The organism is Microbacterium sp. B19(2022) (genome assembly GCF_012030385.1).
Classification (GTDB): Bacteria; Actinomycetota; Actinomycetes; order Actinomycetales; family Microbacteriaceae; genus Microbacterium; species Microbacterium oxydans_B.
This window is the reverse complement of record NZ_JAAUVO010000019.1, coordinates 1-55,818: the sequence shown is the minus strand read 5'-3', so window position 1 is coordinate 55,818 and position 55,818 is coordinate 1. Positions and strand designations below refer to the sequence as shown.

Sequence of the window (55,818 nt, the reverse complement as noted above, 5' to 3'; positions counted from 1 at the left end):
GCAGTCCCGCGCTCAACTCGGCACCGACGTCGCAACAGGTCCGGTCTACACCGTGACTGACGGCGACAGCACTGTGTCCCTTCGGAAGGTTGGCACGTACACGGGGAGCTGGCGGTGCATCAATAAGGCTGGTGGAACCGGTTAGCTCCTCAATCAGAACGCCCTGTTCATCCGAATGAACGCTCGTACGCCCGTGGCTGCTGCCACGGGCGTACGAGCGCCAGGGGATGCACGCTCGAAAAGGGGCGACCGTCTGTGTCTGGCGCGGACGCGCACCTCGCTCAGTCAGACCGCCGATCGGTTGATCGCATCAGCGAACTTGACTGCGTGGGGATAGTCCTTCGAGCGGCCCTCGATTACGACGACGCCCTGGGGAAGCTCGACGGTGACATAGCACTTCGACGTGTCCTTCCGCGCGACGGCTCCGACGACAAAACCGACGGGGCCGGCGATGAGTGCCCCCGCTCCCATGCGAGTGAGCGTTGAGCGCTGCGAAGGCGCGCCCTGCGTCGCCTCGGCCTCTGCGCCCTGCAAGCTGACCGACTTGCCCCCACCTTTCAAGACGCCGTCGCGCAGTTTGTACGCACCAAATTCGGCGGCCGGCAGGCGCACGGGCTGGACGACCTTGGGCGCAGACGGCGGAGCGATGTTCTGCCGTTCCGTGCCAGTCGCCTCCCGGAGCGCGGACACGAACTCGTCGTGCGCGTTTCTCGGGTGCAGTGCGAAGGCCAGCGCAGACTTTGCGGGGTCGGGGGTTGCTGACCAGCCAGATGCGGCGACCCGCAGGTACGTGACCGAGCCGGGGATGATGTCGTAACCAGTGATCTTCTCGAGTGGGATCTCAGAGCGCTTCGTCATTCGTCCGACTCGACCGAGCAGGTTGTACTCGAAAATCAGGTGAGTGTCTGTGATGACGGCCTTGCCGTCGGCGCTCTTGTGCTCGATCACGGTGCTCATGCTGCCGACTATACCTAGGCCTGTCCGCCGAGGAAGAGGCGCCGCGTGAGGATCAGGCACAAGTCACATTGATGACGGTAGCTGCGCCCTGGTGCAGTGGTCTAGGGGGCGGAAGGCGTTTGGCCGCCCGAGCGCTTTGCAAGAGAAGCAACGAGGTCAAAGAGTTGCGCAGCTCCCACGTTATCTTCGGGCGCGCCACCCGGCCGTTCGGGCGGAGCGGTGAGTACTCGTCGTGCAAGCATGCGATACATCTCAGCCTGTTCCTCATAGCCCAGCGGCTCGATGAACGCCGGAAAAGACTGCAGCTGAACTGCCATGCTCTGCGCCCAGTTCGCCATCCGACGGTGTTGGCCGGCCTGACGCGCCAGGTATGCGGAGATTCCGCCGATGCCGACGGCGCCGGCTGCTTTGAACGCGAGAGCCGTCCAGTCGCTCTGGAAGGTCAAGAGCCAACCCTCTTTGCCATTGCCGAAGAGGAGCGCGAAAGCGAGCGCGATTGAGAATCCGACGAGTGCGGCTACGCGGAAGCGGTTGGCCGAGCCGACTTCGTCGTCAGCGTAGGCAGCGAAATGACGCGACAGCGATGCATTCCCCACGATGCCTGCCGCGTCTTTGGCTTTCGAAACAGAGTCCTGCAGCTCTTCATTAAGAAGCATCGCCGAGGCTCGCAAAGCCGCTTGGTCCATCAAGGTTGTTGCCTGCTGCGCGACGAGCGCTGTTCGAGACACGATGCCGCGGCTTTCCGCATCCGCCACTGCTCCCAGTTCATGCATGACGGTCACGTGCGAAGACAGCGTGCTGCAGGCCGTTCGGATCCAACCAAGCATGGCTTCGTCGTCTCCGGAGCGTATCGAGTCCCGAAGTTGATCGAGGAGCGCTTCTCCGATGGTCGTGAAGCTGTTGTCGTGATAGTCCGTGGGATAGCCGATGGGTTCGAGCATGCGATCGACCTCTTGGAAAATCTCCAGCTGCTCGTAGAGAAGAGCTCTCGTCGACGGGTCAAATGCACCCTGTGTATTGATGTGCCCGGTGAGGCCCTGGATTCGCTCCGTAAACATGTCGCTCCTTGCGCTGCGTAAACCCTATCTGGGGTCGCGTGAGCGCGGAACGCATCGAGGGAGCGGCGCTGGGAACAAGCACTAGTAACGTTCGTGACGAGGGAGCGACAGCACCAGGGACAGGCACGCGTGTGGCATGCTTTCAGCCATGATGCCAAGGGTGACATTGCGACCGGGGGAGCGGGCCTCGATGTGGCTGCCGTATCGCGGAGATCCCGGCGCAAACTACCGCTGGCTGAAGGACGTGTGCGGCGCACGCACGCGTCCTGTCTACAACCGCGAGACCAAGGAGTTCGAGGTTGCTCGTGAACATACTCAGTTCGTGATCGATGCGCTCGTAGCCGAATACAGGCGAGTACGCATCGTCCAATACGGGCACGCCCGGACCACCTGTGTCGACGCGTGCTGGAACGCGAGCGCGTCGACAGTAGCGGATTGCGTGTGCGGATGCGCGGGCGCGAACCACGGCAGCCGCCGACCGCTCGGCAAGGAGGTTCGAGCTGGACTGTCTGTCGAGAACGAACTCGTCCGAGCCGACTATGTGGTGACTAAGAAGAGGTGGAAGCTGGTTGTCTGAGCGGGCTGCCGACCGAACTGCGACCAGCGAGAATATGGGGCCGAAATGATCGATGACGATGGCTGGGCTCTTGGGTCCTGGGTGAAGATCGACGGCGGACATACGATCACGCGGGCGCGAGGTCTGAGCGACGAGGAATGTGTGCGCATCCGGGCGTCGATGAGGCGATTGCGAGGGTTCAGCGGACACGCGATCCTTGGCCCGCTCGTTGACTCCCTGAACCAGCTCACAGAGACGCTCGATGAGATGCTCACGGTTGCGCCGAGCACGTTCAACCATGGAGCCTTTCGGTCGCGTCTAAACGGGCGGATGAGCTCGGCACTTACGTCTTTCAGTGGCTTTCGGGCGGCGGTCGAGCAGCATGTTCGTGATCTCGCCTTGCCAACCCCGAGTAGTGCACCCGAGAATTTCCGCACCCTGTACGCGAGCCATCCGTCGTATCGACTCGTTCATATGTTGCGCAACCTGGATCAGCATCGGCCACCTGCATCTGCGGTCCTTGCTGTCAGTAAAGACGAGGACCCCGAAACCGGTGCGCCGCGGTCGCGGCCCACCATTGACGTGCTCGCCACGGTGGAACGCTGCGCCGCAGAGTCGTCGAACGCGAAGTACCGAGTGCAGTGGGAGCAGTGTGGGGCACTCTGGCGAGGACAGGCCGAGCTGGTCGACGTTCGAGAGCTGTTTCGCGCCGCGTATGCCGCATGTGAGACGGTGCTTGCCGCTCATCTGAATGAGGCGGAACCATGGATTCTCCGAGACGCATACTTCATCGCGGGTCTCGTCGCGGAGGTCGAACCCTTGGGATCAGCGCACGCGCTTCGCGTCGCCCGGGACGAGTCAGGCAAGATGGCCAACATCGAAGACATTCATCTGAGTGCGCTCACATTTGGCGAAGCCTTGGCGACGTTGGATGCGGCTCGACGAATTCTCGGAAAGTGCAGCGTCGCGGAGGATGATCCTTCGCCGGCGCCCGCAGACCCCGCTTCCACTCGCTCGACGGGATGAGATCGGACCACGCTCACGTTGATGACGGGGGATGCGCCCTAGTGATTGCTCCCGCCGGCATAAAGACGCGTGGATGGTCGATCTATTACCAGGGAGGTGGATGCTGCATTTTGATTTGGGCCGTATTGAATCCGCTACTAGGGGCCGTTTCTGGTTCCCTGGCCCTGGCCGCGTGAGGATCAGGCACCAGTCACATTGATGACTGCGGGATTGGTGGTGCTCATCTGGGCCGTCGCTGGTCCCGCGCTGACTTCACTGTTCGAGCAGGCGATCCAGCGGGTCTCGGGACTCTGAGATGAACGGCCGACGTCGTTTGGCGGATGACCGCGGCTCCAGCCCGGTGGAGTTCGTGCTGGTGGGTACCCTCCTCACGGCGCTCACCCTCGCTGTGCTGCAGCTCGCGTTCGCGGTGTACGTACGCAACGTGGTGCACGACGCTGCCGTCGAAGGCGCGTATCACGCGGCCCTCGCCGATACGACTCCGGAAGAAGGCGTCGAACTCACCCGCGACGTGATCTCGCGTGCCGTCGGCGCGACCTATGCCGAGGACATCAGAGTCGGGGTCTCCGGCGCTCCACCGTACGAGACGGTCGATATTCGCGTCCGCACGACGTTTCCGCTGCTCGGACTGATCGGTCTTCCCCTTGCGATGGAGGTGGAGGCTCATGCACCCGCTGAGACTTTCGGGGAGAGATGACGAGGGATCGGCCGCTCTCGAGTTCATCACGGTCGGGGTGATCCTCCTGGTCCCGCTGATCTATCTCGTGATCGCTCTCGGTGCGATCCAGGAGCAGACCTTCGGAGCGGAAGCGGCAGCACGTCATATCGCCCGCGTGATCGCACGGGCGCCGGACGCAGAGACGGCGGCGGAGCGGAGCGATGCCGTGCTTGCGGGGATCGTCGGCGAGTACGGCCTCGATGAGGATGCGGTGGACCTGACTCTCGCCTGCATGCCGCGGTCCGTCGAGTGTCCGTCGGCCGGGGCGACGGTGGTCGTGACCGTCGCCACGCGCGTGCGGCTGCCCCTGGTGCCGGAGGTGCTCGGACTCGACCGGTCGACGGCCGTCCCGGTGCAGGCCGAAGCGGTGCAGAAGGTGTCGCGGCTGTGGGGTGCGCAATGACGGGGCGACGCAGGATGTCAGAGCAGATCCGAACAACGAGTGGCCCTGCGGAGGGGCAGGATGAGGGGAGCGTGCTGCTCCTCACCCTCGGCTACGTGCTGCTCGCGCTGGCCGTGATCTTCGCCTGCGTCTGCGCCACCGATCTCTACATCGCCCAGAAGCGGTTGGATGCCCTGGCCGATTCCGCTGCGCTCGCCGGAGCGGACGGCTTCACACTGGTCGTGCGCGACGGCAGCGTGCGGGCCGAGCTGACGGATGCCGGTGTCGCGGAACAGGCCGATGCTCTGGTGGCCGCACTGCCCGGGGAGGCATCGATCATCACGGCAGGAACGCCCGATGGCGTCACGGCGCGCGTCACCGTCGCCGCGGAGTGGGATCCGCCGTTGGTGTCGGTCTTCGTGCCCGACGGCGTCCCTCTCGGGTCGACGGCCACGAGCCGCACTGCTCTACGGTGATGGGATTCTCGGCTCCCGGGCGAGGCAGAGCCACGTGATGAGTCGACCTGGCCGTCGGAGAACGTTTGTAACCGTCTTAGTCAACAGCTCGTCAACAGCTAGTTGATTCCGATAAAGGATCCGATCAGGTGCGAGATTCGAAACGGCGGCGTCGCGTACAGCGCCACGACGATGGTGCCAGTGACGATGAAGCCCGCGGCGATCGCCGGATATGTCCCCTCCTTCTTTCGCCTCACAGCTCTGGCCAGTCCGCTCAGGGCAGCAAGAAGACCCATACCGATCACAGCCAGTGAGATTTGAGCCATGACCCCCACGCGATGCCGAAACGCGGGCCTTTCGATGACGGCCGTTATATCTACGCGTTCACGATTGAAGGAACTTGTGCCCGATGCGGCGATGGGGATCATCTCGACGCCATCTCCGTATGCTGCGACGATCTCTTCGCCGCCCATGACGTCTGCTGCAAGAACGACGTCCACACCGATCTTCGTCACGTCCTTGCCGCCGTTTGATGGAACGAGCGCAGTGCTTCCGACGAAGTAGGACTCAACCGATCGTTGCCCGGCTTCCGCGAACATTTGAGGCATGGCCCCGTCGTAGCTGACCTGCATCACCTCGCGCGCGAGAGACTGTTGCGATACAAGCTTGGGTTCCCAGACGACCGCGTAAACTGCGTCCACCACAGCGACTCCATTGAGAGTCGAGTTGGGTTCCAGATCGAGGAGGAACTGGGTAAGTCCGGTTGACATCACGCCGGATTCGACGGCGGGATAGAGCTGTTGTGTATCGCTGGTTTGTGGGCACTCGAAGATGACGTCGAGGTCGTCTCGCGGTGCGCGAGCGTTCGCGGGCGCATAGAGCGAAAGCGCGGTGAGCCCGTCGGGGGCATAGTCCCGAAGGGAAACGTACACGCACGCCAGCCAGAGGTCATCCCTCCCCGACACCGGTTGTACCCGGAGGCCGACCGGTGCTGCGCCGATGGGCGCCAGCCTTTCAGTCGGAGTCTCAACGCTGAGGCCGAACGAGAACATTTCGCTGACGCCCTCAGTAGCGCTCGCTTGTCTCGTATCGCGGGGGTCAATCGTCACAGAGCCCTGTTCCAACGCGTTGTACTCTCGCAGCCCTGTCACACCATCAGAGAGGAGGAGGAACACTACAGCGGCCCATCCCACAATCGACAGCGTGTGGCGCACCCGCCCCCGTCGTTCACCGGTGGGAGGACGTCGAGGCGCATCGATACTCAGGAGCGCGAGGGCAATCGCCGGGATGAGGACGACCGCCGCGAGCAGCCACTCCATAACGTGCCTCCAGTGGTGCGCGGGGGAGCGTATCGACGATCCATACGTGTCGAGAATACCCGTCGGTGTCCGTGTTCATGCCCGACGGCGTTCCACTGGAGTCGACCGCCACCAGCCGCACGGCGCTGCGTGATGGGACCCCCGGGCTCGCAGATCTAGACGACCACGCCGGAGCGTTCGTTCGTTCGGAGTCCCGGCTCACGGCGACGTCCGTCTATCTGCGTCCGGCGGGCTGCCGTGCTGTGTCTCTCCTGCGGATCGTGCGGCTGACTCCGACCGTCAGCAGTGCGAGCAGCACTGCGCACACGCCGACGAAGACGAGCGACCGAGTTCCGGCGATGGCGATCTGAAGCGCGCCCAGCGCCGAGCCGAGAGTGATGCCGATGTTGGATGAGGACACGAAGAGGCTGTTGCCGAAAGTTGGCGCGTCCGTGGACTCGCGGGCGATGAGCGACTGGCCGAGCAAGAGCCCGCCAGAGTGGAGAAGGCTCCACGGAATCACGAGAAGCGACATGGCCCAAGCGGACGGCGCCACCGCATACATCACGAGATACAGCAGCAGATAGCCGCCCAGGAACCACAGCAGAGTCGCGAGCAGGCCGCGCTTGATCAGTTGCGCGAAGGCGAAGTTGCCCGCGACCATGACGAGACCGAAGAGCATGAGCAGTGCGCCGATGGTGAGCGAGGAGATGCCGCTCACACCGCCCAGATAGTCGGCGAAGTAGCTGTAGGTGGAGAACATGGCCGCGAACACGAGCGTAACGACAGTCAGCTGAAGCCAGAGCTGCGGGCGACGCAGGATCTGCACCTGCCTTCCGTAGCTCAAGTGTTGCTCGGACGGCATCGTCGGCACCCAGAGAGCGATTCCGATGAAAGCGAGCACATTCACCAGGGCGGCGATGCAGAACGCGACCGGCACCGAGGCGCTGCTGGCCAGGAATGCCATGGCCGGAACCCCGAAAGCAAAGCCGACGGTGACTCCGGTGAACACGCGAGCGGCCGCGCCCGCCTCCTTGCCCGGTTGCGCCAGCGCGGTCGCGGCGGTGAGGGCCACCGCGAAGTAGATGGGATGCAGGAGCGCCGGAACGATGCGGAACACGACAAGTACCGGGAAGCTCTCGGAGAACGCGTAGACGATGTTCGCGAGAGCGAAAATCGCCATGGTGAGCAGGAGGACGGTTTTGCGATTGAAGCGAGATGCCGCGAGCACGCCGAAGGGCCCGCTCACTGCGACGACCAGAGCGAAGACACTCACGAGCAGGCCGGCCTGCGAAATGGACACGTCTGCCCGGTCGGCCAGCTCCGGAAGCACGCCGACGATCCCGATCTCGGTGGTGATAATGCTGAAGACGCCAAGCGCGAGCATGGCGCTGGCCAGAAAACCGTGTCTCATAAATCTCCATATTTAGATAATTAGATACGTCGCGCCGGAGGTTTCCTGCTCCTTGGTGACTGGGGATGAGGTTAGAGGGACCGACCGATGCGGTCGGCGATGGTGCGGATCGCATCCTCATCGCGCCGGTAGTAGGTCCAGCGCCCCTCGCGGTACGAGGTCAGGAGGCCGGCGGACTGAAGAGATTTCAAGTACGTCGAGGCCACAGACTGCGAGATTTTGGTCGCCTTCTGAATGTCTTGAACGCAGACACCATCCTCGATGCTCAGACCCAAGCCTCGATACTGCTTGTCGTCGAAGTGGGCGTGGGGCTCCCGGAGGAGATCGAGGATGAGGCGTCGCGTGTCGTTGGCAAGAGCTCGGTACACGACCCCCAATGAGACTTCTCCCGCATGTGTGCCATTCACATATCGAGAATAACAGATATGTGTCGCGAATCGCGCCGGTCGATGGCCACCAGCTGCACGTCGCGGCGCTGGAGCGACAGGATCTTCGGTTCACCGCGGATCGCGCAGCTGTGCGAGCAGCCCTTCGAGTCGGGGTGCGAGCTGCGGCGGCACTGCGGCAGGCAGGGCGTCGACCGGCCACCAACGCACGTCTTCCGACTCGTCACTCACAGTGAGCGCTGCATCGCGATCGACCACGACGGCGATCCCGATGTCCAGGTGCGAGGCGCAGGCGCCGAAGCGGGAGGACAGTCCATGGTGGTCGAGGTCATATGCGAGGGGAGCGGCCGGCGACTCCGTCACGATGCCCGTCTCCTCGTGCAGCTCCCGTAGCGCTGCGCTCACGACCGAGTCATCGCCGTCCTCGACGTGACCACCCGGCTGCACCCAGAACTGTCCCTTGCGATGGAAGACGAGCAGCGTGTGCTCGAGCGAAGCGTCGAACACCACGCACGACGCGGTGAGGTGATCCCGGCCTGCCTCGCGACGTACCGGCCCACCGTCGGCGCCGAAGAATGAGGCGAAGTCGGCCTGCGCGGCGCGGTCTCGTTCCGAGCGGGGCATGAAGGTCGAGACCAGGCGGTGCGCGTCTGCCTCCAGAGCCGGGATCATTCTTGTTCCCCCTCAGACGAGTCGTCGCCGGACGCCGGTCGCTCCCGCGGAACGAACATCGGGATCCAGCGCAGGAACCCGGCCGCGCCGACGAGACCGACCACGCCCATGGCGGCTGCGGCGAACGGGAGTGCCGCGACGGCCGTGATGGCCGAGACGAGCAGGGGAGCGATCGCTCCGCCCGCGTCGGTGAGCGTCCGCCAGGATCCGAGGAATGCAGCGGGTTCCCGCGTCGGGGCGACATCTGCGCCCAGCGTCAGCAGGATGCCGCTGGAGAGTCCGTTGCCGACGCCCAGCACCGCCGCGAACATCCCGAACCACAGCACCGCCGCATCGAGGTCGTGCGTGAACGACAGGGCGAGGAAGCCGGCGCCCATCAGCACCATCGCGGGCATGGCCGCCCACAGCCGCCCGAAGCGGTCCATCACCTGACCGCTCGCGTAGAACAGCGCGAAGTCGATCGCCCCGGAGACGCCGACCACGAGGGCGATCGTCGAAGCCTCCAGGCCCAGCGAGAGGCCCCACAGGGGGAGCACGACCTGCCGTGCCGATCGCACGGCGGAGAGTGAGGCGGCGGCCAGTCCGAGTCGTCCGAGCACCGCGCGCTGGCGCCACATGGTCTGGAAGATCCCCGCGCGTTCGACGGTCGGGATGGATCCGCTCACGGCCTCGCCGGAGTCCTCCAGATAGCGCTCGTGACGGGTCGGCGGGACAGGAGGGATCATCTTCTCCGGATCGGGACCGAACAGGACCAGGACGACCATGACCACGAGGCAACCGAGGAAGAACCAGATCGCGGCGCTCTCGCTGCCGAAGAGCTGCAGAAGCCCGGCAGCGACGAACGGGCCGATGAAGATGCCGAGCCGGAAGCTGCCGCCCAGCAGCGAGAGGGAGCGCGCACGGAAGGCGACCGGTACGCGGGTGGTCATGAAGGCATGACGGGCGAGGCCGAAGGCCGCCGCGCAGATGCCGAGCAGGAAGACCGACGCCGCCAGCACGCCGAGCGATGGCGCGAACACCATCCCGACCCCCGCGATGATCGCGATCACACCGGCGATCACCATCGTGTACCGCTCGCCGATCCTGCCCACCGCCCATCCCGCAGGAAGGTTGCCGCACAGCTGGCCGATCACGAGCGCCGACGCCACGAGCGCGGCGAACGCCACGTCGGCACCCATGGATGCCGCCAACACCGGGATGAGCGGGATCACGGCGCCCTCGCCGAGCGCGAACAGGACCGTCGGCAGGTACACCATGGGCCCGAACTGTCGAAGGACCGCTGACGCACTGCTCACGACTTCACGGTACTCCGGCTGATCAGCGGCCGAAGACGACGTCCCCGCGCAGGCAGGCGGCACGTTAGGCTGAGGTGTCATGCTCGAACTAGATCTCTCCGCCGAAATCCAGGCGCTCAGGCACACCTTCGGCGACATCAGCGAGGTCGTCGATGTCTCCCGTCTCCGCGACGACATCGCGCGTCTCAGCGAGGAGGCCGGCGCACCCGACCTCTGGGACGACACCGAGAACGCGCAGAAGGTGACCAGCGCACTCAGCCACCGTCAGTCCGAGCTCGCCCGCATCACCGGCATCGCGCAGCGTCTCGACGACCTCGAGGTGCTCATCGGCCTCGCGAACGAGATGGGGGACGAGGAGTCCGCGCAGGAGGCCCGTACCGAACTCGCCTCGCTCACCGACCTGATCAACCAGCTCGAGGTGCAGACGCTGCTCGACGGCGAGTACGACGAGAGGAGCGCGATCATCACGATCCGCTCCGGCGCGGGCGGCGACGACGCCACAGACTTCGCAGAGATGCTGATGCGCATGTACCTGCGCTGGGCCGAGCGGCACAAGTACCCGGTCAAGGTCATGGACACCTCCTACGCGGAGGGCGCGGGCATCAAGTCGGCGACGTTCGAGATCGACGCGCCCTACGCGTTCGGCACCATCTCGGTCGAGGCCGGCACGCACCGTCTGGCCCGTATCAGCCCGTTCGGATCCGCCGACAAGCGCCAGACGTCGTTCGCCGCGGTCGAGGTCATCCCGCTGATGGAGGAGGCGACCGAGGTCGACATCCCCGAGAACGACATCCGCGTCGATGTGTTCCGCTCTTCCGGCCCCGGCGGTCAGTCGGTCAACACGACCGACTCCGCTGTGCGCCTGACGCACCTTCCGACCGGCATCGTCGTGTCGATGCAGAACGAGAAGTCGCAGATCCAGAACCGTGCCGCCGCCATGCGCGTGCTGCAGACCCGCCTCCTGCTGCTGCAGAAGGAACAGGAAGCAGCGAAGAAGAAGGAGCTCGCGGGCAACATCACCGCGAGCTGGGGCGACCAGATGCGCTCGTACTTCCTCTACGGCCAGCAGCTGGTGAAAGATCTGCGCACCGGCCAGGAGTCGGGCAACCCTGCCGCCGTGTTCGACGGAGACCTGGATGATTTCATCTCCGCAGGCATCCGCTGGCGCAAGCGCAAGATCGAAGACTGAATCCATGAAGAAGGCCCCGGAGCACTCCGGGGCCTTCTTCCTGTGGATCGTCAGTACCTCGCGCCCTCGAGGCTGCCGGTCACGTCTTCATAGCTGAAGAGGATGCACTGGACCGTGCGGTCGTCCGCGCGAGCCCAGGATGTCTCCGTCGGCTGATAGTTGTAGAAATCCAGCACCGAATCTTCGTAGGCGACCCCGACGTACGCGTCGAAATGAGACGCGCAGCCGTCCCATGCCGCTTCCTCGAGAGCGTCGTCGCCGGGGAAGTCCTCGCCGTCGAGCTCGAAGATGAAGTACACCTCATCCGTGTGCGGCTGATCGCACGGGACGACGGGCAGCTCGTAGATCTGCCCCGTGTCCCCGTAGTCGACGAAAGGCAGGCAGTCGCCGACCTCGAGCTCGGCGAAGGGCACCATCTCGGCGCCCTCGATCGACGAAGGGTCCGTGAGCCCCTCAGCGCTCGCGGCGTCGTCGGCCGGGACCGAGACGGTCGCGACCAGCAGCAGCGACACGGCGAGCGCCAGGAGCGCTCCGATCGCCGCCACCGACAGACCCGTGATCCCCGGCCACTTGCGGCCACGCAGGAACAGGGAGACGAGCGACAGCACGAATCCGACGCCGAGAAGCGCCCAGCCGACGATCGAGATCACCGGGATGCAGGCGCACACGACGCCGAGGACCACCACGGCGAGACCGATGACTCCGAGCACGGAGACGCCGGGTGCGGGCGGCTGCGGTGCCGGCGCACCCCACGCCCCGCCGGGTGCTCCGACGGAATCGGGCGCGATCGCCCGTGCGGTCGATGCCCCCGACGATGGCAGTGCGTACGGCGGAGCGAACGGCGCGATGTCCGGAGAGCGCAGCTCGGATGCGACCGGCTCGACCGAAACTCGTTCGGGGGCCGCCGGCGCACCGTCAGTGGTCCGTACGTGCGCGGTCCACTGCGTGCCATCCCACCACCGCAGGCTGCCGGATCCGTCGTCGTACCAGCCGGCAGGCGTCGTCATCGGATGGTCCCGCTCGTCAGAGGGCTCAGAGGGCTCAGGGGACGAAGCACGCCGAGACCGCCTCGGTGTCGCCCAGTACCTCGGCGAAACCGTACGCGGCGTCGACATCCGTCAGCGTGCCGTCGCTCTCCGCGATCGCGCGCAGCGTCGAGTTGTCGAGGTCGGACTCGACGAGCAGATCCGAGAGGCAGGTGATCTGCGGCTCGGTGTAGCCCTCCGTGCCCTCGGACGCCAGGATCGCGGTCAGGCCGACCGCCACCTCGGCCGAGGTCGGGCGCGTGGCGTCGTCGGCACCGTCCGTGCCGTCGGTCTCGCTCGGCTCGGTGGCCTCGATCGACGGAGAGGAGCTGGGCAGAGAGTCCATCTCGTCGCTCACGCCCTGTGCGATCGCGAAGAGGTAGACGAACGACATCACGACGCCGATGATCGTTCCCACGACCGCCAGGATGAGACCCGCGATGCCCGGCCACTTCTTGCCCTTGAGGAAGAGCGAGATGAGGGAGACGATGAACGCCGCGGCGAGAAGGACGAACCCGACGACGCCGACCACCGGGATGAACACCAGGATCGTTCCGACGACGGCGAGTCCGAGGCCGACCAGCCCCAGGACCGAGAGCTTCTTGGGCGCTTCCGGCCCGGTCTGCGCATATGGCGCGGCCGCCGGATAGCCGGACGGTGCGCCTGCACCGGGGTAGGCCGGTGCAGCGCCCGGGTAGCTCGCCGCGAACTGGTCCGGCGCCGGCTGCTCGGATGCGGCGACCGGAGGAACCGGCGTGGCCGCTGCGGAGTAGGCGGCGACATCGTCGCCGAGCGGTGTGGTCGCCGCGGTCGGAGCCCCGGCGGAGGTGCGGATCACCGTGTCATCCGCCGACGGTGCCTCAGACGCGTCTGCAGAAGGCGCCTCATCGACGACGGGAACCTCGGTCGCCGGCGTCTCGATGCCGGTCGAACCCTCGGCGACATCCGGTGCCTCTGCATCGGCTGCGGCGGTCGCGTCCGGGGCGAAGTGCTCGGTCCACTGCTCACCGTCCCACCACCGCTGGCGTCCGCTGCCGTCGTCGTACCAACCTGCAGGTGTCGTGCTCATGGGTCCCCCTCGAAGACGATTCGGCCGCTCCATGGTGCGACCGCACCCTTATGTATAGCAGTGGCCGGTGACTTCGCAGGGTGTTCGGCATGGGGAGCAATCCCCATGCTCTCCCGATGCGGACGCGCCGGTGCGGGGTGTCGCTCGCGGTCAGCGGGAGGGGCGCGCTTAGGCTCGAACCGTCATGATTCGGTTCGAGAACGTCACGAAACGCTACCGCGGGACGTCGAAGCCCGCCCTCTCCGGTGTCGACTTCGAAGTGCAACGCGGGGAGTTCGTCTTCCTCGTCGGCGCCTCCGGCTCCGGCAAGTCCTCCTGTCTTCGTCTGATCCTGCGCGAAGACGTGCCGACCGCGGGCCGCGTCGCCGTGCTCGGACGGGACCTCCGCGCGCTCGCCAACCGCAAGGTGCCTTACTTCCGGCGCCACATCGGTTCGGTGTTCCAGGACTTCCGCCTCCTGCCGTCGAAGACGGTCTATCAGAACGTCGCCTTCACCCTGCAGGTGACCGGCTCCTCGCGCGGATTCATCCAGCAGGCGGTGCCCGAGGCGCTCGCGCTCGTGGGGCTCGACGGCAAGCAGAAGCGCATGCCGCACGAACTCTCCGGTGGCGAGCAGCAGCGCGTCGCGATCGCGCGCGCCCTCGTCAACCGTCCGCAGGTGCTCCTCGCCGACGAGCCCACCGGCAACCTCGACCCGGCGACCTCCGTCGACATCATGCAGCTGCTCGCGCGCATCAATGCCGGAGGCACGACCGTGCTGATGGCCACGCACGAGGCCGGCTTCGTCGACCAGATGCAGCGCCGGGTGATCGAGCTGAGTGATGGCGAGATGGTGCGAGACGAGGTGCACGGTGGATACGGCGACACCTCCAACATCCCGCGGCTCGTTCCCGAGAAGGTGCGCGGTGCGGCCGCAGCAGCGGCGTTGACGGCAGTGCAGGAGGTCCAGCGCCAGACGGCCGACCTCTCCTCGGTCCGCGCTGCTCTCGCCGAAGAACTCAGCTCGCAGCGGAAGGCCGCCGCGGGGGAGGGCGTCTCGGATGCTCCGGCAGGAGCCCCGCAGACGGTCGAACCCCCGCTCACGGTCGAAACCCCGGCGCCGAGCGCCGTCCCGGCGACCGGCGCCGGCGCTGCTGTCGTGGAGCCGCCCGCTGTGGTGGAACCACCGGCTGTCGTCGAGCCGCCGACCGCGGAGGAGCCGCCGGCGGTCATCCGCCCCCGCACCCACCCGATCACCCTCCCGACCGTCGATGTCGCGGAGCTCGGAGTCGCAGATCGTCTCGGGCTCTCCGACGAAGACGATGAGGAAGTGGGCCCGACCTCATGAGAATCGGACTCATCCTGACCGAGGCCCTGGGCGGTCTCCGGCGGAACATCTCGATGGTCATCTCGGTGATCCTCGTCACCTTCGTCTCCCTCACCTTCGTCGGCGCGGCGATCCTGATGCAATCGCAGATCGGCGTCATGCGGGGTTACTGGGCCGAGCGTGCCCAGGTCGCCGTGTACATGTGCTCCGCGGTCTCGGAATCAGACACCTGCATCGATGGGGCCGCGAGTGAGGAGCAGGTCGCCGCGGTACGCGCACAGCTCGAAGGCGACGCACTGGCACCGCTCATCAGCTCGCTGACCTTCGACACCAAGGAAGACACGTACGCCAAGCTCGTCGAGCAGCTCGGCGAGGACCAGGCGAGTGTGCTCACGCCCGACCAGGCGTTCGAGGTCTTCTTCGTGACGATGAAGGACCCAGGGCAGTCGCAGGTGCTCGCCGAGGCATTCAGCGGCCAGGCCGGAGTGGAGCAGGTCAAAGACCAGCTCCAATACCTCGAACCGCTGTTCTCCGCCTTGACCGTCGCGACGTACATCGCCGTCGGCATCGCGGTTCTCATGCTGATAGCGGCGACCCTGCTGATCGGGACGACGATCCGATTGTCGGCGTATGCACGGCGCAAGGAGATCGGCATCATGCGCCTGGTCGGCGCATCGAACCGCTTCATCCAGACGCCGTTCGTGCTCGAAGGCGTGTTCGCGGCGTTCCTCGGGTCGGCGCTGGCCAGCGCCGCGGTCGTGGCCGGCATGCACTTCGGTGTGAACGGCTACCTGCGAGGCCGCGTCCCGTTCATCACGACATGGGTGACGATGCAGGACGCGATGCTCGTGGTCCCGGTGCTGATCGGCATCGGTATCCTGCTGGCCGCGCTCTCTGCCGGCTTCGCGATCAGGCGCTGGCTCCGTACCTGATAGCCTGAAAGGCTGCTCGGTCGGAACGAACGATCGAGCTCATCACGGCAACAGGAGAGCATCATGCCCAGGGAACGCGGAGAGAAGGTCGTCGCGACCAATCGTCGCGCACGTCACGACTACACGATCGAGAAGTCGTACGAGGCGGGGATGGTGCTCACCGGCACCGAGGTCAAGTCACTGCGTCAGGGGCGCGCCAACCTCAGCGACGGCTACGCGTTCGTCAAGGGCAATGAGGTCTTCCTCGACTCGGTGCACATCCCGGAGTACTCCCAGGGGCACTGGACCAATCACTCTGCGAAGCGCATCCGCAAGCTGCTGCTGCATCGCGAGGAGATCGCGAAGATCGCGCATGCCGTCTCGGCGGGCGGATACACCCTGATCCCGCTGAAGCTGTACTTCTCCGACGGTCGCGCCAAGGTCGAGATCGCCCTGGCCAAGGGAAAGCGCGAGTACGACAAGCGGCAGACTCTGCGCGAACGTCAGGACACCCGCGAGGCGGATCGTGCCATGCGGCTGCGCAATCGCGTGGGCGAGTAGCGACCGGTCGTCACAGCGTCGGCTCGAACCCGAACACGCGGCCGAGGAAGGTCAGTTCGCGTTCGAGCGCGTCGATGATCGTGTCGGCACTGCGGAAGCCGTGTCCCTCCGCGGGGTACAGCGCGTACTCGTGGTCGACGCCCCGGGCGGCCAGTGCGTCGCTGATCGCCTCGGACTGCGACGGCGGGACCACACGGTCTTCTCCGCCCTGCAGCAGCAGCACGGGGACTCCGATGCGATCCGCATGGGTGAGTGGTGACCGCTCGACGTACACGTGCTCGTACTCCGGGAGGGGCCCCACGAGACCGTCGATGTACGACGCCTCGAAGTCGTGTGTCTCGGCCACCAGCATCCGCAGATCGGCCACGCCGTATCGGCTGATCCCCGCGGCGAAGGTCCCACCGCGCACCAGTGCGGACAGCACCGTCCACCCGCCTGCGGATCCACCGCGGATGGCGATGCGGGACGGATCGGCAAGCCCGGCATCCGCGAGGCCCTGCGCGGCGGCGATCACGTCGTCGACGTCGACGACCCCCCACTGGCCGTCGAGACGCTCGCGGTAGGCGCGACCGTAGCCGGTGGAGCCGCCGTAGTTGACGTCGAGCACGCCGATTCCCCTGCTGGTGTAGAAGGCATTGGCTGCCGATGCCGCACCGGTGACGTGCGCGGTCGGGCCGCCGTGCACCAGCACCACATACGGCGGGAGCTCGTCGGCGGGTGCCGTCGCGTCGGGATTCGCCGGAGGGTAGGCGAAGGCATGCACGATGCCGTGCCGACCGTCGACCTCGATCGGCAGGGCGCGCGGCATCCAACCGGTATCCACGGGCTCGCCTCCTCGCACCGCGACGGTCTCGCCGGAGTCGACATCGACGCACCACAGTCCGGCGGTCACTCCCGAACCGTTGCCCGAGAGCAGCACGCGAGACCCGTCCACATCGTCGATGCTCACATGGCCGTCGGCCGGGATATCGATCGGGCGTGCGGCACCGTCCGGTGAGATCAGGACGACCTCGTCGCGCCCGTTCGTGCGGGTCGCGACGATGCGTCCGTCGGCGAGCGGCCGATACCAGCGGTTGCCGAGCACCCAGAGTCCGTAGCCGGTGTCGGCGTCGGCCGGGGCGAGCGCGCGCGGGGCGCCGACCGGCGAGGCGCCGTCGAGCTCGAGGCGGTAGAGCCCCCAGCGGTCGTCCGGATCATCGGCGAACACCAGCTCCGAGTCGCTGAGCCACTCGGGCTGCAATGCCGCCCGAGTAGGGATCTCGTGCACGTCGCCGCCGTCGCTCCTCGCGATCTGCAGGTGGGCGGCCTCCCACGGCATCCGTCCGCGGTGCCAGGCGACCCAGGCGACGCGGCTGCCATCCGGCGAGAGTGCGGGGTGGGCGAAGAAGCCGTCGCCCTCGGCGATCACGCGAACTCCGGACGCGTCTTCCGCGGCGGAGCCGTCGATCGGGATCTCGACGATCGCGCGGGTATGCGGTGCGGTCGACAGATCTTCGCGCACGGCGAGCAGACGGCGCCCCTGCACGCGCAGACCGCCGTGCGCGGGACCCGCCGGTGTCAGCGGAACGGGCTCGGTCCCCGGAGCCAGCCGATGCACGCGCTGATCGCCCGCATCGACGAAGTACAGGATGCCCGTGGAATCGGCGGTCCATGCCCCGCCGCCGTACTCGTGTACGCGGGAGCGAGCGCTCCAGGGCGCTGGGAGGATCTCGGCGCCCGAGGAGCTTCGCACCGTGACCCGCCCCTTCTCGGCGGGCACGGACTCGCCCCACCAGATCTCGGCACCGACGAAGAGCGCCCCGTCGATTCTCGGGGAGGCTGCCGCGACGGATGCTGCGGAGAACGGAGAGGGCCAGGAACCGTGAGGCGACGACATGCATCGAGCCTATGGCTGACGTCAGACGGCGCGCAGCACCGCCACGACCTTGCCGAGCACCACGGACTCATCGCCGAGGATGGGCTCGAAAGAGGAGTTTCGGGGGAGGAGCCACGTGTGGCCGTCGCGACGGCGGAGCACCTTGACCGTGGCCTCACCGTCGAGCATCGCGGCCACGATCTCGCCGTTCTCCGCGTTGTTCTGCGAGCGGACGACGACCCAGTCGCCGTCGCAGATCGCCGCGTCGATCATCGACTCGCCTGAGACCTTCAGCATGAAGAGGTCGCCCTTGCCGACCAGCTGACGGGGGAGAGGGAAGATCTCCTCCACCTGCTGATCGGCGGTGATCGGCACGCCGGCGGCGATGCGACCGACCAGGGGCACGAGCGCCGCGTCGCCGACCGGAGTCGCCACGTCGGCCGGATTCTCGCCGCCTGTGCCGGGGAGGTCGATCAGGACCTCCATGGCACGAGTCTTGCCCGGATCGCGTCGCAGGTAGCCGCTCAGCTCGAGCTGGCCGAGCTGGTGGGTCACGCTCGACAGGGACTTCAGGCCGACGGCGTCTCCGATCTCGCGCATGCTCGGCGGGTAGCCGTGATGGGCGATGGAGTTCTGGATGACCTCGAGGATCGCCATCTGCTTGGGGCTCAGGCTCTTGCGGCGGCGCGTCCGCGGTGCCTCCGACTCGGGGGCCGAGTTCTCGCTCATGGTGCTCCTTAAGTGCGGTGTTCCGACGTCGCTCTTCGAATGTCGGAGGCCCGTGGTGTGGTGTTCTCATCGAAACCGTATCCGAGAAACGGCCCGATCTGGAAGATCTGTTCGAGCGTGTCGGCAGAATCGTGCATCCGGTTTCGAAGACAACTTGACAGATGTTCGAACTCGAAGATATCTTCGGTACGTAGCTTCGCATTCACGGCTCCCGGCCGAGACGGGAATGCGAACGCTACGCCAACTTCCCCGGCAGCCTCACCGCTCCGGGACAGGCTAAGGAGCACCACATGAGCAGCATCGGCTTCAGCACCGCAGCAGTCATTCCGGCGTCGACCCGTCCTTCGACGCGACTCCGGCTGACGACGCGTGGCCGCGCCGTGCTGCTGGCGGTCGCGTCGGTGCCGCTCGCGATCGGCATCGCGTTCGCCGCGCTCAGCGGTGGTAGTGCGATCGCCTCGGGAGCAGACACAGCAGCTGTCAGTGTCGAGACCGTGACCGTCATGCCCGGCGACACTCTCTGGTCGATCGCCACCGGCGTCGCCCCCGGTGCCGACCCGCGTGACGTCATCGGCGAGATCAGTCGGATGAACCTGCTGCGTGGCGGAGAGTTGCAGATCGGCCAGACGCTCGCGATCCCGGCCCAGTACGTGGACTGAGCCCGTCGCGGCGAGGCTGCGGCAACTTTGCGTCATCGACGCGGGGGTCCGCTTAACATGGGAAGGGTGACCTTCTCCCTCAACGATCTCCCGCTACGTGACGATCTTCGCGGACTGACGCCGTACGGTGCTCCGCAGGCGCCGCTCCCGATCGCTCTCAACGTGAACGAGAACACGCATCCCATCCCGGACGCGGTGGCGAGTGACATTCTCGACGACATCGCGCTCGCGATCCGCGATGTGAACCGTTATCCCGACCGGGAGTTCACCACTCTTCGCGAGTCGTTCGCGGAGTACCTGGGGCACGGCCTCTCCCCGGAGCAGATCTGGGCGGGCAACGGCTCGAACGAGGTGCTCCAGCACATCCTGCAGGCCTTCGGGGGGCCCGGACGCACGGCATTCGGATTCGCGCCGACCTACTCCATGTACCCACTGATCGCGCAGGGCACCGGTGCACGCTGGATCCCCGGGACGAGGCAACCCGACTACACGATCACACCGGAGGAAGCGACGGAGCAGGTGCGCGCGGCCGACCCCGACGTCATCATCCTGTGCACGCCGAACAACCCCACCGGCACCCCGCTCGGCCTGGACGTCGTCGAGGCCGTCTACGAAGCGGCGCGAGGCATCGTGATCGTCGACGAGGCCTACCAGGAGTTCGCACCGCGCGACGCGGCTTCCGCGCTGACACTGCTCGAGGGGCGTCCGCGCCTGGCGGTCTCCCGCACGATGAGCAAGGCCTTCGCCTTCGCCGGTGCGCGGGTCGGATATCTTGCCGCCGACCCGACGTTCATCGATGCGCTGCGTCTGGTACGCCTGCCCTATCACCTGAGCACACTCACGCAGGCTGCGGCCGTCGCCGCTCTGCGCAATTCTGATGTGATGCTCGGCATGGTCGAGGAGATCGTCGAACAGCGCGATCGCATCACCGCGACCCTCGAGGCTCTCGGCTATGCGCCGCACGAATCCTGGTCGAACTTCGTCCTCTTCGGTGGCGTCGCCGATCCGCATGCGACCTGGCAGCAGCTCTACGATCGCGGTGTGCTGGTGCGCGACGTCGGAATCCCCGGTCACCTCAGGGTCAGCGCGGGTACCGAGGCCGAGACCACCGCGTTCCTCGATGCTCTGGCCTCGATAGGATCGGCATCATGAGCACCCCGTCACCGACCCCGCGCACCGCGAGCCGCGTACGCAGCACGTCGGAGTCCACCGTCGAACTCGAGCTGAACCTCGACGGCACCGGAGCGAGCCGCATCGACACCTCGGTCCCGTTCTTCGACCACATGCTCACCGCCTTCGCGAAGCACTCGCTGACCGACCTGACCGTGCGCGCTTCGGGCGACACCGACATCGACGCGCACCACACCGTCGAAGACGTGTCCATCGTGCTCGGACAGGCGATCCTCGAGGCGCTGGGTGACAAGTCCGGCATCTCCCGTTACGGCGACGCGCTCGTGCCGCTCGACGAGGCGCTCGCGCAGGCGGTCGTCGACATCTCTGGACGTCCGTACCTCGTGCACACCGGCGAGCCCGCCGGTTTCGAGCACCACCTCATCGGCGGGCACTTCACCGGTTCGCTGGTGCGGCACTCGTTCGAGGCGATCACCTTCAACGCCGCGCTGACGGTCCACGTCCGCGTGCTCGGCGGCCGCGACCCGCACCACATCGCCGAGGCGGAGTACAAGGCGTTCGCCCGCGCGTTCCGCGAGGCCAAAGCACTCGACCCACTCGTCGACGGCATCCCGTCCACCAAGGGCGCACTGTGAGCCAGAGTCCCCGAGTCGCCGTCTTCGACTACGAGTCGGGAAACGTCCATTCGGCCGTCAAGGCATTGGCTGCGGCCGGAGCGGATGCCGTGCTGACCCGCGACCGCAAGGTCGCGCTCGAGGCCGACGGTCTCCTGGTTCCCGGTGTCGGCGCGTTCCAGGCGGTCCGTGACGCGCTCCACGCGCACGGCGGCGATGAGATCATCGACCGTCGTCTGGCCGGCGGACGACCGGTGCTCGGCATCTGCGTCGGCATGCAGGTGCTCTTCGAGCATGGCGTCGAGCGGGGCCACGACACCGCGGGCCTCGGCGAGTGGCCCGGCGCGGTCACCGAACTCAACGCACCCGTGCTGCCGCACATGGGCTGGAACACCGTCGAGCCCGGTGCCGACAGCGTGCTCTTCCGGGGCCTGGAGCACGAGCGCTTCTACTTCGTGCACTCCTACGCGGCCCAGTCCTGGGAGCTCGACGTGATCCCGCCGTTCCCCGAACCCGTGCTGACCTGGACGACCTACGGCGATCCCTTCCTCGCCGCCGTCGAGAACGGTCCGCTCTCGGCGACTCAGTTCCACCCCGAGAAGTCGGGTGAAGCGGGCATCCAGCTGCTGCGCAACTGGGTCGGGAGCCTCTGACGCCCACGGCGGACGTCATCCGTTTTGTCACCCGCCGTCCGGCGGACTACCCTCGGTTCTCGTGCCCGTTCCGGGCTGCAGACCTTCCCTAGCCAAGGACCCCATGAACGACTTCGCGCAGTCTCCCTCGCTCACGCTCCTTCCCGCGGTCGATGTCGCCGGGGGCAAGGCCGTCCGCCTCACCCAGGGCGAGGCCGGAACCGAGACGAGCTACGGCGACCCGCTCGACGCCGCAGGGGAGTGGGCCGCACAGGGTGCGAAGTGGATCCACCTCGTCGACCTCGACGCCGCGTTCGGTCGCGGGAGCAACGCGCCGATCCTGCGCAAGGTCATCAAGCAGTTCAAGGGCGTCAACATCGAGCTCTCCGGTGGCATCCGTGACGACGCGACCCTCGAGGCCGCCCTCGAGAGCGGCGCCACTCGGATCAACCTCGGCACGGCCGCACTGGAGAACCCCGAGTGGGCCGCCGACGTGATCGGTCGATACGGCGAGGCGATCGCTGTGGGCCTCGACGTGCGCGGCACCACGCTCGCCGCACGCGGATGGACGAAGGAGGGCGGCGACCTCTGGGAGGTCCTGGACCGCCTGGAAGACGCCGGCTGCAGCCGCTACGTCGTCACCGACGTGACGAAGGACGGCACGCTCCGCGGCCCGAACCTCGAACTCCTTCGCGAGGTGACCTCGCGCACGCCGAAGCCGGTCGTCGCCTCCGGGGGCATCTCCAACCTCGACGACATCGCCGCGCTTCGTGAGCTCGTGCCGCTGGGTGTCGAGGGTGCGATCGTCGGCAAGGCCCTGTACGCCGGTGCATTCACGCTGGCTGAGGCACTGGATGTCGCAGGAGACTGACGCGCACGCCTGCGGGCCGGAGCCGCACAACCACGGCGACTCGGCCGGAGTCCCCTGGGAGGGGCGCAGCTTCGAGTCGAATCCGCACGCCGGGGACGACGGTTCGGCCGACCCCGCGCTGCTGGCCGCACTCCTGCGTTTCCGCGCGGGTGAGGGCAGTCAGGTCGAGGTCGTCGACGCCTTCCGCTCCGCTCGCGTGCTGGTCCCCCTGATCGCCGAGAAGGGCGAAGAGGGCATCGCCCCGAACGGTCTCGCCGTCGACAAGACGCAGGAGCTGTCGATCGTCACGGTCGCGGCGCCCGACGGACGGCGGGTGCAGCCGGTGTTCTCCTCGGTCGAGGCGATGCAGAAGTGGGATCCCGCGGCGCGCCCGATCCCCGTGGAGGCGCTCCGTGCCGCGCTGGCGGCGTCGGCCGACGACACCGACCTGATCGTGCTCGATCCGACCTCCGACACGGAATTCGTCATCCGGCGACCGGCGGTGTGGGCCATCGCTCAGGAGCATGCCTGGGAGCCGAGCTTCCTCTCCACCGAGGTCTACACCGCGCTCCAGGAGAGCGTGGCGCACGAACTGGCCGTGATCGACGTGGCGGTGGCGTCCGGTGACCCCGACGCGCGTCTGCGTGGCCCCGAGCTGATCGTCGTCCTGGAACTGGTCGACGGCCTGGAACGCGAGGTGCTCGATGCCGTGCTCTCGCGTCTGGCTCAGCGCTGGGCGTCGGACGACCGCATCGCTGTGCTCGCGGACTCCCTCACGGTCAAGCTCCGCCGCAGCATCTGATCACGCTTCGCTACGATCGGGGGCATGTCCCGACGTCTCCTGCGCACCATCGCGGTCGTCGCTCTTCTCGGCGGCGCTGTCACGGGCGGCTCAGGCTGTGCCCTGGCCTGCCCAGCCATCGGCTGGTTCAACGGGGCAACCCTCGATGCGAGTGCAGTCCCGGGCGCAGCGGGAGTCCAGTTCTGCGTCGACGGGGAGTGCTCGCCGGCGCCGGGTACCGAGCCGACCTCATCGACAAACCTGTTCATGGCGACGCCTCAGGACGACGGGACGTGGGCGCTGTCGTTCGACATGTCGACGCCCGACGTCGTCGAGATCCGCCTGTTCGACGCTCAGAACACGCTCATCCACGAGTCCGAGGAGTCGATCTCGTGGACGCACTCGAATGAGCCGTGCGGGGGCCCCTCCACCGCGGATCCGATCGTCGTCGAACCCTGAACTAGTTGACGGGGCCCGTCCATTTCTCGCCCGGGCCCTTGCCGATGGGGTCGGGGATCGAGGAGGCCTCGCGGAAGGCGAGCTGCAGGGAACGGAGCCCGTCGCGAAGCGAGCGCGCGTGCATGTCGCTGATCTCGGGGGCGCCGGCCGTGATGAGCCCGGCGAGGGCGTTGATGAGCTTGCGAGCCTCGTCGAGGTCGAGCTGTGCCGCCGCGTCGGGATCGTCGGCGAGGCCGAGCTTGACCGCTCCCGCGCTCATGAGGTGCACGGCCGCCGTGGTGATCACCTCGACCGCGGGTACGTCGGCGATGTCTCGAGTGGCCGACGACGCGGCCTCCTCCTGACGTGCCCAGCGCTCTTCGCGCTCGCGTGCGGCCTCGTCCGGTGCCTGGTTCGTCACTTCGCCTTGCTTTCTGTTAGACTTTGGCGGGCTCCGGAGCGTTATGCTCCGGATCGAAAGAGGATTCACTTCCCACCCGCGCTTGCCGTTCCAGGCTACCGGGTCTTGCACTCCACCGGCTCCGTCCGCAAGACGGACCCGGCAGGTAGGGTGCGGAGCCGGCGTCTGACTGCCGGTGGGTGGGACGATTCCGATTTCGCCCGTGATGCAGACAGCGTCGCGGTGGCCGAATCACATCGTCTAAGGAGTTCCGCATCAGCGATCCCCGTACCAATGAGCGCATCCGCGTCCCCGAGGTCCGCCTCGTCGGCCCCGCGGGTGAGCAGATCGGCGTCGTCCGCATCGAGGCAGCGCTGCGCCTCGCGCAGGAAGCCGATCTCGACCTCGTCGAGGTCGCCCCCAACTCGAAGCCGCCCGTCGTCAAGATCATGGACTACGGCAAGTTCAAGTACGAGGCCGCCCAGAAGGACAAGGAAGCTCGCCGCAACCAGGCGAACACGATCCTCAAGGAAGTCCGCTTCCGTCTGAAGATCGAGGCTCATGACTACACGACCAAGCTCAAGCGTGCCGAGGGCTTCCTCAAGGCCGGCGACAAGGTCAAGGCCATGATCCTGTTCCGCGGTCGCGAGCAGTCGCGTCCGGAGCAGGGCGTTCGTCTGCTGCGCAAGTTCGCCGAAGACGTGGCCGAGCTCGGAACGGTCGAGTCGAACCCGACCATCGACGGTCGCAACATGGTCATGATCGTGGCTCCGCTGAAGAGCAAGTCCGAAGCGAAGCAGGAGCAGAACGCGGTTCGCGACGCGCAGCGCGCAGCGAACAAGCAGGCCGCCCGCGACGCCAAGAGCGATACCGACGCACCGGCGGAAGCTGCAGCGGAGTAGATCCGCCCCCAGAACTCCCGCACCGCGGGTTGACACCGTCGCCTGAGAAGGCGCCATACGAAGGAAGAGAAGATGCCGAAGCAGAAGACCCACTCGGGTGCTAAGAAGCGCTTCAAGATCACCGGCAGCGGCAAGCTGAAGAAGCAGCAGGCCGGGATGCGCCACAACCTCGAGCACAAGTCGAGCCGTCGCACCCGTCGTCTGAACCAGGACCAGGTGCTCTCGAAGGCTGACACCAAGGTCGCGAAGAAGCTTCTCGGCCGCTGACGCGCGCCCGAACGCACGAATAGGAACACAGGAAAATGGCAAGAGTCAAGCGGGCAGTAAACGCCCACAAGAAGCGCCGGGTCATCCTCGAGCGCGCAAAGGGTTACCGCGGTCAGCGTTCGCGCCTCTACCGCAAGGCCAAAGAGCAGGTCATCCACTCGCTGGTCTACTCGTACCGTGACCGTCGCAAGCGCAAGGGTGACTTCCGTCGCCTCTGGATCCAGCGCATCAACGCTGCGGCTCGCCAGAACGGCATCACGTACAACCGCTTCATCCAGGGCCTCGGCCTCGCGGGTGTCACCGTCGACCGTCGTATGCTCGCCGACCTCGCGGTCAACGACGCTGCCACGTTCACGACGCTGGTCGAGACGGCGAAGAAGGCTCTGCCCTCCGACGTCAACGCACCGAAGTCGGCTGCGTAAGCATCTCGCTTCAAACGGGCGCCTCCCTTCGGGGAGGCGCCCGTTTCGCGTATCCGGCGTCCGCGGTGACCCTAGACTGTGAACGTGCTGGAGAACCCCCGTTCGCCCCGAGTCCGTGCCGTCGCGAAGCTGACCAAGCGCAGTGCGCGAACCGAGACGGGCCTGTTCCTGCTGGAAGGTCCGCAGTCGGTGCGTGAGGCGCTCACGTACCGCCCGGAGGCGATCGTCGAGCTGTTCGCGACGCCGAGCGGGTGGGAGAAGCATCCGGACATCCGCGCGAAGGCCGCCGACGCCGACATCGATGTCGAGTACGTCACCGAGTACGTGCTGAACGCGATGGCCGACACCGTCACTCCGCAGGGCCTCGTCGCCGTCGTCCAGCAGACCCCGACCTCGGTGCGCGACATCTTCGATGCCTCGCCGCGTCTCGTGGCCATCTGCGAAGAGGTGCGCGATCCCGGGAACCTCGGCACGATCATCCGGGCGGCCGATGCGGCGGGCGCGGATGCCGTCGTGCTGACCGGTCGTACCGTCGATCCCTACAACCCGAAGGTCGTGCGTGCCACGACCGGCTCGCTGTTCCACCTCCCGGTTTCGGTCGGGGGAGACCTCGCCGACGTCGTGAAGCGCGCGCATGCCGCAGGTCTGCGCATCCTGGCGGCCGACGTGAAGGGCGACGACCTGCTGGAGGCGCGGGCGGAGGGCGTGCTCGCCGAGCCGACCGGATGGCTCTTCGGCAACGAGGCGCGTGGTCTGGAAGACGATGCTCTCGCCCTGGCCGACCAGGTGCTGCGGCTGCCGATCTTCGGCAAGGCCGAGTCCCTCAACTTGGCGACCGCTGCCAGCGTGTGCCTGTACGAGAGCGCCTTCGCGCAGCGGGCGACGTCTGTCGGCTGACATCCGGCCGACGAAGGAAGCGGGTAGCAGGGTCGATGAGGATTCTGATCGTCGAAGACGACGACCGTGTCGCTGCGGCGCTCGAAGCGTTCCTCGCGCGGTCGGGCTATGCGACGGTGCGCGCCTGCGATGGGGCCTCGGCGCTGGATCTCCTCGGCGCCGACACCGAGGTTGTGCTCCTCGACCTGGGGCTCCCCGACGTGGACGGCGTCGACCTGTGCCGTCGTATCCGTGGACGCTCCGAGGTTCCGATCATGATCGTGACCGCGCGCAACCAGGTCGCCGAGCGCATCAAGGGACTGCGCGCCGGCGCCGACGACTTCGTGGTCAAGCCCTACGACGTGCATGAGCTTCTGGCCAGGATCGAGGCTGTGACCCGGCGCTCACGGCCGATGCGACCGGAGTCCGACGCGCGGGTACGGCTCCTCGGGGGCTCACTGGAGATCGACCTCGTCGGGAGGCAGGTGCTGGTCGACGGTGTGCCGATCGAGCTCACCCGCAAGGAGTTCGACATCATCGCGGTGCTCGCGCGCTATCCCGGGGTGGCGGTTCCCAAGGAGCGTCTCATCCGCGAGGTGTGGAACACGGACTGGCGGGGCTTCGGGCATTCCCTCGAGGTGCACGTCGGGGCGATCAGGAAGAAGACCCGATCCCGTGGTGTGATCGAGACCGTGCGCGGAGTCGGCTACCGCCTCGTGGGGTCCTGAGTCATGCGTCGGCGTCTGGTCATCGTCTTCCTCGTGCCGCTCGTGGTCATCCTCGTCGCCCTCGGCGGTGCGGCCGGATGGAGTGCGGCACAGAGCGTGCAGCAGTCCTTCTATGCCCAACAGCTCGGTGACCTCGGCTACTTCGTCACGAGCGCGCGTCAGTCGCTGCGTTCCGGCAGCTCGACGGTGATCGACGCCGAGGTCGACCGCTTCGAGGAGGTGTATGGCATCGAGGTGACGGTGTTCGATCTCGGTGGTGCGCCCTGGGCGGCGGGGGAGCACGGCTCGGCCGTGCTCGCGGAGGAGGACGCGGAGCGGGTGCGGCTGGCACTCTCCGGGCGACGCGCCGAGCAACCGGCGGCCGTGTTCCCCTGGACGGTGGCGGATGCCGCGCTGGCGGAGCCGGTCTTCGACGACGGCGACGTGATCGGGGCCGTGCTGGTCGCCGGAGACGTCGATGCCCCGCGGGCCGCGATCGCGCAGCAGCTTCTGGTCATCTCGGCCATAGCCCTCGTGCTGATCGCGCTGGGCGTGCTGCTCGTCTTCCGGCTCGCTCGATGGGTGCTGTCGCCGGTGAGGCGGCTGGACGAGGCGATGGTGGCCATCGAGCGGGGGGAGATGGACGCGCGTGTCCCCGAGGATGCGGGACCACCGGAGCTCCGTCGCATGGCCCAGGTCTTCAACGGCATGGCCGACCAGATCGAGCGCGTCATGACGCGGCAGCAGGAGTTCGCGCTCAATGCCTCGCACGAGTTGCGCAACCCGCTCAACGCGCTGCTCCTGCGCGTGGAGCACCTCGCGACCGGGCTCGGCCGGGAATGGCGCGACGATGTGGAAGAGACGAGGGAGGAGGGGCGCCGGATGACGCGGATCCTCGAGACGCTGCTCGGTCTCGCACGAGGCGGGCGCGCGGACACCACGATCTCCGCCGTCGACCTCGCGACGCTGTCTGCTCGCCGTCTCGACGCCTGGCGCGACGTGGCCGGGCAGCGGGGGATCGCCCTGCGTTCGACGGGGGAGCCGTCGGTGATGAGCGTGACCGACCGCACGGTCGTGGAGAGCGCGCTGGACGCGGTGATCGACAATGCCGTGAAGTTCTCGCCGGACGGCGCGTGGATCGGCATCGGCGCGCATCGCGAGGGCGACGTCTGCCGGATCACGGTCCGCGATCAGGGTCCGGGGCTGAGCGCCGAGCAGGCGGCGGCGGCGACCGACAGGTTCTGGCGGAGCGCCGAGAGCGCGGACACGCCGGGCTCCGGGCTCGGGCTCGCGATCGCGAGCGACCTGCTGGCGACGGTCGGCGGCGAGGTGGCGGTGGCAGCGGCCGACGGCGGCGGGCTCGAGGTCGTGCTGCTGCTCCCCGACAGGACGACTCCATGACGGCCGTGGCGCGGCGGGTGATCGCCGGAATCCTCTCGGTCATGATGGTCGGGGCGCTCGTCGCCTGCAGCCAGCGCGCGAGCGAGTGGACCGACGCCGAATACGCGATCGCGGCCGGCGGCTCCACGGGCGTCTATTACGACTACGGCACCCATCTCGCCGACGAGCTCTCTGCCGGACTGGACATCAGAATCGTGGGGCAGGAGACAGCCGGGTCTGTGGACAACCTGCTGCGTGTGGACTCCGGCGAGGCGCTGATCGGCTTCGCGCAGGGCGATGCGGCAGCCGATGCGGTGGCGGGAACCGGTGCCTTCGACGAGCCCCTTCAGGTACGCGCTCTGGCGCGTCTCTACGACGAGTACGTGCAGGTCGTGGTGCGTGGCGACTCCGATGTGATGAGCCTCCCCGATCTCGCGGGGCGGACGGTCTCCCTCGGTGCCGAGAACTCCGGGGTGAACGTGATCGCGGCTCGCGTGCTCGACGCCGCCGGTGTCGGCATCGGGTCTCTCCGTGATCCCCAGCTCGACCTCGGCGAGTCGATCGCAGCGATGGAGCGCGGCGAGATCGACGGCTTCTTCTGGGTGGGCGGGCTGCCGACACCGGGAATCGCGGCGCTCTCGCAGACGACATCCGTGCGCCTGCTCCCGATCGAGCAGGACTGGGTGAACGAGGTGAACGACCGGTACTCGGATGCCTATCGACCCGCCGATGTGCCCGCCGGCACCTACGGCATCGCCGCCTCGGCGCCGACCATGGCCGTCCCGAACTATCTCGTCACGAGCTCCTCGACCCCGGACGGGGTCGCGCACGACATCCTGACCGGACTGTTCGATGCCCGCCTGCGGATCGCAGGGGAGGTTCCGACCGCCGCGCTGCTGGATCGTCGATCGGCGATCTTCACCGGCCCGGTCCCGCTGCATCCGGGCGCGGTCGAGTACTACCGGGACCTGCGCGGCTGACTGCTCAAGAAATCCTCAAGAAGTCTGACACCGGGCCGGAGGCTCTGCCAGTGTGATGTCGATCGCGCGCGATCGGATCCTGCAGCTCAGCTGTCGCTGGGGGTGAGGCCGCAGGACGATCCCGCGGCCCGTGGGGGCGGGCCGTGGGGTACCCATGCAAAGCAGCATTGGTACCGCGATCAGGTGATTACGAACGTGTAAATCTCACCGAGGCGCCTGGAGACCCGCGTCCGACGTGGCTAGTTTGGAGAAATGATGACCTCTGATACACCCCTCGTCGTGGTCGAGAACGTCCAGAAGCACTACGGAGATTTCCAAGCTCTCGCCGACATCGACCTCACGGTCAACTCGGGCGAGGTCGTCGTCGTGATCGGCCCGTCCGGCTCCGGCAAGTCGACCCTGTGTCGCACGATCAACCGGCTCGAGACGATCACCAGCGGCACGATCCGGATCGACGGCAAAGAGCTCCCCGCTGAGGGCAAGGGCCTCGCCCACCTCCGTGCGGACGTCGGCATGGTGTTCCAGTCCTTCAACCTGTTCGCCCACCTCACGATCCTCGAGAACGTGACCCTGGGGCCGATGAAGGTCCGCGGCCTCAAGAAGGCGGATGCCGAGAAGGAGGCGATGATCCTGCTCGAGCGCGTCGGCGTCGCACAGCAGGCATCCAAGCTCCCGGCGCAGCTCTCCGGTGGCCAGCAGCAGCGCGTGGCGATCGCCCGGGCGCTCGCGATGCAGCCCAAGGTCATGCTCTTCGACGAGCCGACCAGCGCGCTCGACCCCGAGATGATCAACGAGGTCCTCGACGTGATGGTCGAGCTGGCCCACGAGGGCATGACCATGATCGTCGTTACGCACGAGATGGGCTTCGCGCGGAAGGCGGCCGACCGCGTGGTCTTCATGGCCGACGGGCGGATCGTGGAGGAGGCGACTCCGGAGGAGTTCTTCACGAACCCGAAGAGCGACCGTGCCAAGGACTTCCTCTCGAAGCTCCTGACGCACTGACGCCCGATCACACAGACCCTGCACACACAGCACACGAAGGAGACGCACATGCGACGCACACGGACACTGGCAGGCATCGGAATCGCAGCGGTGGCACTGCTCGCGCTCACGGCCTGCAATAGCGGCACGCCGTCGAGCTCGGGAGCCCCGGAAGACGGCGGCGAGGAGGAGACCTCCGGCACGCCGTGGACGGTCCTCGAGGATGTCAGCATCGACGGGAGCCCGACGTTCGATCGGATCTCGTCCTCCGGCACGATCAAGGTCGGAGTGAAGGAAGACCAGCCGGGCCTCGGCTACCTCGACCCGGTCACCGGCGACCGCACCGGCTTCGACGTCGACATCGCCCGCTGGATGGCGGCATCGCTCGGGGTCGACCCGGAGACGATCGAGTTCACGGCGATCGCCTCGGCGAACCGCGAGCAGGCGATCGTGAACGGTGACATCGACTACTACGTCGGCACCTACTCGATCACCGACAAGCGCAAGGAGCAGATCTCCTTCGCCGGCCCCTACTTCCTCACCGGACAGGGCCTGCTCGTCGGCGCCGACAGCGACATCGAGAGCGTGGACGACCTGAACGACTCGACCACGGTCTGCTCCGTGACCGGCTCGACGCCGATCCAGAACATCAACACCAACTACCCGGATGTCCCGACCAAGGAGTACGACACGTACTCGAAGTGCGTCGAGGACCTCAAGAACGGGCAGGTGGATGCCGTCACCACCGACGAGGCGATCCTCATCGGCTACGCGGCTCAGGACCCGGAGAAGCTCAAGGTCGTCGGCGAGCCGTTCAGCGAGGAGCGCTACGGCATCGGCCTCGCCAAGGGCGATGACGCTCTGGCCGAGTACTTCAATACCCAGTTGACCGACGGCGGCGACATCTGGCAGCAGATCTTCGACAACAACCTCGGTGCCTCCGGCGTCAAGGCGACCCAGCCTGAGGTCGACCCGATCGGTTGATCGTGTGGGGGCGGCCGACACCATCGGCCGCCCCCTCCATCAGCAGGGTCATCGCGAGAACACGAATCGACAGGAGCAGCCGTGGGAGTCATCAGCGACCACCTCGATCTCTGGGGTGAAGCACTGTGGGGAACGATCGTGCTGTTCCTGGGCGGCGGCCTCATCGCCCTGGTGCTGGGACTGATCGTGGGAGCGGCCCGGGTCTCCCCGGTGCCGATCGCCCGGGCAGTCGGCGGCATCTACGTGAACTGGATCCGCAACACCCCGCTCACCCTCGTCATGTTCTTCTTCGCGTTCTGCCTGCCGATCCTTCTCGGCGAGCGGGTGAACGCCTTACTGCTGGCGGTCATCGCGCTCGGGCTCTACACGGCGACCTACGTCGCCGAGGCTCTGCGGGCCGGCATCAACACGGTGCCGGTCGGGCAGGCCGAGGCGGCGCGGGCGATCGGCCTCAACTTCGGCCAGGTCATGCGCTACGTCATCCTTCCGCAGGCCACGCGCTCGGTGGTCCCGCCGATGATGAGCGTCCTGATCGCCCTCATGAAGAACACCACGGTGGCGGCCGGCTTCTCGGTCGTCAACCTCGGCACCATCCGCGCGGCACTCAGCGAGCGCGGCGAGAACGCCCTCGTCGTCCTGCTGTGGGTCATGGTCATCTTCGTGGTGTTGGTGCTGCTGCTCGCATGGGTGCAGCGCACGCTCGAGAACAAGTGGAGGATCGCGCGATGAGTTCCGTCCTGTTCGATGTCCCCGGCCCCCGGGCCATCGCCCGCAACCGTCTCATCGGAGTCGCGACGGTCGTCGTCGTCCTCGCCGTGCTCGGCTGGGTCGTGTGGCGGCTGTTCGCCACCGGGCAGTTCACCGCCGAGAAGTGGAACATCTTCACGTTCTCCGCCGTCTGGGTCCGTTTCGGTGAAGGACTGATGGCCACGCTGGCCGCCTTCGGTGCCGCGGGCGTCGGATCGATCATCCTCGGCTTCGTGCTCGGCATCGGTCGTCTCTCGGAGCACGCCTGGGTGCGTGAGCCGGTTCGCTGGATCATCGAGGTGCTCCGGGCCGTGCCCGTCCTCGTGCTGATGATGCTGCTGTACTACGGCCTGCCCGTGCTCGGTGTGAAGATGCCGCCGTACTGGGCGGTCGTCATCGCGCTCATCGTCTACAACGGGTCGGTCCTCGCCGAGGTGCTGCGCGCCGGCATCGAGTCGCTTCCTCGCGGACAGCAGGAAGCGGGTTACGCCATCGGACTGCGCAAGACCGGGGTGATGTACTTCATCCTGATCCCGCAGGCGGTGCGGGCCATGATGCCCGTCATCATCGCGCAGCTCGTCGTCGCGCTGAAGGACACCGCGCTCGGCTTCATCATCACGTACCAGGAACTCCTCTACGTCATCAACCAGATCGGCAACCAGGCGCCCTACGGGTCGCCCCTGATCCCCGCCGCGATCATCGGCGGATCGATGTACGTGGCCGTGTGTCTCCTGCTCTCCTACGTCGCCTACCGTCTGCAGCGTCGCGCCAAGCGCTCGCCGAAGGCCGGACCCGCCGTGCCCGATCCCCGTCAGCACGGCGGCGAGACGAACACCTCGCTCATCGTGCTGCAGGGGGATGGCGCCGAGCCGACGCGCTGATCCGCGAAAGGGACCTGCGCGCCCCCGGTAGACTCGATTCTCGTGTCAGAGTCTCCTGAAATCACCCCGGAAGCGGTCGAAGCCGCTGTCGCCGACGCCCTCGCGGCGATCGCCGCAGCCGCAGACACCGCCGAGCTGAAGGCGGCTCGTGCCGCACATGTCGCGGAGGGTTCGCCGCTCGCGGTCCTGAACGCCTCGATGCGCCAGGTCGCCCCCGAGAACAAGGCCGCGTTCGGCAAGCTCGTGGGCCAGGGGCGCGGGCAGGTGACGCAGGCGCTCGCCGCCAAAGAGGCCGAGCTGTCCGCCGCAGAGGTCGCCGCACGCCTCGAGTCCGAGCGCATCGACATCACCGCCGTGCCCTCGCGCACTCGGGTGGGGGCCCGGCATCCGCTCACGTTGCTCCAGGACCAGGTCTGCGACATCTTCGTCGGCATGGGCTGGGAGATCGCGGAGGGACCGGAGCTGGAGCACGAGTGGTTCAACTTCGACGCCCTGAACTTCGACGTCGACCACCCCGCCCGCCAGGAGCAGGACACGTTCTACGTCGACCCGCCCTCGCGTCACCTCGTGATGCGCACGCACACGAGCCCGGTGCAGGTGCGGTCGATGCTCGACCGTGAGGTGCCGATCTATGTGCTCTGCCCGGGACGGGTGTACCGGACCGACGAGTTCGACGCCACGCACCTGCCGGTGTTCACGCAGTTCGAGGGTCTCGTGATCGACAAGGGCATCACGATGGCGCACCTCAAGGGCACGCTCGATCACTTCGCGAAGCAGCTCTTCGGCCCCGAGGCCGAGACGCGCTTCCGCACCAACTACTTCCCCTTCACCGAGCCCTCCGCCGAGCTCGACCTGTGGCACCCGACCTTCAAGGGCGGCGCGCGCTGGATCGAGTGGGGCGGCTGCGGCATGGTCAACCCGAACGTGCTGCGCGCGGCGGGGATCGACCCCGAGGTGTACAGCGGCTTCGCGTTCGGCATGGGCATCGAGCGGGGACTGATGTTCCGCAGCGACGTGCAGGACATGCGCGACATGGCCGAGGGTGATGTCCGTTTCAGCGAGCAGTTCGGGATGGTGGTGTGATGCGCGTCCCGCTTTCGTGGTTGCGTGAGTACGTCGATCTGGCAGCGGATGCCACGCCCGAGGATGTCCTCGCGGCACTGGTGACCGTCGGCTTCGAAGAGGAGGACGTGCATCGCTTCGAGATCGCAGGTCCCGTCGTCGTCGGGCAGGTCGTCTCGATCGAGGCCGAGCCGCAGTCCAACGGCAAGACCATCAACTGGTGCCAGGTCGATGTGGGCGAGGCGAACGGCGGCATCCGCGGGATCGTCTGCGGCGCGCACAACTTCGTCGCCGGAGACAAGGTCGTCGTCACCCTGCCCGGCGCCGTGTTGCCGGGGCCGTTCCCGATCGCCGCCCGCAAGACCTACGGTCACGTCTCCGACGGCATGATCGCCTCGGCGCGCGAGCTGGGCCTCGGCGACGAGCACAACGGCATCGTCGTGCTCTCCGACCTCGGCATCGACGCGCCCGTCGGTGCCGACGCGATCGCCCTGCTGGGCCTCGACGACGTCGCGGTCGAGATCAACGTCACGCCCGACCGCGGTTATGCCTTCTCTCTGCGCGGTGTCGCCCGCGAGTACGCGCACGCCACGGGGGCGACTTTCCGCGACCCGGCGGAGCGCGACTTCGCGGAGCTGCAGCCCGGCACCGGGCACACCACCGTGGTCGACGACGTCGCCCCCGTGCGCGGCCGTGTCGGTGCGAGTGAGTTCGTGACCCGCGTCGTGCGTGACGTCGACCCCTCGCGTCCGACCCCGCCGTGGATGATCGCGCGGCTCAGCCTCGCGGGCATGCGCTCGCTCGGCATCCTGATCGACATCACCAACTACGTGATGCTCGAGCTGGGGCAGCCGCTGCACGGCTACGACCTCGACAAGCTCGCGGGTGGAATCACGGTCCGCCGTGCCACCCCCGGCGAGAAGATGACCACCCTCGACGGCGTCGAACGCGCTCTGCACGTCGAAGACCTGCTCATCACCGACGGGTCCGGCCCGATCGGTCTGGCCGGCGTCATGGGCGGCGGCACCACCGAGATGAGCGAGACCACGCGGAACGTGCTCATCGAGGCGGCGAACTTCGACCCGATCACGATCGCCCGTACGGCACGTCGGCACAAGCTGCCGAGCGAGGCGTCCAAGCGCTTCGAGCGCGGCGTCGACCCGCTCATCCCGTTCGTGGCCGCGCGCCGGGCCGCCGACCTGATGGTCGAGCTCGCCGGTGGCACTCTGACCGAAGAGGGCGGTGCGCTGTTCGCCGAGGTCTTCGTCGAAGACATCGCGCTCCCGGCGGGCTTCGTGCAGGGACTCATCGGCGTCGACTACACCGACGACGAGATCGCCGGTGCGCTGACCACCATCGGCGCGGACGTCGCCGCTTCGGAGGACGGCTCCGGCTGGACCGTGATCCCGCCGACCTGGCGCCCCGACCTCACCGACAAGTGGACGCTCGCCGAGGAGGTCGCCCGTATCCACGGCCTCGACCGCATTCCCTCCGTGCTGCCGACGCCGCCATCCGGTCGTGGGCTCACCGCACATCAGCAGGGTCGCCGTCGCGTGGCCGACGCCCTCGCGGCCGCCGGTCTGGTCGAGACACCGTCGTTCCCGTTCACGACCGAGGTGCAGAACGACCTCCACGGCTCCGCCTCGGGAGAGCACCTGCCGAGCATCCGCCTGGCGAACCCGCTCGACGGGCAGGCGCCGTTCCTGCGCCGCTCGCTCATCCCTGGCCTGCTGCAGACCGCGCACCGCAACATCTCGCGCGGACTCACCGACCTGGCGATCTTCGAGACGGGTGCCGTGTTCCTCCCGGAGCCGGGTGTCGAGTACGGCACTGACGACGTGCCGCCGCTGGGTGAGCGTCCGTCGGACGAGACACTCGCGGCATTGAACTCCTCGATCCCGCCGCAGCACCGGTTCGTCTCGGCGCTGCTCACGGGCCACGTTGCGCCGCGTCAGCCCGGACGCCCCGCCGAGGCCGCCGGCCTGACCGAGGCGCTGGACGCGGTCCGTGTGATCGCGGCAGCAGCCGGAGTCGAGATCGATGTGATTCAGGCTGAGCGTGCAGCACTGCACCCGGGTCGTACCGGATCGCTGCGTGTGGCCGGTGAAGAGGTCGGCTACGTCGGCGAGCTGCACCCCGCCGTGGCCGAGGATGCTGATCTCCCCGGACGCGCGACCGTGCTCGAGCTCGACCTCGACCGCATCCTGACGCTCGCGGGTGGGCGGGTCGTCGCGGCCTCGCTGTCGACTTTCCCCGCCGCCACCCAGGACGTTTCGCTCACGCTGCCCGCGGAGGTGCCGGCCGCCGACGTGCAGGCCGCACTCGCCGAGGGTGCGGGTGCGCTGCTCGAATCGGTGCGACTGGTGGACGACTACCGCGGCGAAGGTGTGCCGGAAGGCTCGAAGAGCCTGACGTTCGCACTGCGCTTCCGCGCGGACGACCGTACGCTCACGGCAGCCGAGGCCACGGCGGCCAAGCTCGCCGGTGTCGAGGTCGCTGCCCAGCGTTTCGGAGCCGCACTGCGCGACTGAGCGCGACTTCGCTCAAGACGGGCGCCCCGATGGTCGGGGCGCCCGTCTCGCTCTGCTCTGAGCGGAAGGACTTCTTTACGCGTCGGCTTCCTGGTGACATGGGTCCATGACCGACGTGTTGATCCTCGGGGGAACGGGCTGGCTCTCCGGGCGCATCGCTCGCCGATGGCGGGATGCGGGAGCGATGGTGACCTGTCTCGCCCGCGGCGGGAGGCCTGCGCCCGACGGGGCCGTGCTCGTGCGTGGCGACCGCGACGATCCCGCGGCGTACACCGAGCTCGCCCGACGGGACTGGGACCACGTGGTGGATATCTCGTCGCAGGCGTCTCACGCCGTAGCGGCCGTCGACGCTCTCGGAGAGCGAGCCGCGCGATGGACCTACGTGTCCTCCATGTCGGTCTACTCCGACGACGAGACGGTCGGTGCGGACGAGTCGGCTCCGCGGCATCCGCCCGCCCGGCCCGGTGACGAGTACGAGTACGGGGCGCAGAAGGCGGCAGCGGAAGACGCCGTGGGTGCCCTGGGCGATCGTGCGCTCATCGTGCGACCCGGGCTCATCGTGGGCGACGGCGACCCGAGCGATCGATTCGGGTATTGGGCAGCCGCCTTCGCACGGGCGGGTATCGGGCCGGTGCTGCTGCCGCCGCTCGAGGGGAGGAGCGCCCAGGTGATCGACGTGGACGACCTCGCTGACTTCCTCGTCGCGACGACCAGGAGCGGGCCGGTCAACGCCATCGGGGACGGGCATTCCCTCGGCGACGTGCTGCAGGCGGTTCGCGCGGCAGCAGGCCAGACCGGCGAGACCGTCGTCGCCGAGGAGGAGTGGCTCGTCGCACGCGAGGTCGCGCACTGGGCGGGACCGAGATCACTACCGCTGTGGCTGCCGCCGGAGATGACGGGCTTCATGACCCGGTCGAACTCGGCGTACCGCGAAGCGGGTGGTCGGCTGCGCCCTCTGACCGACACCATCCGAGCCGTCGTGGCCGATGAGCGGGCGCGCGGCATCGACCGCGACCGCCGTGCCGGACTCACGCGGGCGGAGGAGTCGGCTCTGCTGGCCGATCGCTAGACTGCGAGCAGTGACACGGGGTGCCGCATCCGCGGCTGAGAACAGACCCGTCGAACCTGATCTAGTTCGTACTAGCGAAGGGATGTCGCGATGAGCGATCTTCTGCGTCCTGATTCCACCACCGATCTCCCCGCCGCCGCCGCGGCCCTGTGGGGGGTGCTGCGCGAGACGCCACCGTTGACCCATTGCATCACCAACACGGTCGTCACCGGGTTCACCGCCAACGTACTGCTCGCGCTCGGCGCTGCGCCCGCCATGGTCGACATCGTCGGAGAGGCCGAGATGTTCGCCGGTGTCGCCTCCGGTGTGCTGATCAACCTGGGGACGCCCACCCCCGAGCAGCGCGCGGCGAGCCTCGAGGCCGTCGCCGGGGCCGCGGCATCCGGAACCCCATGGGTGCTCGATCCGGTCGCGATCGGGGCACTGCCGATCCGCACCGCCTTGGCGCACCGGCTGGCGGAGCAGCGTCCGACGGCGATCCGCGGCAACGCTTCGGAGATCCTCGCGCTCGCCGGCCTCAGCGCCGGTGGTCGCGGAGTGGATGCCACCGACAGCACGGATAGCGCAGCCGACGCGGCCGCTGCTCTCGCGCGACGGACGGGTGCCGTGATCGCCGTGTCTGGTCCGATCGACTTCCTCACCGATGGGGAGCGGGTGCTGCGCCTCGCGAACGGGCACGAGCTGCTGACCAAGGTCACCGGCGGGGGCTGCGCTCTCGGGGCGGTGATGGCGGCATTCCTCGGTGCCGCGCGGAACACCGAGCACGACGCGCTCACGGCCGTCGCCGCCGCGAGCCTCGTGTACACGATCGCGGCCGAGCGCGCCGCCGCGATCGCGACCGGCCCCGGCAGCTTCGCCGTGGCGCTGTTGGACGCCCTCGCCACCGTGGGCCCCGCCGACGTGATCGCGGACGCCCGTGTGGAGGTGGGGGCGCTGTGAACGCCGATCTCTCCCTCTACCTGGTCACCGATCCCACGCTCTGCGGAGACCGCGGCGTCGTCGATACCGTCCGCCGTGCCGTCGACGGGGGCGTGCGCATCGTGCAGCTCCGCGACAAGACCGCATCCGATGCCGAGACGGCCGAGCAGCTGCTTGCCCTGTCGCAGGCCATCGACGGACGCGCACTGCTCGTCGTGAACGACCGACTGGATGCCGCCATCGCCGCCCGCGCCCGCGGTGCACGCGTCGACGGCGTGCACCTGGGGCAGGGGGACGCGTCGGTGCTGCGGGCGCGCGAGGCTCTCGGGCCGGATGCGCTGATCGGCCTCACCGCGAACAGTGCAGCGCACCTCGACGCGGTTCTCGCGTTGCCTGCCGGCACCGTCGACTATCTCGGCGTCGGGGTGATCCGTCCGACCTCGACCAAGCCGGATCACCCCGAGCCCCTCGGCGTGGACGGGTTCCGTGACTTCGTGACGCGCAGCCCGCTCCCGTGCGTGGCGATCGGTGGCGTCGGCATCGACGACACCGAGGCGCTTCGTGAGGCCGGCGCTGCCGGGCTCGCCGTGGTCTCGGCACTGTGCGCGGCCGACGATCCCGCCGAGGCCGCCCGCGAATTCCGGCGACGGTGGCTCGCGGGCTCCGTGCCGCGCGTGCTCAGCATCGCGGGGAGCGACCCATCGGGAGGAGCGGGCGTCCAGGCCGACCTCAAGTCCATCGCCGCGAACGGCGGGTACGGCATGGCCGTCCTCACGGCGCTGACCGCGCAGAACACACAGGGTGTGCGGGCGGTGCATGTGCCGCCGGTGGACTTCCTCCGCGCGCAGCTCGACGCGGTGTCGGACGACATCGTGATCGACGCGGTGAAGATCGGGATGCTCGCCGAGACCGAGGTGATCCGCGCGGTGGGCGAGTGGCTCGACCGGGTGCGTCCGCCTGTCGTCGTGCTCGATCCGGTCATGGTCGCGACCTCGGGGGACCGGCTCCTGTCGCCGGATGCCGAGGCGGAGCTGCGCGGTCTGCTCGGCCGCGCGACGCTGATCACCCCGAATCTCGCCGAGCTCGCGGTGCTGTCCGGCCGTGACATCGTCGACTGGGCGGACGGCATCGTCGCCGCCGAGGAACTGTCGGCCGAGATCGGTGCCGCCGTGCTCGTCAAGGGCGGTCATCTGACAGGCGACGAGGCCCCGGACGCCTTGGTCGACGCGCGGCGCGGGCTGCGTCAGGAGTTCACCGGGCCGCGCATCGTGACGTCGAGCACGCACGGCACGGGCTGCTCGCTCTCTTCGGCCCTGGCCACGCTGCTGGCGCAGGGGAGTGAGCCCGAGGAGGCGGTCCGCGCGGCACGCGCCTGGCTGCGCGAATCCCTCCGCGCGGGGGACGGGCTGCGCGTGGGACGCGGACACGGCCCGATCAGCCACTTCGCCGGACTCTGGGAGCGTGGTGGCACGGCGACGCGACCGGGGTCGACCGACATCGCCGCGGACTGGTGGCAGGAGATCGCCGGCATCCGCGCGGGGATCGACGAGCTGCCGTTCATCCGCGCGCTCGCCGACGGCTCTCTCGAGCGCGCGCCGTTCCTGTCGTTCCTCGCCCAGGACGCGCTGTATCTGCGCGACTATGCCCGGGTGCTGGCCGAAGCCGCCCGCCTCGCGCCGACCTCGGCCGAGCAGGCGTTCTGGGCGGACTCCGCCCACGGTTCGATCGTCGGCGAGCTCGAACTGCACGCGTCGTGGCTGACCCCGTCGCAGGGGGTGAGCGCGGCGACGTTCGCGGCGGAGCCCTCGTCGGCGACGACGGCGTATCTCGATCACCTGCGGTCCGTGGCCTTCGGCGGCGACTACGCCGAGATCGTCGCCGCCGTGCTCCCGTGCTTCTGGCTCTACACCGATCTCGGCCGGCGCCTGCACGCGGGAGAGTTCGGTGAATACGCGACCGATTCGCAGCACCCCTATGCGTCCTGGCTCACGACCTACGCCGATCCCGCCTTCGAGGAGGCGACCCGCGCGGCGATCGGCTACGCGACCGCGGCCGCTGCGGCGGCGGATGACGACACCAGGACGAGGATGCGGCGGGCGTTCGTGTCATCGAGCGCGCATGAGCGTGCCTTCTTCGCCGCTCCGCTGGAGTCGCCGCCCCGCGGATGACAGTCCGGATTTGCGGTGGCTGCCGGGGCCGCGCTACTGTCGCGACATGCCTTCGGCCGCCACCGCTTCTTCGACGCTCGCTCCGAGCGTCATCGCTGTGCGCCGACGCCGCGGCCGCCGACTGTAGGCGACCCCGCCCTCCTGCCTGCGCCCGCGCGGCGGTCGAGAGCCGGTGTCGCCGCCTCCGGCCCCGCCCCCGGTCCTCCTTTCGAGGGAGGACCCGACCGTTAAGGTAGAAGCATGACGTATACCGTCGCCGTCTCCGGCGCATCCGGCTACGCAGGCGGCGAGATCCTACGCCTCCTGGCCGACCATCCCGACATGGAGATCCGCACCGTCACGGCGCATTCGAACGCCGGACAGCCTCTCGTCGACCACCAGCCGCATCTGCGCTCGCTCGCGCACCTCACCCTGCAGGACACGACGCCGGAGATCCTCTCCGGCCACGACATCGTGTTCCTCGCGCTTCCGCACGGGCAGTCGGGGCAGTACACCGACGCTCTGGGAGACGCGCCCCTCGTGATCGACGCGGGCGCCGATCACCGGCTCACGTCGGCGTCGGCATGGGATGCGTTCTACGGCGGCGCCTTCCACGAGCCGTGGACATACGGTGTCCCCGAGCTTCTGGTCGACGGCGTGAAGCAGCGCGAGCACCTCCGCGGGGCGACGCGCATCGCTGCCCCGGGCTGCAACGCCTCCACGGTGAGCCTCAGCCTCGCCCCGGGTGTCGCGGCCGGAGTCATCGACCCCGCCGACATCGTCTCGGTGCTGGCCGTCGGCCCGTCCGGAGCCGGCAAGAGCCTGAAGACCAACCTCCTCGGCAGCGAGATCCTCGGCACCGCGAACCCCTACGCGGTCGGCGGAACCCACCGGCACATCCCCGAGATCCGCCAGGCGCTCGCCGCGGCGTCCGGGGCGGATGCCGCGAGCATCCGCATCTCGTTCACCCCGGTGCTCGTCCCGATGTCGCGGGGGATCCTCGCCACCTCGACGGCGCCGATCGTCGACGGTGCGACCGATGCGCAGATCCGCGACGCCTGGCAGAGCGCCTACGGCGACGAGACGTTCGTGCAGCTGTTGCCCGAGGGGCGGTTCCCGCGCACGGCCGACGTGCTCGGCGCCAACACCGCGCTCATCGGCCTCGCGATCGATCGCGCAGCCAACCGGGTCACGGTGGTCACCGCGGTCGACAACCTCGTCAAGGGCACCGCCGGCGCTGCCATCCAGTCCATGAACATCGCGCTGGGTCTTCCCGAGAACCGCGCCCTCTCAGTGAACGGAGTCGCGCCGTGAGCGTCACCGCCCCCGCAGGATTCGAGGCGGCGGGAGTCGCCGCAGGCCTGAAGTCCACCGGCAAGCCCGATGTCGCCGTCGTCGTCAACCGGGGACCGCGCAAGGTCGGCGCGGCCGTCTTCACCAGCAACCGCGCCAAGGCGAACCCGATCATCTGGTCGCAGCAGGCCGTCGCCGACCGCATCGTCGAGGCCGTGGTGCTCAACTCCGGCGGGGCGAACTGCTTCACCGGGGCCTTCGGGTTCCAGACCACGCACCAGACCGCCGAGAAGGCCGCCGAGCTCCTCGGCGTGAGCGCCGGTGACGTGCTGATCTGCTCGACCGGACTCATCGGCACCGGCGACGAGACATTCCGGCAGCGGGTGCTCGCCGGCACGGAGCAGGCGATCGCCGCACTCAGCACCGACGGAGGCGACGCTGCCGCGCAGGCCATCATGACCACCGACACGGTCGCGAAGACCGCGGTGATCAGCCGCGACGGCTGGACGATCGGAGGCATGGCGAAGGGCGCGGGAATGCTCGCGCCAGGGCTCGCCACGATGCTCGTGGTGATCACGACCGACGCGGTCCTCGAACCGCTGCAGGCCGACGAGGCGCTGCGCCGCGCGACCGGGCAGACCTTCGACCGGCTCGACTCCGACGGGTGCATGTCGACGAACGATCAGGTGACGCTGCTGGCCAATGGCGCATCCGGAGTCGTCCCGGACCTCGACGAGTTCGCCGCCGCACTGACCGAGCTGTCGCAGGAGCTGGCGGTCAAGCTTCAGGGCGACGCCGAGGGCGCCAGTCACGACATCACCATCGAGGTGCAGCACGCGGTGTCCGAGCAGGACGCGGTCGAGGTCGGCCGGTCGGTCGCGCGCAACAACCTCTTCAAAGCCGCGATCTTCGGAAACGACCCGAACTGGGGTCGAGTGCTGGCCGCGATCGGCACCACGAGCGCGCAGTTCGACCCGTACGACGTGGACGTGTGGATGAACGGCGTGCGCGTCTGCACGGAGGGCGGCCCGGATCGCCCCCGCGAAGAGGTCGACCTGACGCCGCGCGCCACGCACCTCGTGATCGATCTCAAGGTCGGGGATCACACGGCCACCGTGCTCACGAACGACCTCACCCACGACTACGTGCACGAGAACAGCGCGTACGCCTCATGACCGACATCCAGGACACACCAGCCGAGGTCGCCGCGCAGAAGGCCACCACCCTCATCGAGTCGCTGCCGTGGCTGAAGAAGTTCCGCGACCAGATCGTCGTCATCAAGTACGGCGGCAACGCGATGGTGTCGGAGGAGCTGCAGGACGCGTTCGCGCAGGACATCGCCTACCTCCGCTACGTCGGAGTGCTGCCGGTCGTCGTGCACGGCGGCGGTCCGCAGATCTCGAACATGCTGCAGCGACTCGAGATACCCAGTGAGTTCAAGGGCGGCTACCGCGTCACCAACACCGAGGCGATCAGCGTCGTGCGCATGGTGCTCACCGGTCAGGTCAACCCGCAGCTCGTGACCAAGATCAACTCCCACGGGCCGATCGCCACCGGTCTCAGCGGGGAGGACGCGGGTCTCTTCGGCGGACGCCGTCGCGGTGTCGTGATCGACGGCGAAGAGGTCGACCTCGGCCGTGTCGGCGATGTCGTGGAGGTCGATCCGACCCCCGTGCTCGATCACCTCGCCGCCGGCCGCATCCCGGTCGTGTCGAGCATCGCGCCCGACCTCGATCACCCGGGTCAGTCGCTCAACGTCAATGCGGATGCCGCAGCCGCCGCACTCGCGGTGTCGCTGAACGCGCGCAAGCTCGTGATCCTCACGGATGTGCCGGGTCTCTATGCCGACTGGCCGAACCGCGACTCGCTCGTCTCGCACCTCACGTCGGAAGCCCTCATCGAGATGCTGCCGAAGCTCGAATCGGGGATGATCCCGAAGATGCGGGCCTGCCTCGACGCGGTCGAGGGTGGGGTCGATGCGGCAGCGATCATCGACGGCCGAGTGCCGCATTCGGTACTCGTCGAACTTTTCACCAGCAAGGGAATCGGGACCGAAGTGGTCCTGGGAAAGAATGAGGTGACGGCATGACCGTCTGGCAGGACGACGCGGCACGCGATCTCGTGCTCAACGCAGGGGACCGGCTTGCGATGCTGGTCCGTGGCGAGGGCTCGCACGTCTGGGACGCCGACGGCCGACGCCACCTCGACTTCCTGGCCGGCGTCGCGGTCACCTCTCTCGGGCACGCGCACCCGGTCTTCGTGGAAGCTGTCTCGAAGCAGGCGGCCACGCTCGCGCACGTGTCGAACTACTTCGCGACGCCGCCGCAGCTCGCCCTCGCCGCGCGACTCAAGCGCTTGGCCGGTGCCGGTCTCGACGGTCGGGTGTTCTTCTCGAACTCGGGTGCCGAGGCCAACGAGGCCGCGTTCAAGCTCGCCCGCCTGCACGGCGGCACCGAGCGCCCGCGCATCCTCGCTCTCGAAAACGGCTTCCACGGCCGCACCATGGGGTCGCTCGCACTGACCGCGAAGGTGTCGATGCGGGCGCCGTTCGAGCCGATGCCTGCGGGCGTCGAGCACATCCCCGCCACGATCGAGGCGCTGGAGGCGGCGATGGACGACCGTGTCGCCGCCATCATCGTCGAGCCGATCCAGGGCGAGGCCGGTGTCGTCGAGCTGCCGGAGGGCTACCTCGCGGCCGCCCGCTCGCTGACACTCGCGCACGGGGCGCTGCTCATCCTGGACGAGATCCAGACCGGCGCTGGTCGCACCGGCGCGTGGTTCGGCTTCAGCCATGAGGGCATCACGCCCGATGCCATCACCCTCGCGAAGGGCATCGGCGGCGGCTTCCCGATCGGAGCCCTGGTCACCTATGGGGCGGCCAGCTCGCTCTTCACCCCGGGGTCGCACGGCTCCACCTTCGGCGGCAACCCGCTCGCGACCGCGGTCGCCGATGCGGTGCTCACCGAGATCGAGAGCGCGGGACTGGTGGAGAATGCGGCTCGCCGCGGTGCGGAGCTGCGCGAGATCCTGCTCGGCATCGATTCCCCGCTGATCGACGGTGTGCGCGGACGCGGACTGCTGGTCGGCGTCGCGCTGACCGAACCGGTCGCCGGTGCCGTCGTCGCCGCCGCGCAGGAGCGCGGTCTGATCGTGAACGCCGCCAATCCCGAGACCGTGCGCATCGCACCAGCTCTCACGATCGGCGACGCCGAGCTCGCCGAGTTCCGCGAGCTGTTCACCGCCGCTCTCGCCGACGTCCAGGCCTCTGTTGCCGGAAAGGTATCCGCATGACCCGCCACCTGCTGCGTGACGACGATCTGACGCCCGCCGAGCAGGCCGAGATCCTCGATCTCGCCATCGAGCTGAAGAAGGATCGGTGGGCGGACAAGAGCCTCGCGGGTCCGCAGACCGTCGCGGTGATCTTCGACAAGTCCTCCACGCGCACCCGCGTCTCGTTCGCGGTGGGCATCGCCGATCTCGGCGGGTCGCCCCTCATCATCACGACCGCGAGCAGCCAGCTCGGCGGCAAGGAGACGCCCTCCGACACCGCGCGGGTGCTCGAGCGCCAGGTCGCGGCCATCGTGTGGCGCACCTACGCGCAGTCCGGGCTCGAGGAGATGGCGGCAGGCACGCGTGTCCCCGTGATCAACGCGCTCTCTGACGACTTCCACCCGTGCCAGCTGCTAGCCGACCTGCTGACGATCCGTGAGCACAAGGGCGCGCTGAAGGGGCTCACGCTCACGTTCTTCGGTGATGGGCAGAGCAACATGGCGCACTCCTACGCGCTCGCGGGCGTGACGGCGGGCATGCACGTGCGCATCGCGTCGCCCGAGGACTACGCGCCGCGGGCGGATGTCATCGAGGCTGCGGACCGCCGTGCCGCCGAGACCGGTGGTTCGATCACGCTGTACACCGATCCGGTGGAGGCCGCAGCGGGTGCCGACGTCGTCGTCACCGACACCTGGGTGTCGATGGGCAAGGAGGAGGAGAAGCTCGCGCGCATCCGCGATCTCGGCGGCTACAAGGTCACGCCCGAGACGATGACCCTCGCGGATCCCGAGGCGATCTTCATCCACTGCCTCCCCGCCGACCGCGGCTACGAGGTCGACTCCACCGTCATCGACGGGCCGCAGAGTGTGGTCTGGGACGAGGCCGAGAACCGACTGCACGCGCAGAAGGCGCTCCTGGTCTGGCTGCTCGGCAAGAAGGACGCCTGATGACCGACTCGACGCACGAAGGCACCAACGAGGGCGCGCTCTGGGGTGCCCGCTTCGCCACCGGGCCGTCGCCCGAGCTGGTGGAGCTCAGCCGCTCCACGCACTTCGACTGGATCCTCGCGCCGTACGACATCGCCGGCTCGCATGCACATGCCACGGCGCTCGAGGCTGCCGGGTATCTCGAGCCTGATGAGGCTCGGCGGATGCACGACGGGCTGGATGCCGTGGCGCGCAAGGTGGCCGACGGCACTCTGCGCCCGGTGCCCACCGATGAGGACGTGCACGGCGCCCTCGAGCAGGCACTGATCGCCGAGCTCGGCCCTGAGCTCGGAGGCCGCCTGCGTGCCGGCCGGAGCCGCAACGACCAGATCGCGACGCTGGTGCGCATGTACCTGATCGACCACGCGAGGGTGATCGCCCGCGACATCCTGCGGGTGATCGACGCGCTGGTCGCCCAGGCCGAGGCGCACCCCGATGCCATCCTCCCCGGGCGCACGCATCTGCAGCATGCGCAGCCCGTGCTCCTCGCCCACCACCTGCAGGCGCACGGCTGGCCGCTGGTGCGCGAGCTCGAACGCCTCGTGGACTGGCGCCGTCGCGCCGGTGTCTCGCCCTACGGTGGGGGAGCACTGGCCGGTTCCACGCTCGGTCTCGACCCCGCGCTCGTCGCGACCGAGCTCGGCCTCGATCGTCCGGCCGAGAACTCTCTCGACGGCACGGCCGCCCGCGATGTGGTGGCGGAGTTCGCGTTCATCACGGCGATGACCGGAGTCGACCTCTCGCGGCTCTCCGAGGAGATCATCCTCTGGAACACCCGCGAGTTCGGTTTCGTCACCCTCGACGACGGCTACTCGACGGGGTCGAGCATCATGCCGCAGAAGAAGAACCCCGACATCGCCGAACTCGCCCGAGGCAAGTCGGGCCGTCTCATCGGCAACCTCTCCGGATTGCTCGCCACGCTCAAGGGACTCCCGCTCGCGTACAACCGCGATCTGCAGGAGGACAAGGAGCCGGTCTTCGATTCGGTGCAGACGCTCGAAGTCGTGCTCCCCGCCTTCGCGGGGATGGTCGCCACGCTGCGTTTCGACACCGAGCGGATGGCGGCGCTGGCACCGCAGGGCTTCTCGCTCGCGACCGATGTCGCGGAATGGCTCGTGAAGCGGCGGGTGCCGTTCCGCGACGCCCACGAGATCTCGGGTGCGCTCGTGCGCGCGTGCGAGGAACAGGGGATCGGGCTGGAAGACGCTTCCGACGAGCTGCTGCTGTCGGTGTCGCCGCATCTCGTACCCGAGGTGCGTGAGGTTCTCACGATCGAGGGTTCGGTCGCGTCTCGGACCGGCGTCGGCGGCACCGCACCGGTCCGCGTCGCCGAGCAGCGCGCCGAGCTGGTCGCCCGGGCCCAGGCCGCCGCTCACGCACTCGGACTGTAGCCGGACTCGCGGTCGGCGGCCGTGTCGAGCTCAGTGCAGTTCGGCGTCGGCCGCGGACCGCACCCACTTGGTGAAGCGCACGGTGAGACCCGCACGAGTGGGGGCGGCGAGGAAGGGCCCGGCGGATGCCGCAGCCTGGCCGTCGAACGGAGCGACGCGCACGAGCCGCCACGGCTCATCGTCGGCGCGCGCCCGCACGATGACGGCGTCCGTCCACCGGCTCACGCGTACCGTGATCTCACGGTCGAGCCACTCGTCGACGAAGCCGACCGACCAGTCGGACGCACCGGCGGTGACCACGGCGCCGAGCCCGAGGTGGTCGTCGGCGTACTCGACGCCGGTCTTCACCCAGTGCTCGTCATCGATGCGTACGAAGACCCCGGCCTGGTCGAACTGGCCCTCCCACGGCGCGCGGAACGACACCTCCATCGCCTCGCCCACGGCGAGCGGGGCGAGCAGGGCGTGTTCGGTGTCGTGCACGAACCCGTAGGCGGTGTGCCGCCAGGCGTCACTGCCTTCGACGGCGGTGACGTCGAGGTGCTCGGCGTCGGTCACGGCGGCGGGGGCGTGGGTCCAGGTTCCCTCGGACCAGGCAAGAATGCTCGAATCAGGCATATTTCCAATCCATAACCACATAGTGCATATATCCAGGAATATTCCTGATAAGGTTATCGCATGGTCATCGCTGTGATCGCAGACATCGTGGGCTCCCGTGAACTCGGGGACCGCGGCGCCGCGCAGCGCGTGCTGGACGAGACCATCGCGCAGGCCGAGAGCGACCTCCCGCTGGCGGCGCAACCGTTGACGCCCACGGTAGGGGACGAGCAGCAGGGCGTCTACCGAGAGCTCGGCGATGCGCTCCGCTCACTCTTCCTGATCCAGCTGCGACTGCCCGAAGGGATCGCCTTCCGATTCGGCATCGGCGTGGGGGAGGTGCGCGCCGTCGCCTCCGTGCACGGCGAGCTCGCCGACGGGCCCGGCTGGTACGCCGCGCGGGCCGCGATCGAGACCGTGCACTCCCGTGAGCAGCGCGCCGTGCCGCGCACGCGCACCTGGATTGTCGGAGCCCCGGGCCAGGATGAGGTCATGGCGTCGACGATCGCAGTCTCCAATGCTTACCTGCTCGCGCGTGACGAGCTCGTGGGCGCGATGAGCGCGCGGGAGCGGCGGCTCACGTACGGGCGCCTGGTCGGACGCTCGCAGCAGGAGCTCGCGGCCCAGGAGGGCATCTCCCAGCCGAGCGTCTCGAAGTCGCTGCGCCGCGCCGGATCCGCCGCGCTCATCGAGGGGCTCGACGCTTTGAGAGGGGAGTCGGCATGATCGTCGCAGGATTCATCCTGCTCGCCATCGGAGCCGCAGACCTCGTGCGGCAGTTCGTCCCACGGCGGTGGATCGGATATCTGGCCGCGGCCGTCGTGCTGCTGCTGCTCGGCAGCGTCAGCGACGCTCTCCTCCCGATGATCGCCGCGCTCGTGTCCGGCGCGCTCTGGGTCTGGTGCATGCCCGACGGGCGGGCGTCGCGCGCCGGCTTCTGGCCCGCCGTCGTCCTCGCTCTCGTCGTCGTCGGAGCCGTGATCTCGATGGGCGCACGCGCCCAGGCCGGTCTCATCGGCGAGGTGTGGCAGCTGCGTTCGCCGTTCGGCGAGGTCACGTTCGACCTCGCGATGCTGGTGCTCGGGGTGTCGGCGTTCCTCCTCGAGTCCGCGAACCTCGTGGTGCGTGCCGCTCTCGATGGGGAACACACTTGGCGCCCCGCGGAGCAGATCGCCGAGCCCGCACGGGCCGTCGAGCCCGCCACCGTCGCCGATGCCGCGTCAGATGACGCGGAGGCGCGTCAGGCCCTCGCCGAACCGACAGCAGGCCCGATACCTGTGGGGGAGACCGCCCCCGATCCGCGGGCGGGCTTCCAGGGCGGGCGACTGATCGGTCCGCTCGAACGCATCCTCGTCTTGATCCTCACGCTCGCCGCCGCATATCCGATCCTCGCGGCGATGCTGGCGGCGAAGGGGATCGTGCGCTTCCCGGAGATATCCCGCGACGGCGAGACCGGCGCCAGAGCCGAGTACTTCCTCGTGGGCAGCCTTGTCAGCTGGGTCATCGCCCTCGGCGCCGCCTTCCTCGTCTGGTGGGCGGCGCACAGCTGACGGCGGTTCAGTCCAACGATCGGTACCAGTCCAGCTTCTCCGCGAGACGCCGCTGCTGTGCGAGGACCTCGGCGAGCTGCCTCTCGACCGTCATCGCATGCTCTTCGAGAAGCGCTATCCGCTCCGGGATGGAGTCTTCGCGCTGGCAGAGCCGGCCGTAGCGGCGCAGTCGTTCCACCGGCATGCCGGTCTCGCGGAGGCACTTGAGGAACTCGAGAAGTCCGAGCTCGACATCGGTGTACGCACGATGCCCGCCGGCCGTGCGCGAAACCGCGGGAAGGATGCCCTCGCGCTCGTAGTACCGGAGCGTATCGATGCTGAATCCGGAGCGGGCAGCGGTCTCCGCCGGCGTGTACGTCGTCATGGCTCGAGCATAGGACTTGACCTGGAGTGCGCTCCAGGTTGCACAGTGAAGTCATGACCAACCGGAACACCCTTGCATCCCCGCTCGTCCTCGGAGCGATGTCGTTCGGCACGCTCGTCGACGAGGAGACCTCTTTCGCTCTGCTCGACCGCTTCGTCGACCGTGGCGGCATCTGGATCGACACCGCCGACTGCTACAGCTTCTGGACGAGCGCGACAGGGCAGGGGGGAGCCTCCGAAGAGGTGCTCGGACGCTGGCTGGCGGCGCGACCGGATGCACGAGCGCAGATCCGCATCTCGACCAAGGTCGGTGCCGAGCCGCTGTGGCCCGGCTCCTGGCCTGAGCACCGGGCGGGGCTCGCTCCGCGGGCGATCCGAGCTGCTCTCGAGGGCAGCCTCGAACGCCTGGGCGTCGACAGGGTCGACCTGCTCTGGTTGCACCAGGAGGATCGGACGGTCGCCATCGAGGACACAGTGGACGCCCTCGCGGCGCTCACTGCCAACGGGACGGTGAGTCGAGTCGGTGCCTCCAACCACCCGGCCTGGCGCATCGAGCGCGCCCGTGCGCATGCGAGGTCCATCGGCAGCGTTCCCATCGACGCGTTCCAGTTGAACAGCACCTATCTGCGCACGCGACCGGGGACGCGTCCTCCCGGAGTCGCGCACCCCTTCGGCGTCTTGAGCGACGAGCAGCGGGACTTCGCCCTGGCGAACGGGATCGAGATCTGGGCGTACACCCCGTTGCTCTCCGGCGCCTACGACAACCCGGCGAAGCCCGTGCCCGAGGTGTATGACCACCCCGGGACAGCGCGTCGGCTCGCGGTGCTGAACGAGATCGCGGCGGCGCGGGGCGTCGGCCGAGGGCAGATCGTGCTGGCGTGGCAGCTCGCGCGCGGCATCCGTCCCATCCTCGGCGGCAGCAAGCTCGCTCAGCTGGATGTCGCGATGGATGCCGCGTCGATCACCCTGTCCGACGAGGAGATCGCTCTCCTCGACGAGCCGGCGTGAGGCGATTCGACGGTGCGCGGCGCTGATAGCCTGGAGCGCGTGTCAACTCCCGATCTGACGACCGCACCCCAGGCGATCGACCCCGCGTTCGAGAACGTGTGGGACGAACTCGTGTGGCGTGGCCTGGTCCAGGTGTCCACCGACCAGGAGGCGCTGCGCGCCCTGCTCGCGGGAGACCCCATCACGTATTACTGCGGGTTCGACCCGACGGCACCGAGCCTGCACCTGGGCAACCTCGTGCAGCTGCTCACGCTGCGTCGCATCCAGCTCGCCGGGCACAAGCCTCTCGGTCTGGTCGGCGGGTCCACCGGACTCATCGGCGATCCGCGCCCCACGGCAGAACGCACATTGAACACGCGTGAGACCGTCGAGGAGTGGGTCGGACGCCTGCGTGCGCAGGTCGAGCGCTACCTCAGTTTCGAAGGCGACAACGCCGCCCGCATCGTGAACAACCTCGACTGGACGGCGCCGCTGAGCGCGATCGACTTCCTCCGGGAGATCGGCAAGTACTACCGCGTCGGCACGATGCTCAAGAAGGATGCGGTCGCCGCGCGGCTGAACTCCGATGAGGGCATCAGCTACACCGAGTTCAGCTACCAGATCCTGCAGGGGATGGATTACCTCGAGCTCTACCGCCAGTACGACTGCGTGTTGCAGACGGGTGGGTCCGACCAGTGGGGCAACCTCACCAGCGGGACGGATCTGATCCGCCGCGCCGAGGGATCGTCCGTGCATGCGATCGGCACACCGCTGATCACGAACAGCGACGGCACCAAGTTCGGCAAGAGCGAGGGCAATGCGATCTGGCTCGACGCCGAGATGTGCAGCCCGTACCGGATGTACCAGTTCTGGTTGAGCACCGCGGATTCCGACGTCGTCGACCGCCTGAAGGTCTTCACGTTCCTGAGCCGCTCGGAGATCGAGGAGTACGCCGAACTCGTGGCGACGGAGCCGTTCCGCCGCGCCGCCCAGAAGCGTCTCGCGCTCGAGGTAGTGGCGACCGTGCACGGCCTCGACGCGGCAGCGGCGGTGATCGCGGCATCCGAGGCACTGTTCGGTCAAGGCGATCTGACCGCGCTCGACGCGCGGACACTCCGCACCGCGCTGGAAGAGCTCCCGAACGCGACCGTCGCCGCCGGCACCCCGGTGGTGGAGGTCCTGGTCGCGACCGGGCTGGTCGCCAGCCTCTCCGAGGCGAGGCGTGCGATCGCTCAGGGTGGTGTCACGCTCGACGGCAGTCGTGTCGAAGACGAGGCTGCCACGGTCCAGGGGACACTGCCCGGGGGAGTGTCCGTACTCCGTCGTGGCAAGAAGACCCTTGCCGGCGTGTTCCTCGGCTGAGCTTTCGCTCTTCGGATAGCAGAGACGGATGCCCTTCACTCCCAGTCACGCGCTCGTCGCGCTGCCGTTCATCCGGACGCCGCTGGTCCCGGCGGCGATCGCGATCGGTGCCATGACGCCGGATCTGCCGCTGTTCGTGCGCGGTGTCGGGCTGAACTACTCGTTCACCCACACGTTCGGCAACGTCCTGTGGACGGCACTGCTCGCGTTCGTCCTCTTCCTCATCTGGCGTGTGATCCTGCGTCCCGCAGTGCCGGAACTCGCGCCGCTGTGGCTGGCGCGTCGGCTGCCGGAGGACTGGAGCGAGGGCGGCGTCGAAGCCGCGGGTCGAGCCGTCGGCGTGGGGGAGAAGCGCTGGTACCCGGTGCTTCTCGCGGTGTCATTCCTGATCGGCGTGGCCTCGCACATCCTCTGGGATCTCTTCACCCATGAGGGTCGTGTCGGCGTGGAGTTGCTCCCCGGGCTCGATGCGATGTGGGGTCCGCTGCCCGGATTCAAGTGGCTCCAGCACGGGTCGAGTGTGATCGGCCTGCTCATCATCGGTGTCTGGGCGCTGCTGTGGCTGCGTCGGCGGGAAGCGCGAACGAGTGTGACTCAGTGGCTGCCGCAGGGATTGCGCATCGCGTGGTGGGTCTCGCTTCCGGTGATTCTGGTCGCCGCGCTCGTCTGGGGGATCATCGCGTTCGGCCCGATCGACGCGGAGTTCACCGTCCAGCATCTGGCCTATCGCGTGCTGCCTCCAGCATGTGCACTCTGGGGAGCGATCACGTTCGTGCTCTGCGTCGTCCTGGCGGTTCGCGGCCGTCGTCACCAGCTCGGCTGATCCGACCCCCAGGGGTGCGGAGCGTCGAATTCGAGACCGGTCATCGCCGGTCGCGAGGTCACGAGCGCTGTGCCGTCGACGTCGAACCGCGCCAGATGCGGGCGGATATCGAACTCGACTTCGCCTTGCGGTTCCCGGTCGCGCGGCATCCCGAGCAGTTCGGCGGCGATGCGACGGAGCGACGTGCCGGTGTACCAGGACCCGCCCTCGCGCATGCGGCGTTGCAGCAGCGTGGTCACCGCAGCGGCCAGCAGGTACCCGGCGCTGTGGTCGAGCGCCTGGGCGGGAAGCGTGCCGGGGCGGTCCCCGTCCGGTGACTCGATGAGCGCGATACCGGATGCCGCCTGCACGAGACTGTCGAAGCCCGCGCGATCGGGATGATCCACACCCCAGGCGCTGAGCTGGGCGACGACAAGATTCGGATACCGTTCGGCGAGCACAACCGGGTGAAGGCCGAGTCGGTCCAGGGCGGCGGGGCGGTAGCCGAGCACCACGGCATCGGCGGCCGCGAGCAGTTCGTGCATCCGCTCGGTGCGCGCATCCAGGAGCGCCGAACGCTTGCCGTGTCCGGTGTCGAGGTGCTGCCACTCGGGCTCGGGCAGGTGCGGCGGGTCGATTCGCAGCACGTCGGCGCCGAGGAGGGCGAGCGTGCGGGTGCAGACGGGGCCGGCGATCACGCGGGTGAGGTCGAGCACGCGCATACCGGCGAGGGGAAGACGATCGTCTTGCGGCGCCGTCGCTCGTGAGTGGTGTGGGTGGCGACGTGCGGAGGTGGCGATGTGTCGGACCTCGAGAAGCGGAGCCGCTCGGAGGGCTCGATCAGCGGCGGGGTCCTCGGCGGACACGGCGACGGCGAGTCCACCGAGCCGAGTGATCGCCGCGACGGCATCAGCCGTGGTTCGCTCCTCGAGCGCGGCGTGGACCGCATCGGCGTCGGCGTCGGCGTCATCCTGCAGTCCGAGTGCGGTGCGCAGAGCGGCGGCGTGATGCGGGTAGTTCCCATGGGTCCTGACCCATCCGTCCGTGGTCCGCCAGAAGCCGGAGTAGGGCGACCACACCGGGGGAGCGACGCCGTCGATCGCGAGCACTCGATCACTCCGGTAGGCGGTGGCCACGCGGTGCGGGTCGATGACCGTGGGAGAGAGCCCAGCGGCGAGCATGGCAGAGGCCACGCTGGCCCAGGCGATCTCGGCGGTCGCCAGCCTGGAGGGGAGCGGGACTGTCGCGTGAGTGTCGAGCGCTGGACGGACGGGAGGGAGATCGAGCAGGATCCTGACCCGATCGAGCAGAGCAGCCCCTGGACTGATGGTCGGATCATCGGTGGGCGAGAGCATGGCCAGATCGTACTCTCGAGCGCTCCTGGCGGCGAAAATCAGGGCTGATCCGGAGTAAAGCACCGAGGGTGCCTGCACGACACGCCCGGGGTGTATGCCCCGATTTGCCAGAACCCCAGAACCCCCGTAACTTATTACTTGTTCGCCCCACAGGGAAGCGGAGGAGCCAAGAGCTTCACCCCCCTCAAGCGGAGAACCACTCCCGATCCACTCTCACTTGAGAGATCAGGCGCTTGCGTCTAGGATAGGGAATCCACCTCTTCTGCGGCTGTCATCAGCTGCGCTGCGGATCTCTGATTCGCACGGCGCGCCGATTTGACAAGTGGGACAGGGTGGGTAAGATAGAGAAGTTGCCCTGCGGGCCTGGCTGTGATGGCTGGGTCGTGGGAGCATCCGATCCTTGAGAACTCAACAGCGTGCACTTGTCAAATGCCAAATTATCCTCGTCTCCACTTCGGTGGGGGTGAGAATTCCTTTGGATCAAAGACCAACCTCCTTGTGGGGTTGGCAACGGATGAAGTCAGCAATGAATTTGTCTCTTTGGTCAGCATCAAACTCGCTGCGTCACCGTTTTCCCGGTGTCGTATGCATTTCTTTTTTACGGAGAGTTTGATCCTGGCTCAGGATGAACGCTGGCGGCGTGC

At 68.0% G+C, this 55,818-nt stretch carries 59 protein-coding genes and 1 riboswitch; of the genes, 44 read left to right on the top strand and 15 right to left on the bottom strand.

Translation table 11 applies throughout. The features are described from left to right. Positions 1 to 285 precede the first annotated feature (285 nt). Together HCX50_RS15985 and HCX50_RS15980 are read right to left on the bottom strand one after the other, a co-directional pair. The gene (locus HCX50_RS15985; RefSeq protein ID WP_167635020.1) at positions 286 to 957 is read right to left on the bottom strand and encodes a hypothetical protein; all 672 of its coding nucleotides are present in this window, start codon (positions 955 to 957) and stop codon (positions 286 to 288) included. A 101-nt stretch (positions 958 to 1,058) separates the two neighbouring features. After that, positions 1,059 to 2,015, bottom strand: coding sequence for a hypothetical protein (locus HCX50_RS15980; RefSeq protein ID WP_167635019.1), 957 nt, complete (start codon positions 2,013 to 2,015; stop codon positions 1,059 to 1,061). 136 nt (positions 2,016 to 2,151) lie between these two features. On the opposite strand from HCX50_RS15980, the gene HCX50_RS15975 reads away from it, so the two are divergent. From HCX50_RS15975 to HCX50_RS15955, 5 genes are all read left to right on the top strand, one after another. Further along, positions 2,152 to 2,592 (top strand): hypothetical protein, encoded by a 441-nt coding sequence (locus HCX50_RS15975; protein WP_167635018.1) that lies wholly within the window; start codon positions 2,152 to 2,154, stop codon positions 2,590 to 2,592. Between the two features lie 45 nt (positions 2,593 to 2,637). Further along, positions 2,638 to 3,597, top strand: a complete 960-nt coding sequence (locus tag HCX50_RS15970; protein WP_167635017.1) for a hypothetical protein — start codon at positions 2,638 to 2,640, stop codon at positions 3,595 to 3,597. A gap of 295 nt (positions 3,598 to 3,892) precedes the next feature. Further along, entirely contained in the window at positions 3,893 to 4,294 is a 402-nt protein-coding gene (locus tag HCX50_RS15965; RefSeq protein WP_091030328.1) for a TadE/TadG family type IV pilus assembly protein, read from the top strand. Continuing rightward, entirely contained in the window at positions 4,263 to 4,718 is a 456-nt protein-coding gene (locus tag HCX50_RS15960; protein WP_091030332.1) for a TadE family protein, read from the top strand. Before HCX50_RS15965 ends, HCX50_RS15960 begins: the two co-directional genes overlap by 32 nt. 71 nt (positions 4,719 to 4,789) lie before the next feature. Then, positions 4,790 to 5,173 (top strand): hypothetical protein, encoded by a 384-nt coding sequence (locus tag HCX50_RS15955; protein WP_337749920.1) that lies wholly within the window; start codon positions 4,790 to 4,792, stop codon positions 5,171 to 5,173. 98 nt (positions 5,174 to 5,271) lie between these two features. On the opposite strand, the gene HCX50_RS15950 is transcribed toward HCX50_RS15955, so the two are convergent. The 5 genes from HCX50_RS15950 to HCX50_RS15930 all read right to left on the bottom strand — a co-directional run bounded on the left by HCX50_RS15950 (position 5,272) and on the right by HCX50_RS15930 (position 10,178). Further along, complete coding sequence (locus tag HCX50_RS15950; RefSeq protein ID WP_091030339.1) at positions 5,272 to 6,471, bottom strand: hypothetical protein; 1,200 nt, start codon at positions 6,469 to 6,471, stop codon at positions 5,272 to 5,274. A 214-nt stretch (positions 6,472 to 6,685) separates the two neighbouring features. After that, entirely contained in the window at positions 6,686 to 7,837 is a 1,152-nt protein-coding gene (locus HCX50_RS15945) for an MFS transporter (RefSeq protein ID WP_237682547.1), read from the bottom strand. A gap of 98 nt (positions 7,838 to 7,935) precedes the next feature. Continuing rightward, entirely contained in the window at positions 7,936 to 8,271 is a 336-nt protein-coding gene (locus tag HCX50_RS15940; RefSeq protein WP_244175895.1) for an ArsR/SmtB family transcription factor, read from the bottom strand. A 90-nt stretch (positions 8,272 to 8,361) separates the two neighbouring features. Then, positions 8,362 to 8,922: an NUDIX hydrolase gene (locus tag HCX50_RS15935; RefSeq protein WP_237682546.1), complete on the bottom strand. Its 561-nt coding sequence runs from the start codon at positions 8,920 to 8,922 to the stop codon at positions 8,362 to 8,364. After that, entirely contained in the window at positions 8,919 to 10,178 is a 1,260-nt protein-coding gene (locus HCX50_RS15930; protein ID WP_167635048.1) for an MFS transporter, read from the bottom strand. Before HCX50_RS15930 ends, HCX50_RS15935 begins: the two co-directional genes overlap by 4 nt. 118 nt (positions 10,179 to 10,296) lie before the next feature. Here HCX50_RS15930 and prfB point away from each other — a divergent pair, with 118 nt between their 5' ends. Further along, entirely contained in the window at positions 10,297 to 11,406 is a 1,110-nt protein-coding gene (gene prfB / locus HCX50_RS15925; RefSeq protein WP_091030353.1) for a peptide chain release factor 2, read from the top strand. A gap of 50 nt (positions 11,407 to 11,456) precedes the next feature. On the opposite strand, the gene HCX50_RS19745 is transcribed toward prfB, so the two are convergent. Together HCX50_RS19745 and HCX50_RS15915 are read right to left on the bottom strand one after the other, a co-directional pair. Continuing rightward, positions 11,457 to 12,413, bottom strand: a complete 957-nt coding sequence (locus HCX50_RS19745; protein ID WP_205829309.1) for a DUF2510 domain-containing protein — start codon at positions 12,411 to 12,413, stop codon at positions 11,457 to 11,459. 34 nt (positions 12,414 to 12,447) lie between these two features. Next, positions 12,448 to 13,500 (bottom strand): DUF2510 domain-containing protein, encoded by a 1,053-nt coding sequence (locus tag HCX50_RS15915; protein WP_167635015.1) that lies wholly within the window; start codon positions 13,498 to 13,500, stop codon positions 12,448 to 12,450. Between the two features lie 184 nt (positions 13,501 to 13,684). Between HCX50_RS15915 and ftsE the strand changes: the two genes are divergently transcribed. From ftsE to smpB, 3 genes are all read left to right on the top strand, one after another. Beyond that, positions 13,685 to 14,827: a cell division ATP-binding protein FtsE gene (gene ftsE / locus HCX50_RS15910; RefSeq protein WP_167635014.1), complete on the top strand. Its 1,143-nt coding sequence runs from the start codon at positions 13,685 to 13,687 to the stop codon at positions 14,825 to 14,827. Then, positions 14,824 to 15,738 (top strand): permease-like cell division protein FtsX, encoded by a 915-nt coding sequence (gene ftsX, locus HCX50_RS15905; RefSeq protein WP_167635013.1) that lies wholly within the window; start codon positions 14,824 to 14,826, stop codon positions 15,736 to 15,738. Before ftsE ends, ftsX begins: the two co-directional genes overlap by 4 nt. A gap of 63 nt (positions 15,739 to 15,801) precedes the next feature. Continuing rightward, the gene (gene smpB / locus HCX50_RS15900) at positions 15,802 to 16,278 is read left to right on the top strand and encodes an SsrA-binding protein SmpB (RefSeq protein WP_021199784.1); all 477 of its coding nucleotides are present in this window, start codon (positions 15,802 to 15,804) and stop codon (positions 16,276 to 16,278) included. A gap of 10 nt (positions 16,279 to 16,288) precedes the next feature. On the opposite strand, the gene HCX50_RS15895 is transcribed toward smpB, so the two are convergent. Both HCX50_RS15895 and lexA read right to left on the bottom strand, forming a co-directional pair. Beyond that, positions 16,289 to 18,154, bottom strand: coding sequence for a dipeptidyl-peptidase 5 (locus HCX50_RS15895; protein ID WP_167635012.1), 1,866 nt, complete (start codon positions 18,152 to 18,154; stop codon positions 16,289 to 16,291). A 21-nt stretch (positions 18,155 to 18,175) separates the two neighbouring features. Continuing rightward, entirely contained in the window at positions 18,176 to 18,862 is a 687-nt protein-coding gene (lexA, locus tag HCX50_RS15890) for a transcriptional repressor LexA (protein ID WP_091030373.1), read from the bottom strand. 290 nt (positions 18,863 to 19,152) lie between these two features. On the opposite strand from lexA, the gene HCX50_RS15885 reads away from it, so the two are divergent. The 7 genes from HCX50_RS15885 (at position 19,153) to HCX50_RS15855 (ending at position 23,988) form a co-directional block, all read left to right on the top strand. Next, entirely contained in the window at positions 19,153 to 19,521 is a 369-nt protein-coding gene (locus tag HCX50_RS15885) for a LysM peptidoglycan-binding domain-containing protein (RefSeq protein ID WP_091030375.1), read from the top strand. A gap of 66 nt (positions 19,522 to 19,587) precedes the next feature. Further along, positions 19,588 to 20,673 (top strand): histidinol-phosphate transaminase, encoded by a 1,086-nt coding sequence (locus HCX50_RS15880; RefSeq protein WP_167635011.1) that lies wholly within the window; start codon positions 19,588 to 19,590, stop codon positions 20,671 to 20,673. Continuing rightward, the gene (gene hisB / locus HCX50_RS15875; RefSeq protein ID WP_091030380.1) at positions 20,670 to 21,287 is read left to right on the top strand and encodes an imidazoleglycerol-phosphate dehydratase HisB; all 618 of its coding nucleotides are present in this window, start codon (positions 20,670 to 20,672) and stop codon (positions 21,285 to 21,287) included. Before HCX50_RS15880 ends, hisB begins: the two co-directional genes overlap by 4 nt. Further along, positions 21,284 to 21,919, top strand: a complete 636-nt coding sequence (hisH, locus tag HCX50_RS15870) for an imidazole glycerol phosphate synthase subunit HisH (RefSeq protein ID WP_091030383.1) — start codon at positions 21,284 to 21,286, stop codon at positions 21,917 to 21,919. Before hisB ends, hisH begins: the two co-directional genes overlap by 4 nt. Positions 21,920 to 22,022: 103 nt before the next feature. Next, complete coding sequence (gene priA, locus HCX50_RS15865; protein WP_091030386.1) at positions 22,023 to 22,769, top strand: bifunctional 1-(5-phosphoribosyl)-5-((5-phosphoribosylamino)methylideneamino)imidazole-4-carboxamide isomerase/phosphoribosylanthranilate isomerase PriA; 747 nt, start codon at positions 22,023 to 22,025, stop codon at positions 22,767 to 22,769. After that, positions 22,753 to 23,550, top strand: a complete 798-nt coding sequence (locus tag HCX50_RS15860) for an SseB family protein (protein ID WP_091030389.1) — start codon at positions 22,753 to 22,755, stop codon at positions 23,548 to 23,550. Before priA ends, HCX50_RS15860 begins: the two co-directional genes overlap by 17 nt. A 24-nt stretch (positions 23,551 to 23,574) precedes the next feature. Then, positions 23,575 to 23,988, top strand: coding sequence for a hypothetical protein (locus tag HCX50_RS15855; protein WP_167635010.1), 414 nt, complete (start codon positions 23,575 to 23,577; stop codon positions 23,986 to 23,988). A gap of 1 nt (position 23,989) precedes the next feature. Here the strand turns inward: HCX50_RS15855 and HCX50_RS15850 are convergent, their stop codons facing one another. After that, positions 23,990 to 24,388: a DUF1844 domain-containing protein gene (locus tag HCX50_RS15850; RefSeq protein ID WP_091030396.1), complete on the bottom strand. Its 399-nt coding sequence runs from the start codon at positions 24,386 to 24,388 to the stop codon at positions 23,990 to 23,992. Positions 24,389 to 24,618: 230 nt separating this feature from the next. Between HCX50_RS15850 and infC the strand changes: the two genes are divergently transcribed. From infC to argH, 22 genes are all read left to right on the top strand, one after another. Beyond that, positions 24,619 to 25,269: a translation initiation factor IF-3 gene (gene infC / locus HCX50_RS15845; protein ID WP_091030399.1), complete on the top strand. Its 651-nt coding sequence runs from the start codon at positions 24,619 to 24,621 to the stop codon at positions 25,267 to 25,269. A 72-nt stretch (positions 25,270 to 25,341) separates the two neighbouring features. Beyond that, positions 25,342 to 25,536 (top strand): 50S ribosomal protein L35, encoded by a 195-nt coding sequence (gene rpmI / locus HCX50_RS15840; RefSeq protein WP_017828564.1) that lies wholly within the window; start codon positions 25,342 to 25,344, stop codon positions 25,534 to 25,536. A gap of 35 nt (positions 25,537 to 25,571) precedes the next feature. Continuing rightward, positions 25,572 to 25,958, top strand: coding sequence for a 50S ribosomal protein L20 (gene rplT / locus HCX50_RS15835; protein ID WP_029262486.1), 387 nt, complete (start codon positions 25,572 to 25,574; stop codon positions 25,956 to 25,958). 84 nt (positions 25,959 to 26,042) lie between these two features. Then, the gene (locus HCX50_RS15830) at positions 26,043 to 26,855 is read left to right on the top strand and encodes a TrmH family RNA methyltransferase (RefSeq protein ID WP_091030501.1); all 813 of its coding nucleotides are present in this window, start codon (positions 26,043 to 26,045) and stop codon (positions 26,853 to 26,855) included. A gap of 35 nt (positions 26,856 to 26,890) precedes the next feature. Then, on the top strand, positions 26,891 to 27,562 hold the full coding sequence (locus HCX50_RS15825) for a response regulator transcription factor (protein WP_167635009.1): 672 nt from the start codon (positions 26,891 to 26,893) through the stop codon (positions 27,560 to 27,562). Positions 27,563 to 27,565: 3 nt separating this feature from the next. Beyond that, the gene (locus HCX50_RS15820) at positions 27,566 to 28,942 is read left to right on the top strand and encodes a sensor histidine kinase (protein WP_167635008.1); all 1,377 of its coding nucleotides are present in this window, start codon (positions 27,566 to 27,568) and stop codon (positions 28,940 to 28,942) included. After that, a complete protein-coding gene (locus HCX50_RS15815; protein WP_091030410.1) occupies positions 28,939 to 29,901 on the top strand; it encodes a TAXI family TRAP transporter solute-binding subunit in 963 nt (320 codons plus the stop codon). The genes HCX50_RS15820 and HCX50_RS15815 overlap by 4 nt, the downstream gene beginning before the upstream one ends. A gap of 255 nt (positions 29,902 to 30,156) precedes the next feature. After that, complete coding sequence (locus HCX50_RS15810) at positions 30,157 to 30,903, top strand: amino acid ABC transporter ATP-binding protein (protein ID WP_167635047.1); 747 nt, start codon at positions 30,157 to 30,159, stop codon at positions 30,901 to 30,903. Between the two features lie 48 nt (positions 30,904 to 30,951). Further along, positions 30,952 to 31,866, top strand: coding sequence for a glutamate ABC transporter substrate-binding protein (locus HCX50_RS15805; RefSeq protein WP_091030413.1), 915 nt, complete (start codon positions 30,952 to 30,954; stop codon positions 31,864 to 31,866). An 81-nt stretch (positions 31,867 to 31,947) separates the two neighbouring features. Beyond that, a complete protein-coding gene (locus HCX50_RS15800) occupies positions 31,948 to 32,595 on the top strand; it encodes an amino acid ABC transporter permease (RefSeq protein ID WP_091030416.1) in 648 nt (215 codons plus the stop codon). Next, on the top strand, positions 32,592 to 33,494 hold the full coding sequence (locus HCX50_RS15795) for an amino acid ABC transporter permease (protein ID WP_167635007.1): 903 nt from the start codon (positions 32,592 to 32,594) through the stop codon (positions 33,492 to 33,494). The genes HCX50_RS15800 and HCX50_RS15795 overlap by 4 nt, the downstream gene beginning before the upstream one ends. Before the next feature lie 42 nt (positions 33,495 to 33,536). Further along, on the top strand, positions 33,537 to 34,577 hold the full coding sequence (gene pheS, locus HCX50_RS15790; protein ID WP_167635006.1) for a phenylalanine--tRNA ligase subunit alpha: 1,041 nt from the start codon (positions 33,537 to 33,539) through the stop codon (positions 34,575 to 34,577). Further along, the gene (pheT, locus tag HCX50_RS15785) at positions 34,577 to 37,087 is read left to right on the top strand and encodes a phenylalanine--tRNA ligase subunit beta (protein ID WP_091030424.1); all 2,511 of its coding nucleotides are present in this window, start codon (positions 34,577 to 34,579) and stop codon (positions 37,085 to 37,087) included. The genes pheS and pheT overlap by 1 nt, the downstream gene beginning before the upstream one ends. Before the next feature lie 106 nt (positions 37,088 to 37,193). Beyond that, a complete protein-coding gene (locus tag HCX50_RS15780; protein WP_091030428.1) occupies positions 37,194 to 38,156 on the top strand; it encodes an NAD-dependent epimerase/dehydratase family protein in 963 nt (320 codons plus the stop codon). 6 nt (positions 38,157 to 38,162) lie between these two features. Continuing rightward, positions 38,163 to 38,256, top strand: a riboswitch (TPP riboswitch). After that, positions 38,247 to 39,095: a hydroxyethylthiazole kinase gene (gene thiM / locus HCX50_RS15775; RefSeq protein ID WP_167635005.1), complete on the top strand. Its 849-nt coding sequence runs from the start codon at positions 38,247 to 38,249 to the stop codon at positions 39,093 to 39,095. Its footprint overlaps the riboswitch before it by 10 nt. Further along, on the top strand, positions 39,092 to 41,242 hold the full coding sequence (locus HCX50_RS15770) for a bifunctional hydroxymethylpyrimidine kinase/phosphomethylpyrimidine kinase (protein WP_167635004.1): 2,151 nt from the start codon (positions 39,092 to 39,094) through the stop codon (positions 41,240 to 41,242). Before thiM ends, HCX50_RS15770 begins: the two co-directional genes overlap by 4 nt. A gap of 240 nt (positions 41,243 to 41,482) precedes the next feature. Further along, entirely contained in the window at positions 41,483 to 42,535 is a 1,053-nt protein-coding gene (argC, locus tag HCX50_RS15765) for an N-acetyl-gamma-glutamyl-phosphate reductase (RefSeq protein WP_167635003.1), read from the top strand. Further along, positions 42,532 to 43,689: a bifunctional glutamate N-acetyltransferase/amino-acid acetyltransferase ArgJ gene (gene argJ / locus HCX50_RS15760; RefSeq protein WP_091030442.1), complete on the top strand. Its 1,158-nt coding sequence runs from the start codon at positions 42,532 to 42,534 to the stop codon at positions 43,687 to 43,689. The genes argC and argJ overlap by 4 nt, the downstream gene beginning before the upstream one ends. Then, positions 43,686 to 44,603 (top strand): acetylglutamate kinase, encoded by a 918-nt coding sequence (gene argB / locus HCX50_RS15755; protein ID WP_091030447.1) that lies wholly within the window; start codon positions 43,686 to 43,688, stop codon positions 44,601 to 44,603. The genes argJ and argB overlap by 4 nt, the downstream gene beginning before the upstream one ends. Further along, positions 44,600 to 45,805: an acetylornithine transaminase gene (locus tag HCX50_RS15750; RefSeq protein ID WP_167635002.1), complete on the top strand. Its 1,206-nt coding sequence runs from the start codon at positions 44,600 to 44,602 to the stop codon at positions 45,803 to 45,805. The genes argB and HCX50_RS15750 overlap by 4 nt, the downstream gene beginning before the upstream one ends. Beyond that, positions 45,802 to 46,731 (top strand): ornithine carbamoyltransferase, encoded by a 930-nt coding sequence (gene argF / locus HCX50_RS15745; protein ID WP_091030455.1) that lies wholly within the window; start codon positions 45,802 to 45,804, stop codon positions 46,729 to 46,731. Before HCX50_RS15750 ends, argF begins: the two co-directional genes overlap by 4 nt. Continuing rightward, a complete protein-coding gene (argH, locus tag HCX50_RS15740; RefSeq protein ID WP_091030458.1) occupies positions 46,731 to 48,161 on the top strand; it encodes an argininosuccinate lyase in 1,431 nt (476 codons plus the stop codon). Before argF ends, argH begins: the two co-directional genes overlap by 1 nt. 30 nt (positions 48,162 to 48,191) lie before the next feature. Here argH and HCX50_RS15735 read toward each other — a convergent pair whose 3' ends face one another. Next, the gene (locus tag HCX50_RS15735) at positions 48,192 to 48,776 is read right to left on the bottom strand and encodes a DUF1349 domain-containing protein (RefSeq protein WP_167635001.1); all 585 of its coding nucleotides are present in this window, start codon (positions 48,774 to 48,776) and stop codon (positions 48,192 to 48,194) included. A gap of 60 nt (positions 48,777 to 48,836) precedes the next feature. Here HCX50_RS15735 and HCX50_RS15730 point away from each other — a divergent pair, with 60 nt between their 5' ends. After that, positions 48,837 to 49,481, top strand: a complete 645-nt coding sequence (locus HCX50_RS15730; RefSeq protein WP_091030464.1) for a SatD family protein — start codon at positions 48,837 to 48,839, stop codon at positions 49,479 to 49,481. Further along, positions 49,478 to 50,305: a hypothetical protein gene (locus HCX50_RS15725; RefSeq protein ID WP_167635000.1), complete on the top strand. Its 828-nt coding sequence runs from the start codon at positions 49,478 to 49,480 to the stop codon at positions 50,303 to 50,305. The genes HCX50_RS15730 and HCX50_RS15725 overlap by 4 nt, the downstream gene beginning before the upstream one ends. Before the next feature lie 7 nt (positions 50,306 to 50,312). Here the strand turns inward: HCX50_RS15725 and HCX50_RS15720 are convergent, their stop codons facing one another. Further along, positions 50,313 to 50,669 carry a MerR family transcriptional regulator gene (locus HCX50_RS15720; RefSeq protein ID WP_091030470.1) on the bottom strand — a complete coding sequence of 119 codons (357 nt, stop codon included), beginning with the start codon at positions 50,667 to 50,669 and terminating at the stop codon, positions 50,313 to 50,315. Between the two features lie 53 nt (positions 50,670 to 50,722). On the opposite strand from HCX50_RS15720, the gene HCX50_RS15715 reads away from it, so the two are divergent. From HCX50_RS15715 to HCX50_RS15705, 3 genes are read left to right on the top strand one after another with little or no spacing between them, the layout of a single operon-like run. Next, on the top strand, positions 50,723 to 51,676 hold the full coding sequence (locus HCX50_RS15715) for an aldo/keto reductase (protein ID WP_167634999.1): 954 nt from the start codon (positions 50,723 to 50,725) through the stop codon (positions 51,674 to 51,676). Between the two features lie 39 nt (positions 51,677 to 51,715). Beyond that, on the top strand, positions 51,716 to 53,017 hold the full coding sequence (gene tyrS, locus HCX50_RS15710) for a tyrosine--tRNA ligase (protein ID WP_337749886.1): 1,302 nt from the start codon (positions 51,716 to 51,718) through the stop codon (positions 53,015 to 53,017). 28 nt (positions 53,018 to 53,045) lie between these two features. Continuing rightward, positions 53,046 to 53,840, top strand: a complete 795-nt coding sequence (locus HCX50_RS15705) for a DUF4184 family protein (RefSeq protein WP_167634998.1) — start codon at positions 53,046 to 53,048, stop codon at positions 53,838 to 53,840. On the opposite strand, the gene HCX50_RS15700 is transcribed toward HCX50_RS15705, so the two are convergent. Next, complete coding sequence (locus tag HCX50_RS15700; protein ID WP_237682545.1) at positions 53,825 to 55,174, bottom strand: CoA transferase; 1,350 nt, start codon at positions 55,172 to 55,174, stop codon at positions 53,825 to 53,827. The genes HCX50_RS15705 and HCX50_RS15700 overlap by 16 nt on opposite strands. Before the next feature lie 429 nt (positions 55,175 to 55,603). On the opposite strand from HCX50_RS15700, the gene HCX50_RS19740 reads away from it, so the two are divergent. Continuing rightward, a partial coding sequence (locus HCX50_RS19740) for a hypothetical protein (RefSeq protein WP_205829307.1) occupies positions 55,604 to 55,818 on the top strand: 215 nt, incomplete at its 3' end.

Coding starts and splice junctions, on each gene's coding strand:
- HCX50_RS15985 (WP_167635020.1), bottom strand. CDS start 957: ATGAGCACCGTGATCGAGCACAAGAGCGCCGACGGCAAGGCCGTCATC.
- HCX50_RS15980 (WP_167635019.1), bottom strand. CDS start 2,015: ATGTTTACGGAGCGAATCCAGGGCCTCACCGGGCACATCAATACACAG.
- HCX50_RS15975 (WP_167635018.1), top strand. CDS start 2,152: ATGCTTTCAGCCATGATGCCAAGGGTGACATTGCGACCGGGGGAGCGG.
- HCX50_RS15970 (WP_167635017.1), top strand. CDS start 2,638: ATGATCGATGACGATGGCTGGGCTCTTGGGTCCTGGGTGAAGATCGAC.
- HCX50_RS15965 (WP_091030328.1), top strand. CDS start 3,893: ATGAACGGCCGACGTCGTTTGGCGGATGACCGCGGCTCCAGCCCGGTG.
- HCX50_RS15960 (WP_091030332.1), top strand. CDS start 4,263: ATGCACCCGCTGAGACTTTCGGGGAGAGATGACGAGGGATCGGCCGCT.
- HCX50_RS15950 (WP_091030339.1), bottom strand. CDS start 6,471: ATGGAGTGGCTGCTCGCGGCGGTCGTCCTCATCCCGGCGATTGCCCTC.
- HCX50_RS15945 (WP_237682547.1), bottom strand. CDS start 7,837: ATGCTCGCGCTTGGCGTCTTCAGCATTATCACCACCGAGATCGGGATC.
- HCX50_RS15935 (WP_237682546.1), bottom strand. CDS start 8,922: ATGATCCCGGCTCTGGAGGCAGACGCGCACCGCCTGGTCTCGACCTTC.
- HCX50_RS15930 (WP_167635048.1), bottom strand. CDS start 10,178: ATGGTGTACCTGCCGACGGTCCTGTTCGCGCTCGGCGAGGGCGCCGTG.
- prfB (WP_091030353.1), top strand. CDS start 10,297: ATGCTCGAACTAGATCTCTCCGCCGAAATCCAGGCGCTCAGGCACACC.
- HCX50_RS19745 (WP_205829309.1), bottom strand. CDS start 12,413: ATGACGACGCCTGCCGGCTGGTACGACGACGGATCCGGCAGCCTGCGG.
- HCX50_RS15915 (WP_167635015.1), bottom strand. CDS start 13,500: ATGAGCACGACACCTGCAGGTTGGTACGACGACGGCAGCGGACGCCAG.
- ftsE (WP_167635014.1), top strand. CDS start 13,685: ATGATTCGGTTCGAGAACGTCACGAAACGCTACCGCGGGACGTCGAAG.
- ftsX (WP_167635013.1), top strand. CDS start 14,824: ATGAGAATCGGACTCATCCTGACCGAGGCCCTGGGCGGTCTCCGGCGG.
- smpB (WP_021199784.1), top strand. CDS start 15,802: ATGCCCAGGGAACGCGGAGAGAAGGTCGTCGCGACCAATCGTCGCGCA.
- HCX50_RS15895 (WP_167635012.1), bottom strand. CDS start 18,154: ATGTCGTCGCCTCACGGTTCCTGGCCCTCTCCGTTCTCCGCAGCATCC.
- lexA (WP_091030373.1), bottom strand. CDS start 18,862: ATGAGCGAGAACTCGGCCCCCGAGTCGGAGGCACCGCGGACGCGCCGC.
- HCX50_RS15885 (WP_091030375.1), top strand. CDS start 19,153: ATGAGCAGCATCGGCTTCAGCACCGCAGCAGTCATTCCGGCGTCGACC.
- hisB (WP_091030380.1), top strand. CDS start 20,670: ATGAGCACCCCGTCACCGACCCCGCGCACCGCGAGCCGCGTACGCAGC.
- priA (WP_091030386.1), top strand. CDS start 22,023: ATGAACGACTTCGCGCAGTCTCCCTCGCTCACGCTCCTTCCCGCGGTC.
- HCX50_RS15860 (WP_091030389.1), top strand. CDS start 22,753: ATGTCGCAGGAGACTGACGCGCACGCCTGCGGGCCGGAGCCGCACAAC.
- HCX50_RS15855 (WP_167635010.1), top strand. CDS start 23,575: ATGTCCCGACGTCTCCTGCGCACCATCGCGGTCGTCGCTCTTCTCGGC.
- rpmI (WP_017828564.1), top strand. CDS start 25,342: ATGCCGAAGCAGAAGACCCACTCGGGTGCTAAGAAGCGCTTCAAGATC.
- rplT (WP_029262486.1), top strand. CDS start 25,572: ATGGCAAGAGTCAAGCGGGCAGTAAACGCCCACAAGAAGCGCCGGGTC.
- HCX50_RS15825 (WP_167635009.1), top strand. CDS start 26,891: ATGAGGATTCTGATCGTCGAAGACGACGACCGTGTCGCTGCGGCGCTC.
- HCX50_RS15820 (WP_167635008.1), top strand. CDS start 27,566: ATGCGTCGGCGTCTGGTCATCGTCTTCCTCGTGCCGCTCGTGGTCATC.
- HCX50_RS15815 (WP_091030410.1), top strand. CDS start 28,939: ATGACGGCCGTGGCGCGGCGGGTGATCGCCGGAATCCTCTCGGTCATG.
- HCX50_RS15810 (WP_167635047.1), top strand. CDS start 30,157: ATGACCTCTGATACACCCCTCGTCGTGGTCGAGAACGTCCAGAAGCAC.
- HCX50_RS15805 (WP_091030413.1), top strand. CDS start 30,952: ATGCGACGCACACGGACACTGGCAGGCATCGGAATCGCAGCGGTGGCA.
- HCX50_RS15795 (WP_167635007.1), top strand. CDS start 32,592: ATGAGTTCCGTCCTGTTCGATGTCCCCGGCCCCCGGGCCATCGCCCGC.
- pheT (WP_091030424.1), top strand. CDS start 34,577: ATGCGCGTCCCGCTTTCGTGGTTGCGTGAGTACGTCGATCTGGCAGCG.
- HCX50_RS15780 (WP_091030428.1), top strand. CDS start 37,194: ATGACCGACGTGTTGATCCTCGGGGGAACGGGCTGGCTCTCCGGGCGC.
- thiM (WP_167635005.1), top strand. CDS start 38,247: ATGAGCGATCTTCTGCGTCCTGATTCCACCACCGATCTCCCCGCCGCC.
- argC (WP_167635003.1), top strand. CDS start 41,483: ATGACGTATACCGTCGCCGTCTCCGGCGCATCCGGCTACGCAGGCGGC.
- argB (WP_091030447.1), top strand. CDS start 43,686: ATGACCGACATCCAGGACACACCAGCCGAGGTCGCCGCGCAGAAGGCC.
- HCX50_RS15750 (WP_167635002.1), top strand. CDS start 44,600: ATGACCGTCTGGCAGGACGACGCGGCACGCGATCTCGTGCTCAACGCA.
- argF (WP_091030455.1), top strand. CDS start 45,802: ATGACCCGCCACCTGCTGCGTGACGACGATCTGACGCCCGCCGAGCAG.
- argH (WP_091030458.1), top strand. CDS start 46,731: ATGACCGACTCGACGCACGAAGGCACCAACGAGGGCGCGCTCTGGGGT.
- HCX50_RS15735 (WP_167635001.1), bottom strand. CDS start 48,776: ATGCCTGATTCGAGCATTCTTGCCTGGTCCGAGGGAACCTGGACCCAC.
- HCX50_RS15730 (WP_091030464.1), top strand. CDS start 48,837: ATGGTCATCGCTGTGATCGCAGACATCGTGGGCTCCCGTGAACTCGGG.
- HCX50_RS15725 (WP_167635000.1), top strand. CDS start 49,478: ATGATCGTCGCAGGATTCATCCTGCTCGCCATCGGAGCCGCAGACCTC.
- HCX50_RS15720 (WP_091030470.1), bottom strand. CDS start 50,669: ATGACGACGTACACGCCGGCGGAGACCGCTGCCCGCTCCGGATTCAGC.
- HCX50_RS15715 (WP_167634999.1), top strand. CDS start 50,723: ATGACCAACCGGAACACCCTTGCATCCCCGCTCGTCCTCGGAGCGATG.
- HCX50_RS15705 (WP_167634998.1), top strand. CDS start 53,046: ATGCCCTTCACTCCCAGTCACGCGCTCGTCGCGCTGCCGTTCATCCGG.
- HCX50_RS15700 (WP_237682545.1), bottom strand. CDS start 55,174: ATGCTCTCGCCCACCGATGATCCGACCATCAGTCCAGGGGCTGCTCTG.